This window comes from Patulibacter medicamentivorans, assembly GCF_000240225.1.
Lineage (GTDB): Bacteria > Actinomycetota > Thermoleophilia > Solirubrobacterales > Solirubrobacteraceae > Patulibacter > Patulibacter medicamentivorans.
Map to the genome: position 1 here is coordinate 1 of NZ_AGUD01000240.1, position 46,699 is coordinate 46,699.

Below are 46,699 nucleotides of genomic sequence, written 5' to 3' on the forward strand. Positions count from 1 at the left end.
GCGCCGCCCGCCTGCCGCCGGCGTCGGCGCGCGAGCTCGGGCGCACGTCGCGGGCGCGCGCCCGGGCCGTCGCCCGCCTGACGACCGCCGACGCCGCCGTCGCCGTCGTCCGCCGGCTGATCCTGTCGCTGGACCTCGAGGACCTCCTGTCCGACCAGCCGCTGCCGTCGTTCCGGGTCGCCGGGCTGCGCAGCGGCTACGCGCGGATGGGTCGCGACGCGGTCCTCCTGCGGCGCTACGGCTACGTCCCCGGAACCGCCGTCAGCGGCGACGTCGGCGACGGCAGGACGACGGTCGTCCGGGTCCGCGGACGCGGCCTGCGGGCCGGCTCGTACCGGATCCCCAACCCGCTGAACGATCCCGAGTCGCTGCTCGGGGCGATGGGCATCGACCCCGAGGCGGTCGAGCTGCTGGAGCCGTCGTCGGTGCGCGCGATCGAGCGGCTGACCGGCCCGTCGCGGCGCCGCTGAGCCGCGCGGCCCCGCGCGCGAGCCGGGCCGCGAACTCTGCAAGGCTCCACGGCGATGCCCAACGCCCTGGCCGCGGAGACCTCGCCCTACCTGCTCCAGCACGCCGAGAACCCGGTCGACTGGCTGCCGTGGGGCCCCGAGGCGCTGGAGCGGGCGCGCCGCGAGGACAAGCCGCTGCTGGTCTCGATCGGCTACAGCGCCTGCCACTGGTGCCACGTGATGGCCCACGAGTCGTTCGAGGACCCGGCGACCGCGTCGGTGATGAACGCCCACTTCGTCTGCGTCAAGGTCGACCGCGAGGAGCGCCCGGACGTCGACGCGATCTGCATGGAGGCGGTCCAGGCGATCACCGGCCAGGGTGGCTGGCCGCTGAACGTCTTCCTGACACCCGAGCAGCAGCCGATCCACGGCGGCACCTACTTCCCGCCGCAGCCGCGCCAGGGCATGCCGTCATGGCGGATGGTGCTCGATGCCGTCGCCGAGGCGTGGCGCGAGCGCTCGGGCGAGATCCGCGAGCAGCTGTCCGACGTCGCCGACCGGCTCTCGGGCGCCTCGCGCCTGACGCCGGCCGACGCCGTTCCCGGCCCGGAGCTGCTGGACGCCGCGGTCCGCGGCCTCGGCGAGCGCTACGACAGCGTCCAGGGCGGGTTCGGCGGGGCGCCGAAGTTCCCGCCCCACCCGTCGCTGCTGTTCCTGCTCCAGCGGGCCGCCGACGAGCGGCCCGGCGAGGACTCCGGCACGGCCGGGCGGGCGGCGGCGATGGCCCGCCACACGCTCCGCTCGATGGCCTCGGGCGGGATCAACGACCAGATCGGCGGCGGCTTCGCCCGCTACGCGGTCGACGGCACCTGGACCGTCCCCCACTTCGAGAAGATGCTCTACGACAACGCCCTGCTGGCGCGGGCCTACGTCGAGGGATTCCGGCTGTGGGGCGACGAGCGGCTGCGCGAGACCGCCGAGCGGACCCTCGCCTTCCTCGCCGACGAGCTGCGCGGTCCCGAGGGCGGCTTCCTCTCGGCGCTCGACGCCGACAGCGAGGGCGTCGAGGGTCGGTTCTACGTCTGGACCCCGGAGCAGGTCCGCGCGGCGCTCTCTTCGGCCGACGCCGAGGCGGCGATCGCCTGGCTCGGCGTCACCGAGCACGGCAACTTCGAGGACGGCGCGACCGTGCTCGAGGATCGCGGCGAGCGACCGGACGACGAGACGGTCGCGCGGATCCGGGCCGGGCTGCTGGCCGCGCGATCGCAGCGGATCCGTCCGGGGACCGACGACAAGCGCGTCGCCGGCTGGAACGGCCTGGCGATCCACGCCTTCGCCGAGGCGTCCGCGGTGCTCGGGCGCGAGGACCTGCTGGAGGTCGCCCGCCGGGCGGCGGCGTTCGTGCGGCGGGACCTGACCGTCGACGGGCGGCTGCGGCGCACCTGGTCGGACCGGGAGACCGCGGGCGCTGACACGAGCGGCCACGGCGGCCGGGCGCGGCATGCGGCGGTGCTCGAGGACCACGGCTTCCTGCTGGAGGCCGCGGTGGCGCTGTTCGAGGCCGGCGGGGACCCCGAGGACCTGGCCTGGGCGCGCGAGCTGGCGGACACGATCCTGAACCGCTTCGCCGACCCCGAGCGCGGCGCGTTCTTCGCGACCGCCGACGACGCCGAGGCGCTGCTGGTGCGGCGCAAGGAGCTCGACGACGCGCCGATCCCGTCCGGCGGCGCGTCGGCCTCTCGCGGGCTGCTGCGGCTGGCCGCCCTGACCGGCGAGGCCCGCTACGCCGATGCGGCCGACGGCTGGCTGCGGCTGGCGGCCACGGTCGCCGAGCGGATCCCGCAGGCGGTCGCCTACGCCCTGCTGGCGCTGGACGAGCGCCACCGTCCCCCGCGCGAGGTGGCGATCGTCGGCCCGCCGGCCGCCCGCGCGGCGTTGGTCGCGGTCGTCCGCGAGCGCTCGCGGCCCGGCCTGGTGCTGGCCGTCGGCGACGGCCTCGACGACCGTGGCGTGGCCCTGCTGCGCGGTCGGCCGACGGTCGACGGCCAGGCCACGGCGTACGTCTGCGAGCGATTCTCGTGCCGCGCGCCGGTGACGGAACCGGACGCCCTGCGGGCGGCGTTGGCGGGCTGAGACAGTCTCCCGGGACGGCGGTCTGCGGCGTCTCAACGGCCCGTCCAGCGACGTGAAGGGATCAGCGCCCGCGCCTCAGCGAGCGGGTAGGGTCCTCCGACGCGGCGCCAAAGCAGCCCCGCAGCAGTCCCATCACATCCCCCTCCCAGGAGCACCATGCAGCTTCGCACCATGCTCGTGGCCGTCGCCCCAGCCGCCGCCCTCGCGGTCGGCGTTCCGGCGACCGCCTCCGCCGCGACCATCGCGCCGACCAAGGCCTGCTACACCAACGTCCCGACCAAGCAGTCGGAGAACATCACCTTCACGATCTCGGGTGGCACGCCCGGCGGTCGCTTTCAGGTGGCGGTTGAGAGCTACGGCGTCCTCAGCGGCAACTTCGACGGCGCCGGCAACGCGACCCCGACGCTCTCCGGCAAGTTCGGCATGGGCACGATCGGCCCCGTCAGCGGCAAGACCTTCCCGGTCACCCTGACCGAGTACACCGCCGGCGGCCCGGCCGTGACCGGCACCACCACGGTCAAGGCGACCAACGCCGCGCTCGACATCGCCCGCAAGCCGACGAACCCGTTCCGCACGCGGACGTGGCGGGTCTCCGGCCTCAGCCCGCTGTTCGGCGGCGGGCGGCTCTACGCCTCGTACGTCAACGGCAAGGGCTCGAGCAGCAAGGTCGTCAAGCGCGTCCGGCTCGGCAGCCCGAACGCCTGCGGCTACCTGAAGGTCAAGCGGCTGCTGCCCCCGAAGCGCGCCTACCGCACCTGGACCGTGTTCGTCCACGTCGGCCCCTCGCTCGACAAGAACAAGTCGCTGGCCTTCAACTTCCGCACCTTCAAGCGGTACTACTAGGACGCTCCGCCCCGCGCCCTTCGCGTCCGGTTGCGGCCGGACGCGGGAGCGCGGGCGCGCCGCCCGCTACAGCACGGGCAGGTAGCGATCCAGCTCCCACCGCGTGACCTGGACGCGGTAGTCCTCCCACTCCTCGCGCTTGATCTCCACGAAGCGGTCGAGGGTGTGCTCGCCGAGCGCCCGCAGCACCAACTCGGACTCGGCCGCCAGCTCGACGGCCTCGCCCAGCGTCTCGGGCAGCTGCTCGATCCCCAGCCGCCGGCGGTCGTCCGGCGACAGGTGGTAGAGGTTGCGCTCCATCGGCTCGGGCAGCTCGTAGCCGCGCTCGATCCCGTCCAGGCCCGCGTGCAGCAGCAGCGCGAAGACCAGGTAGGGGTTGCAGGCCGGATCGGGGCAGCGCAGCTCCATCCGCGTGGCCTGCTCCTTGCCCGGGTGGTAGAGCGGGACCCGGACCAGGGCCGAGCGATTGCGACGCGACCAGGCGACGTAGACCGGGGCCTCGTAGCCGGGCGCGAGCCGCTTGTAGCTGTTGACCCACTGGGCGAAGACGGCCGACATCTCGCGCGCGTGGCGCAGCTGGCCGGCGATGAACGCCTTGCCGATGTCGGACAGGAAGAAGCGGTCGTTCTCGTCGTAGAACGCGTTGCGCCCGTCGCGGAAGAGCGACAGGTGGGTGTGCATGCCCGACCCGTTCTCGCCGGTCAGCGGCTTGGGCATGAAGGTCGCGTGCCAGCCGTGCTGCATCGCGATCTCCTTGACCGTCAGCCGGTAGGTCATGCAGTCGTCGGCCATCTTCAACGCGTCGGCGTAGCGGATGTCGATCTCGTGCTGCGACGGGCCACCCTCGTGATGGCTGTACTCGACCTTCATCCCCATCGCCTCGAGCGCCAGGGCGGTGTCGCGGCGGACGTCCGATCCGGCGTCGAGCGCGGTCAGGTCGAAGTAGCCGCCCTCGTCGAGCGGCTCCGGCTCGCGGCTGTCCTTGAAGAGGAAGTACTCCAGCTCGGGCCCGACGTTGAAGCTGTCGAAGCCCATCTCCTGCATCCGCTTGATCGCGCGACGGAGGATGTAGCGCGGATCGCCCTCGTAGGGGGTCCGCTCGGGGGTGTGGACGTCGCAGAACATCCGCGCGACGCCTTCCTCCTTGGGCGTCCACGGCAGGACCGCGAAGGTCGACGCGTCGGGGACGGCGATCATGTCCGACTCCTCGACGGCGTTGAAGCCGGTGATCGAGGAGCCATCGAAGCCCATCCCGCCCTCGAACGCGTCGTCGAGCTCGGTCGAGTTGACCGAGAAGGACTTCAGCTGCCCGAGGATGTCGGTGAACCACATCCGTACGAAGCGGATGTCGTGCTCCGCCACGAGGCGCTTGACGTCCTCAGGGGTGCGCGGGGTGTCGGCCACGGTGTCGTTCGCTCCTGCGGGAAGGTCGGGACGCGCGCCCGATCGGCTCGCGCGCACGCTGGAGGCTAGCCGAGCGGAGCGGCGGGACCCTTCGCCGCTGGGACATCTTCGGCCATCCAACGCTGTCCCCAGCGCTCCAGGGCGTCGACGACCGGCTCCAGGGCGCGGCCCTTGGCGGTCAGCTCGTACTGCACCCGCAGCGGTGGGCCGGGGCTGACGGTGCGCGCGACGACGCCGGCCATCTCCAGCTCCTTCATCCGCTGGGAGAGCACGCGATCGGAGAGCCCGGGGACCGCGACGGCGATCTCACTGAACCGCTGCGGCCCCTCGCCGAGCAAGACCGCGACGATCGCCCCGGTCCAGCGACGGCCGATCAGCTCGACCGCGAGGTGGTAGTGCGGGCAGCAGCCGCGGTCCTCGTCCAGTTGCTCGTCGTCCCCGGCGATCATCGAGACCCCTTCCCCACGCTGCAGATCCTACGGTCGGTCCAGGCGGCTGGCGTTCGTCCGTCGCCGAGCGGCTGGCGAACGCGGCGACGGGCGCGCCGGAGGCCGCCCGGATCCGGGCGGCCTCCGGGCAGCGACCCGACGGTCAGGCAGCGCGCAGCTGGCGCGACTCCTCCATCGAGCCGTCGACGGGCACGTCGCCGGCGATGTTGACCAGGGCCGAGAAGACCTCGACCGAGGCGTAGGCGATCGCCTCGAGCAGCTCCTCCTCGGTCCAGCCGAGCTCGAGCGCCTCCTCCTGGAGGGCTGCGGGCGGCTGGCTGCGGCGCTGCAGCAGATGACCGATGTAGCGCAGCAGGACGTCCTGCTTCTCGTCGGCGGAGTGGAACTCGCGGGCGAGCTGGACCTCGTCGATCCCAAGGCCCGCGACCCGCGCGGTGCGGCTGTGCATCTTCAGCCCCGGCGTCGAGCGGAAGTGCTCGGCGACGGCGAGCGACAGCCGCTCCTTCGTCGGGGTGGCGAGCCTGCCGTGGCGGAGCTCGTTGCGGAACCGCGCGTATCCGCGCAGCGCCGCCGGCGAGCCCGCGAGCACGCCGACCAGGTTGGGGAGCTGTCCGGCCGAGTGCAGCGCCCCCTTCAGCACCGGGAGCGAGCCCTCAGGGGCCGACAGGTCGTCGTGGATGGTGAAACGGCTCATCGCGTTGGGCATGCGCGACCTTCCAGCAGGGTCGTTATTCGTGCTTCAACAAGTGAAGTGACTTACTGATGATTAGTGTAGGCGGCGCTCCCCTGGTATGCAAGTACCCAAGCGTGCGAGATCGCACACGGGTCGACTGAGATCGTGCGGCGGGGCAGGTGGGTGGGTGTTCGGGCGCGACGGGGCGGGGCGGCCGGTGGCAGGACGGCGAAGCCGGTGTGAGACGCCAAACCCCCGGCCGGAGGCTCGGCCCTGGCGTCCTATGCGCGTGGAGCATGCAGGAGGCGCCAGGGCCCCGCGGGATCCGGGACCCTGGCGCGTGAGGCAGGTCGCCGTGGCAGAGGCGGAGCATCACTCCGGGTGCCGGCGAGCGAGCACGGCGGGCCGCCCCGCAGCGCCCGCGGACGCCCAGATGCCGTCCGCCGAATCGGCGTCTCGCGCCGCGCCCGACCGCGAGGCGACGAGACGACGCCCCAGCGACGCCCGATCGTCACCTCACCCTCGAGCCGTCACCGAGGCGACGAGACGACGCCCCAGCGACGCCCGATCGTCACCTCACCCTCGAGCCGTCACCGAGACGACGATTCGCGGCCGCCCTCGCCCCGCTCCGCGCCGCGGGCGGATGTGAGGCGTTCGTAGACCGAGGAGGTCGTCGCCGGGAAGCGAGAGCTGTGCGCCAGCACTGCCGAGCCGAAATGGGCCCACCGCGAGTGGATGCGACGTGTTCGTAGACCGAGCAGGTCGGTGCGGACGAGCGAGAGCCGTACGCAGTACTGCCGAGCGATGGCCGTGCCGAGATGCGAAGCGTCTACGGACGCGTCGCGCCACTCGCCACGTGGTGCACGACGGAGGCGTCCGACGTGGTCGCGGCGGCGAGCACGAGGAAGAGGCCGAGCAGCGCGGCGTAGAGGAGCAGCTTCTCCGGCCGGGCGACCGGGCTGCTGGTGCGGCGACGCGCCGGGCGACGGTTGCCGGGGCGGCGGGCGACGGAGGTGCCGACCTCGCGGGAGCGCTCACGGGCACGGCGGTCGCGCTCGCGCTCGATCCGGTGCCGCTCGTCCCCGCGCTCCTCGTTGCTGAACGGCGACTCGTCGACCCACTGGTACTCGACGGCGTCGGGACGGCGCTGACGGGCGCGACGCTGCTGGGCCGCGGCACGGGCCGCGGCGGCACGACGGCGACGGGCAGCGGCGGTCGCCCCCAACTCGTCGTCGAGGCGCACACGCTCGTCCAGGACACGTCGGCGCGGAGCGCTGTGACGGTAGTCCTGCGCGTCAGCCCACCAGGGTTGGTCGCGATCGTTCGCCATGGTCGTAAGTCCTCCGAGAGCGCTTACGGGGTTAGCTGTCGGACTCGCGCTGGAGTGCGCTACGGCCTGGGCCGATTCGCCCCAATACTTGGGTCCCCCGCTTTCCGGACGCCGGCGGCAGGCGTGATTCCGGAAACTCAGCGTTGCGGGCAGGATAGCAGCGTGGGCGGCGACTGCACAACGCGTTCCCCATGACGGGCAGTCTGCACGATTCCTTGCAGGAGCAGGAAGTTCTTGTGTACCCGGGTCGTTTCGTGAGACGTACGCGCGCGTACGACGCGCGTGACGCGCGTCCGGGATCCGTTGTTCGGGAAGCGCCCGGTCGCACGTGGATCGCCGTTCAGCGGCCGCCCCTCCCCCGCCCGAAGTGCATGACGTCGGGCGCCACCGCGCGGAACCCGCCCGGCCGCGGGCGCGGGCCGACCGGCGGCCGGCCGGCAGGCGCCACCCCACCGCCAACGGCGATCAGGCCGGGTTCCTGCTCCTGCTCCTGCTGCCGGCGCTGCAGCTCCTCGGGCGTCAGGGCGTGCAGCTTGCGGACGGTCGCCGCCGTCTCGGCCGTCAGCTCGTCGAGGGGGCGGATCCGCTTGATGAGGACGTTGATCTGCCCGCCGCCGGCCTTCAGGCGCTCCAGCCGCCCCTCGGCGACCACCAGCGGCTCCGTCCGCACCGCCAGCCGGTCGCGCAGGTAGACCGACGGCGGCACGACCAGGTTGATCGTCCCCAGCTCGTCCTCCAGCAGCAGGAAGGTGACGCCCTTGGCGCTGCCGGGCCGCTGCCGGGCCAGGACCAGCCCCGCGACCTGCACGGTCCGACCGTGGGGGACGCGCTTCAGGTCCTCGCTGATCAGCACCCCGTGCGGTGCAACCTGGGACCGCAGCAGCCCCATCGGATGCGCGCCGGTGGTCAGGCCGGTGGTGGCGTAGTCGGCGATCAGCCGATCCCACGCGGTCAGGCCCTCCAGCTGCGGGTCGCGGGCGGCGCCGTCGGCCTGCAGCTCGAGCGCCAGCTGGGTGCCGGACGCGACCACGCGGCCCGGGGTCAGGACGCCCAGCTGCCAGAGCGCCGCCCGCCGGCGACGGGCCTCCGGCACCGAAGCCTGACCCTCGACTCCAGCCTCAGCGACGAGCTCATCGCAGGCACCGGCCCAGGCCAGGTGCTCGAGCGACGCGGTACTGACCCCCAGCCGGGTGACGAGGTCGCCGAGCGAGCTCCAGGGGCCGTTGGCGCGCCGCTCCGCGACCAGCGCGGCGACCTCGTCGCGCTGGACCCCCTTGACGTAGGCCAGGCCGATCCGGATCGCCCGGTCCCCGGTCACGGTGCACTCGGCGTCGCTGCGGCGGACGTCGGGCGGCAGCACCCTGATCTTGCGCCGCTGGGCCTCGTGGATCAGCGCGTCGGGCGGGTAGAAGCCCATCGGCTGCTCGTTCAGCAGCGCGCAGAGGAACTCGAGCGGGTGATGGACCCGCAGCCAGGTCGACTGGTAGGCCAGCAGGCCGAAGGCGACCGCGTGGGCCTTGGGGAAGCCGAAGCCGGAGAAGCCCTTGACCATCCCCCACACCTGCTCGGCCAGCTCCCGCGGGACGCCGTGCTTCGCCATCGCCCCCCGGACGAAGTCCTCGTGCCCGGCCTCCATCGCCTCGTCCGAGCGCTTGCGGCTCATCGCCCGCCGCACCGCCTCGGCCTGGGCGGGGCCGAAGCCGGCGAACTCGCGGGAGATCTCGACCACCTGGTCCTGGAAGAGGATCGTGCCGAGGGTCTGCTTCAGCGGCTCCTCCAGCGAGGGGTGCAGGACCGGCGGCCGGTAGCGCCGCTCCGGCGGCACGCCCCGCTTCTGCTCGGCGCGGATCCGCTGCTTGCGCTCGATGTAGGGGTTGACCGCCCCGCCCTGGATCGGCCCCGGCCGGACGATCGCCACCTGGATCGTCAGGTCCTCCAGGTTCTCGGGCAGGGTACGCAGCAGCGACCCCATCTGGGCGCGGCTCTCGATCTGGAAGACGCCGGTCGTCTCCGCCCTCTGAATCGCCTCGTACGTCTGCCGATCGTCGAGCGGCACCCGCGCCAGGTCGAACGGGTCGTCCGGTTCCCGCTTGGCGGAGATCAGCTCGACGCAGCGCTCGACGCAGGAGAGCATCCCCAGCCCCAGCAGGTCGATCTTGGCGAAGCGGGCGTCGGAGCAGGAGTCCTTGTCCCACATGATCATCTGCCGGCCGTCCATCGCGGAGGGCACGACCGGGCAGCAGTCGATCAGCGGCTGGGTCGAGATGATCATCCCGCCGGGGTGCTGGGAGAGGTGACGCGGCAGCCCGTGGGCCATCGTCGCCAGCCGGGCCAGCCAGGCCCAGCGACCGGGCAGCCCGCGACCGGGGTCCTCCTCCGCGGGGATCCACGGCGGTTCCATGCCCGGCACGACCGGCGCCGGCGGCCCGAGCGCGACCGGCTCCCGCGGGAGCGATGACCCCTCGTCGTGGAGCGGAGCGTCGGCGTGCGGGGTGCGACCGTCGAGCGGCAGCCCGAGCGCCGAGGCGATGTCGTCGGCCACGCTCCGCCCCGACCAGCCCTCCGACCCGCGGGCGATCCGCTCCAGCTCGACCGCCGGCAGCCCGAGCGCCATCCCGAGGTCGCGGATCGCCCCGCGCGCGCGGTAGGTCGGGAAGGCCGCGACCAGCGCCGCCCGCTCCTGGCCGTACTCCCGGTTGACGCGCGGGATCAGGACCTCGCGGATGTCGCGCGGGAAGTCGAGGTCGATGTCGGGCAGCGTCTGCTCCAGATCGTCGTGCAGGAAGCGTCCGATCGAGAGCTGGTTGGCGATCGGGTCGACGTGCGAGAGCCCGGTCAGGTAGCAGACGATCGAGGAGACGCTCGACCCGCGACCGCGGCCGGGAGCCAGCAGCGCGCGCGCCGCCGCCGCGCCCCGGACCTCGTGCGCGACGTCGGCGGCCAGCTCGAGGATCTCGTGGTGGAGGTGGAAGAACCCGGAGAGGCGGAGCTTCGCGATCAGGTCCAGCTCCTCCTCCAGCCGGGCACGGGCCTGGCGGCGGATGTCGGCCGGCGACCGGTCGTCCCTGGCCCCGAGCCAGATCCGCTCGGGGGCGTACTTCTCCTCGAATCGGCCCCAGCAGGCGGCCGCGAGCTTCCGCGGCATCTCGGCGTCCTCCTGCCCCGGGTACTGGTAGCCGATGCTCGTCGTCAGGTCGAACTGCTTCAGCCGCTCGGCCAGCCGGACCGTCTCGGCCACGGCATCGGGCTGGTCCTCCAGCCGCTTGACCATCGCCCGCGGGCTGGCGAGGGCGTGGCTGTGGTTGCCGCGCCGCAGCGGCTCGGACGCGTCGAGGGTGGTGCGGTGACGGACGGCGACCAGCGCGTCCTGCAGCCGCGCCCGCTGGCGCGAGTGGGCGTGGACGTTGCCGGTGGCGACGCAGCGCAGGCCGAGCTTGCGCGCCAGCCGCGTGCGGGTGCGGGCGTGGTCGCGATCCCCGCGCAGGTAGCGGCGCTGCAGTTCGACGTAGAGGCCGTCGCGCCCGAACGCCTCGAGCAGCGTCCGCAGGCCGGCCTCGTCCTCGATCCCGTGGTCGGCGCAGCCGCTCAGGCAGATCAGGCCCTCGTGGCGGGCGAGGACGTCGGCGACGGTGACCCATGGCCGGCCGGCGGTCCGCTGCGGGTGGTCGCGGGTGTGGGCGTGGGCGTGGGTCAGGAGCCGGCAGAGGTTGGCCCATCCCCGCTGCTCCTGGACCAGCAGCGTCAGATGGCGAACGTGCGCCCGCTCCAGCTGCCAGTCGCCGACCACCCGACCGTCCCGCATCGGCGGCGGGGCGTCGACGACGGTGACCTCCGCCCCGTGGATCGCCTGGATCCCGGCCGCCTTGGCCGCCTGGGCGAACTCCATCGCCCCGGCGACGCCGTCGTGGTCGGTCAGCGCCAGCGCGTCGTACCCGAGCCGCTGCGCCGCCAGGACCAGCTCCTCCGGCTGCGACGCCCCGTCGAGGAACGAGTAGGCCGAGTGGCAGTGCAGCTCGGCGTAGGGCGCGGACGACACGAACGCATGTTCGCATCGCGACCGGACGGCGACGCCGGGCACCGAGCGGCCGAGCCCGTCGGCCCGCGAGATCGGGCACCGCCGCGCCCGATCCGCGCCGACCGACGCGAACGCCTACCCGCCCGCCGCCACCGCCTGCGGCACGTACTCCATCCGCAGCGCCCCGAACCGCGCCGCGTCCGGGCCGGAGAAGCGCTCGACCAGGCGCAGGGCGACGTCGAGGCCCGAGGTGACGCCGCCGCCGGTGACGACGTCGCCGTCGTCGACGACCCGCTCGTGGGGCCGGATGTCGGCGCCCGCGGCGGCCAGGTCGGCGAGCGCGATCCGGTGGGTGACCGCGGGCCGCCCCTCGAGCAGGCCGGCGCGGGCCAGCAGCATCGCGCCGGTGCAGACCGAGGCGATCACGCTGCCGGCGGCGTGGCGGGCGGCGATCGCGGCCGGCAGGACGCCGCGCTCGTGCTCGGCCCAGGTCCCGGCCGCGGCGCGCGCGGCCCAGCCGCCGCCCGGGACGAGCAGGACGTCGGGGGCGGCGGCCAGCTCGCCGTCGGGCAGCACCCGCAGGCCGTGGGTGGCGGTGACCGGCGCGCCCGGGTCGTGCTCGCCGGCGAGCACGACCAGCTCGCAGTCGAAGCCGGCGGCGGACAGGACCTCGAACGGCGCGATCGCGTCGAGCTCGTCGAATCCGTCGTAGATCAGGACCTGGGCGTGCGGCATGGGCCGATCCTCGCCCGCACCGGTGAACGCCGCCAGTGGCAGGAATGACCATGTACGTGATATTCCTGCCATGTGCCGCCGCCCGCCCCCGCTCCTTCGGCCCGGCCCGGCGGCCCGGCCCCGAAGGCGCCGCACCTGGTGGTCGCCCTCGTCCTGCCCGACGTCGTCCTGCTGGACCTGGCCGCCCCCTGCCACCTGTTCGGCCACGTCGGCCGCCCGCACTACGAGCTGCGCGTGGCGGCCGCCACGGCGTCCGCCGACGGATCCGGCGCGACGGATCGCGACGGATCGCCAGCGGTCCCGGTCGCCGGCGTCGGGATCACGCTCGGAACCGCCCACGGGCTCGAGGCCCTGGAGGACGCCGACACGATCGTCGTCCCCGGCTACGGCCGGGCGGCGACCGTCGCGCCGCCCGCCCCGGTCCTGGACGCCCTGCGCCGGGCCGCCGCCCGCGGCGCGCGCGTGATGTCGGTCTGCACCGGCGCCTTCGCCCTCGCCCACGCCGGCCTGCTCGACGGCCGCCGCGCGACGACCCACTGGCACGACGCCACCCGCCTCGCGACCCAGTTCCCCCGCGTCTCGGTCGACCCCGACGTGCTCTACGTCGACGAGGGCGCCGTGCTGACCAGCGCCGGCGTGGCCTCGGGGCTGGACCTGTGCCTGCACGTCGTGCGCCGCGATCTGGGCGCCGAGGTCGCGGCGACGATGGCCCGCCGGACGGTGGTGGCCCCGCACCGCGACGGCGGTCAGGCCCAGTTCATCCCGCGCCCGGTCGCGGCGCCGAGCCGCGGCGGGATCGACCTGGAGCGCACCCGCGGCTGGGCCCAGCGGCACCTGGATCAGCCGCTCGACGTGGCCACGCTCGCCCGCCACGCCCAGGTCAGCGAGCGGACGTTCGCCCGCCGCTTCCGGGACGAGACCGGCACCACGCCCGCCCGCTGGATCGCCCAGCAACGGATCGGCCTGGCCCGCGAGCTGCTCGAGCACGACGACCGCCCGATCGAAGCCGTCGCGACCGCCTGCGGCTTCGGCGACGCCGCGGTCCTGCGGGCGCACTTCGCCCGGATCGTCGGCACCACCCCGACGGCCTACCGCCGCAGCTTCCGCGGCGGGTCGGCCGCGTACGGATAAGCGAGCGCGGGCGACGGCGCAGTCGGGTCGCGCTTCCCAGACGCCGCCGGGCGGGAGCGTGCGGGCGGCCACGAGCCGCGAGAGCGACCGCAGTTCCTGATCGCGGAAGCCGACCCGCAGGCCGAGGGCCAGCTCGCCCTCGAAGCCGTCGGCGGTCGTGGTGGTGCGGTACTCGCGCTCGTCGACCCACCCCTCCTCCCGGGCTCGGCGGCCGAGCGCCCCCGCCGCGCGAGCGGCGCCGGCCGGGCGGCCACGGACCAGCGCGCCGACCAGGGCCCGCAGCTCGGCGGCCAGCTCGGGCCGGGTGAGATCCAGGCGCAGCTGGTAGTCGCGGCGGCGCGTCCCACCGTCGCCGATCGCCTGGCCCACGAGCCGCAGCTCGCGCGGGCGCAGGTCGCGATCGAGCACGAGCGTCACCGCCGGCTCGACCCGCAGCCCGCCACCGAGCTTCAGGCTCAGCGGCCCGGCCAGCTGCCCGGCGACCGACGCCGGCAGCGCCAGGCTGACCGTCGTCCGGCCGCTGCCGCGGTCGCGACTGCCCTCGCCACGCAGGCCGGCGATCGCGGTGCCCGACGCCTCGACGCCCAGCGGTCCCGAGACCGCGCCGGTGAGCGTGCCGTCGGCCCCGATCCGCACCCGCTCGGTCCGGGGCGGGCCGACCCCACGACGGGCGACCCGCTCGTCGCCACCGGGGAGCCCGGCCCGCCGCCAGGCCACGTAGCGGCGCAGGAAGCGCTCGCCGGCGGCGCGGTCGGGCAGCTCCCAGGTGTCGCCCCAGCCGCCGCGCAGCCGTGCCTCGACGCCCGCCGTCGCCTCGAGCGCGACCCCGCCCCCGCGACGGTCGGCGTCGACCAGGGCGCCGTCGCCCGCGGCTCGCCGGCCGAGCCCGAAGCGACCGCCGACCGACAGCCCCACGCCGGCTTCGAGATCGCGAAGGGCGGTGATCGCGACCGTGCCGTCGGAGCGCCGCTCGACGACCAGGCTCTCGCTGCCGCCGACGCGGAAGAGCAGGAAGCTGGCGCCGGAGGAGTGCGTCTGCTCGTCGCGCGCGATCAGGCACGGCTGCTGACGGTGGAAGCCCGCGCAGCCCTCGCCGCTGGCGACGCAGAGCGCCCGTCGCAGGCCCGAGTGGACGCCGTTGTAGATCGACGGCGCCCAGGCGAGGGCGCCGCCGGCCACCAGCAGCAGCGCGATCAACGCGACCAGCGCAGCGTGCTCGACGCTGGCCTGGCCGCGGTCGTCGTCGAGTCGCGATCGGGACACCGGACGAGCGTGCCGCCTGGCCCCGTGACGAAACCAGTCCCGATCGGTGCCGAGAGCACGGCGAACCCGTGCCGGAAGCGCGCTACCGCAGGCGCCACCACTGCCGGGGCCAGCGGGTCAGGTCGCAGAAGACCACGACCGCGCGGCCGCGAACGGTGACCACCTCCCACATCCGCCGCAGCAGCGGATCGTCGGCCCACCAGCGATCGTCCAGCAACCAGGTCTCGACGACCGCCTCGACCCGCTCGCCGTCGACGGCCAGCGGCCGCCCCGTGCGGTCGACCTGGACCCGGGCCGGACGCGGCTCGCCCAGCCGCCGCAGGACGCCGGCCGCAGCGCCCGCGCCCCGTCCGCCCCCCACCGATCGGGGCCGGCCGGAGCGCGGCGGACGGGGTCGATCCCCGGGCGCGGAGGGACGATCCCCGAACGACACGAACGGATGTTCGCATCCCGCCAGGACGCCCACGCGCAGCCCGTCGGCCCCCGCCACCGAACGCAAACCGCGCGGGAGCTTCACATGGTGATTACATGCCCTTCACGCATGGCTCGTCTGACGCAGATCATCACGGGGCGCGACACCACCTACTTCGACCTGTTCGAGGAGTCGGCCGCCAACGTGGTGCAGGCCGCCGAGCTGCTCGGCCGCTTCCTCCACGAGTTCCCCGACAACCCGGGGCTCGCCAAGGAGATCCAGACGGTCGAGAGCGACACCGACCGGATCACGCACGACATCGTCCAGCACCTCAACCAGACGTTCGTCACGCCGCTGGAGCGCGAGGACATCCTGGAGCTGGCCTCGGCGCTCGACGACATCGTCGACTACATCGACGAGAGCGCCGACCTGATCATGCTCTACAAGGTCGAGGCGGCGATGGACCAGGCCCACGGCCTCGGGGACATCCTGCTCGAGGCGACCCGGGCGCTGCAGCAGGCGATGCCGCGGCTGCGGACCTTCGGCGACATCCGCCACTTCACCGTCGAGGTCAACCGGCTGGAGAACGACGGCGATCGGCTGTCGCGGGCCGCGATCGCCGGCCTCTTCGACGGCGGGATCGACCCGATGGTCGTGATCCGCTGGAAGGACATCTTCGAGCACCTGGAGGAGGCGATCGACGCCTGCGAGCGCGTCGCCAGCATCCTCGAGGGCATCGTCATCAAGAACCGCTGACCGGCTTCCGAGCGCCTCCGATGACGACCTGTACGCCGACCGTGCCTCCGGGCGCCCCTGCCTGAGCCGATGGCCTCCGATCTGCTGCTGGTGCTGGTCATCGGGGCCGCGCTGGCCTTCGACTTCACCAACGGCTTCCACGACACCGCCAACGTCGTGGCGACGTCGATCTCGACCCGCGCGATGGCACCGCGGGCCGCGATCGCCCTGGCCGCGATCCTGAACTTCGTCGGCGCGTTCCTCTCGCTCGAGGTCGCCGCCACGATCGCCAAGGGGATCGTCGACTCGGGGGCGATCACGCTCCAGGTCGTCTTCGCCGGGCTGATCGGGGCGATCCTCTGGAACCTCGTCACCTGGTGGTACGGCCTGCCGTCGAGCTCGTCGCACGCCCTGATCGGCGGCGTGGTCGGCGCGATGCTCGTCTCGCACGGGCCGTCGGCCATCCACGGCGACGGGCTGCTGGGCAAGGTCGTGCTCCCCGCCCTCGTCGCCCCCGTGCTGGCGTTCGTGGTCGCCGGGCTCTCGATCCTGCTCGTCTACCGGATCGTCGGCCGGCTGCGACCAGGGCCGGTGACCCGCGGGTTCCGGCTCGGGCAGATCGCGTCGGGATCACTGCTGGCCCTGGCTCACGGGACCAACGACGCCCAGAAGACGATGGGCGTGATCACCCTGGCGCTGGTCGCCCACGGATCGCTCTCGGCCGCGCATCCCGACGTGCCGTTCTGGGTCGTCGTCGCGTCGGCCAGCGCGATCGCGCTGGGGACCTACTCCGGCGGCTGGCGGATCATCCGCACGATGGGCTCGAAGATCATCAAGATGGACGCCGCCCAGGGCTTCAGCGCCCAGGGCTCGGGCGCCGCGGTGATCCTGGCCGCGACCCACGTCGGCTTCCCGCTCTCGACCACCCACGTGATCTCGGGCGGCGTCGTCGGCGCCGGAGCGGCCAAGCGGCTCTCGGCCGTCAAGTGGGGCGTGGCGGGCAACATGGCGGTCGCCTGGATCCTCACGATCCCCGCGGCCGGCCTGACCGGCGCGGCCGCCTACGGGATCTCGGCGCTCTTCGGCGGCGGGACGCTCGGCCCGCTGGTGGTCTGCCTGGTGCTGGCGGTCGCGACGGTCGCCCTGATCCGGGCGCGCAGCACGCCGGCGGCGCTGGCGGAGGATCCGGCATGAGCGACGTCGGAGATCTGGTCGAGGTCGTCTGGATGGGCCTGCTGGCCGGCGTCGGGCTGAGCGTGACCTTCTCGCTGGTGATCGCCGCCGTCGTCCGAGCCGGGACCGCGCGCCGCGACGGTCGCGACGGCGCGGCGGTGCTCCACAGCGCGATCGCCGTCGTGGCCGGGCTGGTCTGCCTGGCCGCGGTGGCGTTCGCCCTGATCACGATGCTGCACAAGTAGCGCGCGGCCGGCGCCTCACGCCTCGTACGGGGTCAGCGCCATCCGCCGCTCGGCCACGCGCGACCCGGGATCGACCTCGACCACCCGCAGCGCGCCCTCGGCCCCGGCGACCTCGCGGACCTGGTGGACCGCCTCGCGCAGGCGGGCGCGACGGATCGCGACGTCCTCCTCCAGCAGCGAGCGGTCGGCCGGGACCGGCGCCCCGAAGCCCTCGACGCGCAGCGTCAGCCGCTCCGCCGGCGAGGGCAGCAGCGCCAGCCGCAGCCCGAGGGCAAGCCGGATCCGCTGGGGATCGGTCATCGCCTCGCGCAGGACGATCCGCTCCTGCCAGGTCCCGCGCTCGACCAGGTGCGCCTGCAGCAGCAGCGAGCGCAGGGGCCGGTGCCGCCGCCGCGGATGGGCCAGGACGCGATCGACCAGCAGCCCCAGCGCGTGGCCCAGCTGCTCGCCCGAGGCGGCCTCGGGCAGGCGCAGGTCGGCCTCGATCGGGTCCGGCGGATCGCGGGGGCGCAGCGGCACGTCCTGCCCCTGCAGCAGCTCCTGGGCGATCAGGCCGGGACGGCCGAAGCGCTCGCCGACCGCGCCCCGCGGCAGCGCCGCCAGCGCCCCGAGGGTGGTGATGCCCAGGCGCTCCAGCGGCTGGACCAGGTCGGCGAGGTCGGAGCGCAGGGCCAGCGCGGAGATCGGCTCCCCGGCCAGGATCGGCGGCAGCGACGCCACCGGGACGCCATGGCCCCCGCGCGGTCCGCGCCCGGGATCGGTCACGCGGGTCCCCAGCGCGGGCAGCTCGACCACCACCGGCCGCTTGTTCCGCGCCCGCCCGGCGGCCACCCGCGCCAGGAAGCGGGTCGGCGCCGCCCCGATCCGGACCGGCCCCTGCAGCACGGCATGGATCGCCGCCGCGGTGCCGTCGAGCGACCCGCCATGCAGTCGCCGGATACCGGAGGCCGCGAACCAGGCGGTGCCCGGGGCCCCGAGGCCCCCGTGCTCCGCCGCCCCGCCGACCGCGCCGACGTCGACCGCCGCCCCGATCCCCTCCAGGCGATCGACGAACGTGGCCCAGTGGACCTCGACCGCGACCGGATCGGGCGGCAGCAGCTGCAGCCGCGGGCAGCAGGCCAGGGCCTCACCCAAGGTCTGGCCGGGGCGGACGCCGAGCGCCTCGGCCGCGGGCGAGACCTCGCCGATCCGCTGCGTGCGGCCGGCCTGCGGGGCGAGCGCCACCGGCGTCAGCAGCAGCTCGCGCCGCCCCTCCGCCGCGACGACCAGCGGGAACCGGGGCAGGTGGACGCAGATCACGGACGACACGAACGCATGTTCGCATCCGGGGAGGACGACCCGCCGACCACCGCACGCCGGCGCAGCGGACGACCCGCGCCCCGCGAGGCCGATCCGCCACGCGACGCCGCCCGGCCCGGCTCAGCCCCGGAAGAGGTCGCCCAGCCGCACGGCCAGCGCCAGGTCGCCCTCGAGGTCCAGGCGGCCGGCGAGCAGGGCGCTGCCGGCGTCGATCCGACCGCCGGCCAGCCGCAGCAGGTCGTCGGGGGCCAGTCGCAGGGTCAGGGACGGCTCGCGGGCGGCGCCGCGCCGCGCCACCGAGCGCAGCGGCGTCGCCTCGACCGTCCACGCCCGCACGCGCCCGTCGGCCTCGACCAGATCGAACTGCAGCTCGCCCTTGAAGGCGCCGGCGCGGGCGGCCGGTCGCAGCGCCCGGGCCATCCCGCGGAAGACGACCGTCAGCGCCGGGTCGCTGGCCACCGTCCGCCGCAGCAGGCTCGGCCCGCCGCGGTCCAGCAGCGCCCCGAACGCCGCACCGCTGCCGCGGGCGAGCACCGCTCGCAGGGCGTCGATCGCGCCGCGACGGGCGATCGCCTCGCTGACCCCGCCGCCGTTGCTGGCGGCGGCCACGACCTCGCCGCCGGCCGGGATCCCGTTGCCGCTGCCGTGCGAGGCGACGCCGTGATCGGCCGCGCCCGCGGGCGACTCCCCCGCGCGACCCACCGGCGCGTCGCCGCTGACCGCCCCCGAGACCGTCCCGAGACCGATCGGCGGGGCCGGGACGTCGTCGTCGACGCCGTCCTCGCGCGGGAGCACGATCGTCTCGCGCTCGACCGGGATCGGCCGCCGGCGGGCGAGCGCGGCGGAGATCTCCGGGTCGTCGGCGACGACCGCATCCTCGTCGTCCTCGTCCTCGTCCAGCTCGGGCAGGACGATCCGTCCCAGCAGCTCGAGCGAGCGTCGCAGCAGGTCGCGGTCGAGCAGCCCGACCGGCGGGACGAGCAGGATCTCCTCGACGCCCGCGTCGCGGTAGCGGGCCAGCAGCTCGATCACCTGGTCGGGGTCGCCGACGGCCCCGCGGATGCTGCCGCCGACGCGGACCGCCAGCGGCCCGTCGGGGTCGGCCAGGATCGGGGCCGGGTCGTAGCCGACGCCGGCCCGACGGCGCTCGAACTGCTCGGCCACGCGCGTGCGGCCGGGCCGGTGCGCCCCGAAGCGCGTGTGGTGGTCGAGCAGGTGGCGGTGCAGGTGGATCGCGTCCAGGCCCTCCGCGAGCGCGGTCGCCGGGTCCTCGGCCACGTGCACGGGCAGGGTCACCGCCAGCCCGCCCTCGATCGCCGCGCCGAGCGGCACGCAGCGGCCCGAGCGCAGGACCGCGCGGTGCTCGGCCACCCACTCGGCCGCCTCGTCGGGCTCGAGCAGCGTCCGGACCAGCGCTCCGAGCCCGGACTCGGCGGCGACCCGGACGTCGTCGGGGCGGTCGCAGGCCCGCCAGAGCGGCGGATGCGGCCGCTGCAGCGGCCGCGGGACCAGCTGGCGGACCGGCAGGCCTTCGGGATCGTCCTCGCCGGTGAAGGGCTCCTCGGCCAGCAGCCGGGCGACCTGGGCGATCGTGCGGTCGGCGGCGGCGCGGGTCGTGCTGCGGGCGATCCGCAGCGGCTGCAGCTCGATCGCGCTCGAGGGCTCGGCGAAGGCGACCGCCACCCGCCCCCCGGAGAGCGCGTCGAGCGCGGCCACCGACGCCGCCAGCCGCGCGGGATGCTGGACGTGCGGGTGGGCCAGCAGCGGGCCGAGGCCCAGGCCCAGCCGCCGGGTGCGGGTGGCGATCGCCCCCAGCAGCGCCTCGGGCGGGCCGGCGTGGTGCAGCTCCTCGTGGAAGTGACGCTCCGGGAGCCAGACCCGCGCGAACCCCAGCTGCTCGGCGTCCACGGCGAGGTCGACGAGGTCGCGGAGCCGCCGACCGTCACCGGTCGGCGCCCAGGGGCGTGGGTGCAGCGCCTCGAGCAGCAGCGCGAACCGCATCGGCGCCGCACGCTATCCCGCGCGCGGCGAACGGACGTGACCGTCCGGTGACCGGCGGGTGGCGCGGCCGGCGGCGGACCCGGTGGCGCGCCCGGCGACGAGCCGGATCAGCGGTGGCGATCGCGACGAGCGGCGACCCGGCGACGCGCGAACTCGCTCGCGGTCTCGACCAGCAGCTCGACCATCGCGTCGACGGCCGGCGAGCGCCACGCCTGCTCGTCGAGCGCCGCGACCACGCGCCGCGAGGGCGGATGCTGGAGGTCGCGGACGACGACGTCCTCGCGCACGCTCACCAGCGCCATGTCGGGGACCAGCGCGACGCCGACGCCGGCGGCGACGAAGCCCTGGATCGCCAGGTAGTCGTCGCTCTCGAACGCCATCTGCGGCTCGAACCCGGCCCGGCGGCAGGCGCGGTCGAAGATCGCCTCGTCGGGAACGTAGTCGCGGCGGCCGAGGATCCAGTGCTCGTCGCGCAGCTCCTCCAGCCGGATCCGGCGGCGGCCGGCGAGCCGGTGGTCCGCCGGCAGCATCACGTCCATCCGGTCGTCGAGCAGGTGGACGCGGGCGAACGGGTCGTCGCGGCCACCCGGGCCGCCGCCGGCGTGCTCCGAGGAGCGGCCGGCCGCGGGCGGGGACGCGGGCCAGCCGCCCGGGCCCGACTCCTCGGGGTCCTCGACCAGCAACGCCAGATCGCAGTCGCCGGCCTCGAGCGCGGCGCGGCCGTCGGGCACCTCGAGCGGGCGCAGCGTCAGCTCGACGCGCGGGAAGCGGGCCCGGAAGCGCGCGATCGCCAGCGGGACCAGCGACGCGCCGGCCGTCGGAAAGGCGACCATCCGCAGCGGCCCGGCGTCGCCCTCGCGGAGCGCGCGCAGCTCGCTCTCGGCGTCGGCGATCCGGGCCAGGATGCCGTCGGCGTGGCGCAGCAGGACCTCGCCGGCGCCGGTCGGGCGTACGCCGCGGTGGCGGTCCAGCAGCGGCACGCCGGCCTCGCGCTCGAGCGCGGCGACCTGCTGCGAGATCGCCGACTGGGTGTAGCCGAGCGCCGTCGCGGCGGCCGAGAACGAGCCGCGGCGGGCGACCTCGCGCAGGATTCGCAGGCGGCGGGCATCAAGCATCAGTGATCCTGATCGATTCTATCGGGAAGTCTCGTTGTACTTATCGTGCGGCGCGCGCAACCATCGTTGGGTGACCCGTCCACGCGCCTCGCTCTCCCCCGCGGCGGTCGCGACCTCCGTGCCGGGGGCCGCCCGTCCGGCATCCTCGACCGGCAGCTTCGTCCCGGCGCCCGCACCGGGCGGCGCCGGCGGCGCGCTCGCGCCCCGCACGACCTTCGGGCGCCGGTCGCGCGGCGGCCTGCTCGGCCACTGGAAGCTGGTCCTCGCGCTGGCGACGGTCTGGATCATCTGGGGCTCCACCTTCCTCGGGATCCGGGTGATGGTCGAGACCATCCCGCCGCTGCTCGGCTCGGGCCTGCGGTTCCTGCTCGGCGGGCTGGTGCTGGGCGCGGTGGTCCTGCGCGGGCAGGGTCGCCGGGCGTTCGTGCTGAGCGCCGACGAGTGGCGCGGCAGCGCGGCGATGGGCCTGCTGCTGGTGGCCGGCGGCGTCGGCCTGGTGGCGCTCGCCGAGAGCCACCACGTGCCCTCGGCGCTGGCCGCCCTGATCGCGTCGGCCGAGGCGGCGATCGTCCTCGGCCTGCGGGTCGCTGTCGGCCGCGAGCGGATCTCGGCCGCCACCGCGACCAGCGTCGGCATCGGCCTGATCGGGGTGGCGATCCTGCTGCTGCCGGGCTCGCGGCCGGCCGGGATCCCGCTGTGGGCGATGCTGCTGGCCCTCGCCGGGTCGGTGACCTGGGCGATCGGCACCTTCGCCGGATCGCGGATGGTGACCGCCCGCCGGCTGCTGGTCGGGATCACGATCCAGATGCTGGCCGGCGGCACGATCCTGATCGCGGCCGGCCTCGTGACCGGCGAGCGGCTGGACCTCGGCGCCGTCTCGACCGGCTCCGCGATCGCCTTCGCCGGTCTGACCGCGGCGTCCGTGGCGGTCTACGTGGCCTACGGCTGGCTGCTGCGCAACGCGTCGCTGTCGCTGGTGACGACCCAGTGCTACGTCAACCCGCTGGTGGCGGTGGCGCTCGGCGCGCTCGTCCTGCACGAGCGCCTGTCCGGCACGGCCGCGATCGGGATGGCGATCACGATCGCCGCGGTGGCGCTGGTGCTGCGGACCGAGCGGTCGGGCGGCGGAGGCACGGCGGATGGCGCGGGCACGGCGGATGGCGCCGCGGGCGCGGGCGAGCGGCCGCTGCCGGCCTAGGACGGGCACGGTCACCGGAAGTAGAAGGACCCCGCCGAGGCGGGGCCCTTCCGTAGCAGGCCGGTAAGCCGGATTCTGTCGTTGCGCAGCCATCCATCTGTGCGACCTACCTGGACCTCGACGGGCCGCCTGCGAACGGTCCTGCTCGGTCTTGCACCGGGTGGGGTTTACCTGGCCGCCGCGTCGCCGCGACGCCGGTGCGCTCTTACCGCACCATTTCAACCTTGCCTGTGCGGGCGGCGAACCACCCGCCATCGGCGGTGTCATTTCTGTGGCACTTTCCCGCGGGTTTCCCCGGGTCGGCTCCCCGACCACCCTGCCCTGTGGTGTCCGGACTTTCCTCGAACGGGACGAGCCCGCCCGCGGCTGCGTGGCCTGCGGTGTGAAAGGTACCGGGGCGACGCAAAAGGCACCGGGCCGGTACCGGTCGCCGGTGGGCGACGTCCCTCCCCCTCGAGGTACGCCACCCATCGACTCCCGAAAACCACCACTCGCCCAGGTCACGCACCCATCGCCTCCCAGCCGGGTCCGCCACCTGTCGCATCCTTCGCCTCCCAGCCGGATGCGTCCTGCCTGCCGCCCCACGCGAGGCGACGCCACCATCACCCGCTCAATCGAGCGAGGTTCCGCACTCCCCGCACGCCCCTCCCAAGGCGTAGCGAGCACCAACGCCCGTTCCCCGCCCGGCGGACAGCGGCCGCATGCGGCCTCCGCACAGCGGGCAGGGAACGGCACGTCCGGTGGACAGGCCCTCCCATGCGCCGACGACCAACTCGTCGAGCACGCGCCTGCCATCACGGCGAACGGGGCCGGTCGTCCCCATCGTCGCCGTGCCGGGTCGCGCCGTCGCGCCACCCAAGATCTCTGCCCGCTCCCGTCGATCGACGAGGCTGGGCGTCGCGCCGGCCACCGCAAGCGTCCCCGGTGCACCGGCGCCGGTCATCAGTGGACCTTCCGCAGCACGCCGACGACCTTGCCGAGCACCCGCGCCTCGCGCGAGCGGATCGGCTCCATGTCGGGGTTCTCCGGCTGCAGGCGGATGTGGTCGCTCTCGCGGAAGAAGCGCTTGACGGTCGCCTCCTCGCCCACCAGCGCGACGACGATCTCGCCGTCGCGGGCCGTCTCCTGCCGGCGGACGACGACCAGGTCGCCGGCCAGGATGCCGGCCCCGATCATCGACTCGCCCCGGACCCGGAGCAGGTACTCGCCGTCCTCGCCCCCCGCGAGGTCGGGCACGGGGACGTGCTCCTCCACCTGCTCCTCGGCCACGATCGGCGTACCGGCCGCGACCTGGCCCAGCAGCGGCAGCCGCCGCGAGTGGCCGACCGCACCGCGAACGCCCTCGACCGCGGACTCCAGCGCGCGGTCGAGCAGCTCGATCGCACGCGGCTTCGACGGGTCGCGCCGCAGCAGGCCGAGCTTCTCCAGGTTCGCCAGGTGCGCGTGCACCGTGGACGAGCTGGCCAGCCCGACCGCCTTGCCGATGTCGCGCACCGTGGGCGGGTAGCCGTTGTTCGAGGTGTACTTCCGGATGAAGTCGAAGATCTCTTGCTGGCGCTTCGTGAGGTCCATGCCCTACTCCGCTCGACCGAACATGTGTTCGCTACGCTACCGCGCCGTCCGGCGGACTGCAACCAGACCTCGTCCGGAACGATGAACGGCTACACTCCGCCGTCCTGCGCCGATGGCGGAATTGGTAGACGCGCAAGGTTGAGGGCCTTGTGGGGGATAACCCCGTGGAGGTTCGAGTCCTCTTCGGCGCATACGCAGGACAGCGAGATCCCGCGGCTCTTCGGAGCCGCGGGATCTCCTGCTTTCGGGGGCCGCCGTCGCTCGCGACCGGCGCATGGCCCCGCCTCGCCCGCCGACGGCGACCGCGCCCTGCCAGGAGCTGGATTGACAGCGGAGAGCACCAGCGCATACGGTGCCGACAGCGCGAACACCGGCGTGTGCGGAGTCGCGGGTTCGCGGACAGGGTCAAGCACCGGAGGAGCATCCATGCGCAAGGCAGTGGCAATCATCGGCACCACGCTCATGCTCGCCGCGCTCTCGGCGGCGCCCGCGTCGGCCGAGCTCGGCGTCGCGAGCGGCGGGCCTCCCGGGGGCGCCGTCTGCGCGACCGACAACTACGTCAAGTCGTGCTTCGCGCAGAACGGCGACGACATCTACGTCTACGACGCCGAGAAGGACGGCGCCTCGGCGGTCGCCCGCTGGTCGCTCAGCGGCGGCGGCTCCGGCTTCTGCCGCAACCAGCGCGGGTACGGCACCTGGGTGAAGTGCGACAAGAACTTCACCGAGTGCTTCGCCAGCGGCGCCAACAACACGTTCCGGTGGGAGAACTGGACCTACGACGCCGACCTGGCCGACTGGAACTTCATCTCCGGGCCGTACGCGGTGGGGGTGTCGCCGAACCGCTGCCCGCAGCCGGTGTAGCGCTACGGCTGCGCGCCCTCCAGCCAGTTGCGGACCTGGGCGGGATTCGTCGCCTGCTTCCACGTCGTCGCGCACTCGTTGCCGGTGTAGATCCAGTTGACGAGCAGCGGGTGCTCCCCCGCGATGTTGCGGGTCAGATGGCCCTGGACGTAGTCGTGCGCCTCGAGCTCGCGCAGGTCCGGAACGTTCTCGCCGTCGCCGACCGGCGGGATCGTGCTCGCGTCGTAGCGCTGGTCGAGCTGCACCGGCGCGCCGAACGTCGTCGTCACCGGGACGCTCCATCGGATGCCCGCGGGGCCCGCCTCGACCTCGAGCTTCACCTGCCACGGCAGCTTGCCGAGCAGGACGACCTGGCGGTCGGTCTCGGTCATCCTGGCGAGCATCAGCCAGGTCATGAACGTATTGCCGCCGACGGTCTTCTGCAACGGCGCGTTGATCCCCCGCCCCGTGACCGCCACCGGTATCGGCCACCGCGGCTCGTCCGTGCACGAGACGTCCAGCAGCTGGTGGAGCCGCAGCTCCTCGGTCGCGCCGCCGCCGAACGCGTAGAAGGGCAGCGAGCCGATGTCACTGTCGCGCAGCGGCGAGTAGTACTGGAAGTCCTCGGTGATCTGCCCGCCGAGGTCGGAGCCGTAGAACGCGAAGCGCTCGTACGTGACGACGTTCTGCGCGAACCCGACCGTCCACTTCGGGACCTCCGCCGGGTCGACCGCGTCCAGGACCGTGATCTCGGCGCTGAACCGCGCCTGGGTCGAGGTCAGCATCACCGCGGCGATCTCGTTGCTGCAGCTGTAGTCGTCCTGGTCGATGTACTGCAGCGGCTCGCTCACCTGATCGATCGCGCGGTCCTCGTCGGTGCTGGCCCGCAGCTCCCCGTCGATCTGGATCCGCATCCCGGCAACCTCCACCACGCGCGTCATCGGGTCCCCCTCGGTCGTTCGTCGCGCACATCGGCCGGCGTCCGGCCGGCCGCGGTCGCGAGCCTACCCACTACGGGAACTCCAGCGTGTGCGATCCGTGGACGGCCCGGAGATGCCTGGGTCGCGCGTCCGGCGCCCGCTCCGCTCCACCGCGCCGCTCACTAGGCTGACGCGGTGGAGGCAGCGGCCCGACGACCAGCTCCCGACGCCGGTCCCGACCCGACGGGAGCCGGGCGGGAGCTGCATCGCTCGCGGACGCGCGTGATCTCCGGGGCGACCGTCGCCGCCAACGTGGCGGGCGCGCTGGTCGTGATCGTGCTGACGGCGCTGGTGCTGCCGCTGCCGGAGGCGATCCGAGGCACCGACGTCGTCGGGCGCAACGTCCTCGCCGGCGCGCTCTACCTGGCGGTGGCGGTCCCGCTCGGCCTCTGGCTGGGACTGCGCCGCGCCCGGCCGATCGGCCGCTGGCTGCTCGCCGAGACGCCGGCCGACGACCGAATCCGCGAGCACGTCCTGCGACTGCCCCAGCGGCTGCTGGGGATGCAGCTGGCGCTGTGGGGGATCGCGGTCGTCGTCTTCTACGCCAGCAACTTCGGCGTCTCGCGACTGGCCGCGTTCGAGGTCGCGATCACCGTCGCGCTCGGCGGGATCACCACCGCCTCGATGGCCTACCTGCTGACCGAGCGCGCGATGCGGCCGATCACCCGGCGGGTCCTGCGCGGCACCGCGCCCCGCAGCTACGCCGTCCCCGGCGTGGCGACGCGGACGATGATGGCCTGGGGCCTGGGCACCGCCGTCCCCGTGCTCGGGACCGTCGTCCTGGCCGCGTTCGTCCTCGCCCTGCCCGCCTCGCCCGCGGCCGCGGCCCGCTCGACGATCGTGCTCGGGGCGACCGCGCTCGTCGTCGGGTTCCTGGCGATCCTGATGGTGGTGCGCCAGATCGCGGCGTCGCTGCTGCTGCTGCGGACCGCGATGGAGCAGGTCGAGAGCGGCGACCTCGACGTCGACGTCCTGCCCGACGACGCGAGCGAGGTCGGCTTCCTGCAGGCCGGCTTCAACCGGATGGTCGCCGGGCTCCGCGAGCGCGAGCGGATCAGGGACGCGTTCGGCGCCTACGTCGACCACGACGTCGCCCGCCACCTGCTCGACGGCGGCGTCCGCGCCGACGGCGAGGAGGTCGAGGTGACCGTGCTGTTCCTCGACGTGCGCGACTTCACCGGCTTCGCCGAGCGCTCGACCGCCCGCGAGGTCGTCTCCACCATCAACCGCCTGTTCGAGCGCGCCGTCCCCGCCATCCACGGCCATGGCGGCCACGTCGACAAGTACGTCGGCGACGGGCTGATGGCGGTCTTCGGCGCTCCACAGGCCCAGGTCGACCACGCCGGCCGGGCGCTCGCCGCCGCGCGCGAGATCGCCGCCGCCGTCGAGATCGAGTTCGGCGACGCGCTCGGCGTCGGCATCGGCCTCAACTCCGGCCTGGTCGTCGCGGGCAGCATCGGCGGCGACGGGCGCCTCGAGTTCACCGTCATCGGCGACACCGTCAACACCGCCGCGCGGGTCGAGTCGTCGACCCGCCGGACCGGCGACACGATCCTGCTGACCGCCCGCACGCTGGAGCTCTCCGGCGAGCCGCGCGAGCGCTTCGTCGCCCGGCCCGGGATCGAGCTGAAGGGCAAGCGCGAGCCGATCGGCCTGTTCGCACCGGTCCCGGACCGCGCCGCGCGGCGCTAGCCGGCCGCGGTGCCGTCCCGCAGCGGCTCGTCCCGGCGCAGGTCCTCGACCGTTCCCGCATCGTGGATCCGGCCGTCGTCGGCCGACACCAGCACCCGGTCGCCGACGATCGCCAGCCCGTAGCGGCAGCGGGTCGGGAGCACCTGCGGGATCGTCGCCGGCAGCTCGCCGCGGCGCTCCGCGCGGTCGAGGCGCCCGGAGAGGTAGCCGCAGGCCACGAGCAGGCCGCCGTCGCCGCTGACGGCGAGCGCGACCGGAGCCCGCCGGAAGGGGCTGGCGACGGAGCTGAGCCCGGGACGATCGCCGCGACCGGTCCGCTCGCGATCGGGGCCGCCGGCGCGATCCGCGATCCACAGCCGGCCGCCGCGCGCCCGCGCGATCGCCGTCGGGTCGTGCCACCCGCGCGAGCGGCGCCGCGGGACCTGGCGGGGACCGCGATCGGGGTCGAGGCTGATGACGCGGCCCGCGACGCCCTCGGAGGTCCGCGCCCGGTAGGCGCCCCCCTGGTCGCCGACGGCGAGCACCAGCCGCCCGCCCGGGAGCGCGACCAGGCCACCGCCGACCCGCCGCACGCCGGCCCGCGGCCCGACCCAGACGATCCGCGCCCGCGGGAGGCCGATCTCGGCGACCACCAGCCGCCGGTCGGCCGCCCGCACGTACGACGCGTAGACCCGGCCGTCGGCGGCCGCGGCCAGCCCGCGAACCCCGCCGGCAGCACCGCCTCGGACCGCCAGCTCGGCGACGATCTCGCCGCCCGAGACCTGGTCGCCGTCGATCGTGCCGCGCCGGACGCGCCCGCTGCCGCGCTCCGTCCAGAGCAGCTCGCGATCGCCCGGGATCGCGGTCAGGACGCTGGCCGGCGCTCGCGGCCGTTCCGCCGCCGGCGGAGGCGCGATCGCGCCGGGAGCCGGAGGCAGGTGGCCGACGGCCTCCAGCCGCGGTGGCGAGAGGACCGTCGGGTCCGGCTCGGACGCCTGCAGCAGGATCGCTCCGAGCGCCGCGACGGCCGCCGCGATCCACGCGACGGCCGTGCGCCGGGTCACGAGCCGTGGAGCGGGCACCATCGAGTCACGAAGCCTCGCAGAGCGGGCGGCGGCCCGCCGCCGCGGCGAGCCGGCCACCGCTCACCACGGCTTCCCGCGGCGGGCGTAGGCGCGCCGCAGGGCCTGGCGCGTCGACGCCGCGTCGGGCCCGTTCGCGACCACCGGCCGCGGCCTCCACCGCAGCCGCAGCTCGCCCGAGCGGCCCGGCAGCAGCAGCGAGCGGCCATCGGCGGCCAGCCCCGGCGCCTCGACCTGCTCGACCGCCCGCGGGATCCGGACCCGCAGCGGCACGTCGTCGGGGACGTCGGCCGACCACCGCAGCAGCGCCCCGTCGGCGAGCGCGTCGAGCTGCAGGTCGACCGGTCCGTGGATCGTGGCCGCGCGCTGGATCCGGGTCCTGCTGCCCGGCCGCAGCCAGGCCGGCGGCAGCGCGTCCAGCAGCAGCACCTCGCCGCCGGACTCGCGCACGAGCATGTCGTGCAGCAGCGACATCAGGTCGGCCGCCGCCCAGGCGTGCGGTCCGAGCGCCCAGAGGATCTCGCGCCGCGAGTAGGGCTTCGACGCCTGCTCCCAGGTCCCGCCGCTCGCCGTCAGGTGCGCCAGCACCGCGTAGACGCCCGCGACCGCCACGTCGGGGCGCCCGTCGAGCAGCGCCGTGTGGCGGCGGCGCAGGCCCAGGTACAGGTGCAGCCGCTTGTCCCAGATCGCCAGCCCCTCGCGCTCCTCGGCCGCGCCGGCCGCCATCGTCGCCCGCACCAGCGGGTCGTCCGGGGCCAGCAGCCCGGTCGGCCAGGCCAGCCACATCTGCCCCCAGCGCTCGCCGCCCTTCGCGTCGAGGACCGGTGGCACGACGCCGTCGACCGCGGCCTCGGCGACCCGCGCCCGAGCGATCTCGGCGACCCGGTCGGCGATCGCGCCCCAGGCCGCCGCGCGCGCCTGATCGCCCGCCACCAGCGCCAGCCCCGTCACCCGCCGCGTGCCGCCGGCGAGCCAGGCCAGGTCGCCGGTCACGTGCCCGGCCTGGTCCTCGTTGTCGCCCGGGTCCGAGGGCGGCAGGATCCACCGCGGATCCTCCGTCAGCCGTCGCTCGACCCACGCCATCGCCCGGTCCGCGACCGGCAGCAGCGCCTGCGCCTGCGCCCGATCGCCCGATCGCAGCGCGTGGTCGCCGAACGACCACAGCGCCTGGCCCATCCCGTCCTGCTGCCCGCGGCGCGACTGCAGCAGCCCGTCGGCGTTCTGCCACGCGGGCAGGAAGGCCACGTCCTGGCCGGCCTCCTCGTGCAGGCCGACGAGGTCCAGCGTGTGGGCGATCATCGCCGTGTCGCGCAGCCACGACGCCTGGTACTGGAACTTGTTGACGCCCTGGACCCAGCGGCCGTCGGCGAGCTGGATCCGCGGCACCAGCAGCGCCTGCAGCCCGGCCCGCCAGGCCAGGTCGACCGCCGGCTCCGGCGTCTCGAGGCTCATCGCCCGGTCGAGCACCGGTCGCCATGCGGCGGCCAGCCGTGCGAGGCCGGCGTCGAAGCCGTCCTGCAGCACGGCGCTGCCGGCCGGGACCGGGCGCAGCGGCACGACCACGTCGAGCGTCCGCGTCGCCCCCGGGCGGACCGTCGCCCGCAGCCGCTGGCGGGCGCCGACGGCGTCGCGGCGACGGGCCGGGAGGACGGTCCGGGAGACGGCGTCGCCGGCGCTCCGGCGCCCGCTCAGCTGCCCGACGGCCAGCAGCGGGCTGCCCGAGCGGTCGAGCACCCCGGCCTGCCAGCGGTAGCGCCAGGCGCGGTCGAAGAGGTCTCCCGGCTGGTCGAGTCCCCCCGGCATCTGCGGCTGCACCGCGCGCATGAAGCGGTAGTACGGCCGCGCGGGCTGGCCGGGAGCCGGCGAGCGCTCGCGGACCCCGGCCCCGAGCCAGCCGACGTCGAGGCCGAGCCGGAACGATCGCGAGCGCGCGGAGCGGTTGACGACCTCGACCCGCAGGTGGACGACCGGCACGCCGGCGGCGTCGACCGCGAAGGCACGCACGCGGTGGACCAGGCCGTCGACTCGGCGCACGGCGCGGTAGACCGGCAGCTCGCCCTCGAGCGTGCGGGTCGGCTGGTCCCAGCGCCGGAGCGTGCCGCCGACCCGCAACGTCAGCTCGAGCCGGCCGCTGTAGAGCGAGCCGGTCGGCGTCAGCTCGGCCGACTCCGGGGCCCCGGGGACGCCGAGCTGATCGGTCGGGTGGGCCAGGTAGCCGCCACCGGCGCCACCGCCCGGGCCGGTCGTGCCGGTCCTGCTCGCGGCGGCAGCCGACGGCGCGAGCGCCAGCGCCGCGAGCAGCGCAGCGGCGGCCGCGAGCGGGCGCCGCCGGGATGAACGTCCGCCGGAGCGCGGAACGGCGCTCCGGGACGATCGAGAGAGCCGGCCCATCAGCGGTACGCAACCACAGATGGCCCGGTCGGCGAGCCACCTCGTCGCCCGCGGGAACTGCGCGGCCGAGACGATCGAGGGAACGCGGGCGGTGCGCCGGCGGGCGCGGATCGAGCCGGGCCGGGACGGCGCAGCGGCGTTCAGATCTTGATCAGGACGATCGTGTTCACGACGAACACGACGCAGAAGAGGACGGTCCAGCGGTTCAGGTTGCGCTCCACGTAGGAGCCCCCGCCGAGCGGGCCCTGACCGGTGCCGACGCCGAACGCGCCCGACAACCCGGCGTCCTTGCCGGAGTGCATCAGGATCAGCGCGATCAGGACGATCGACACGAAGACCTGCAGAACCGAGAGGATGACCTCCATCGTGGCTACAGCCTACCGGCCGGCGCCGCGTCGGGCGGGCCGCCCTCGCCGGTGGTCGCGGCCGCGGGATCGTGGCCGTCGCCGGCCGCTGCCGGCGGCGGGTCCTCGGGCGCCTCGGGCGCCGTTCCGAGCCCGTCGAGCTCGTGGAGGATCTCGACCGCGTCGGCCCGCAGCCGGCGGTCGATCGCCTGCCAGTCCGCGTCGGAGAGCTTGCCGGTGGCGTGGTCGAGCTCGGCGTCGCGGATCTCGCGGTACTTGGCGATCTTGGCCGCGTCGAGGTCGGCGCGGCGCAGGTCGTGGCGCCCCGCGGCCGCCTGCTCGCGACCGGGCCACAGCGGCTGGCCGAGCACGAACAGCGCGATCGCGAGCGCCGCGAGGACGATCAGGGCAGCGACGGCGTCCATCGTCGTCCTAGTCCCCCGCCGGCGCGCGGCCGAGGTCGCGGGCGACGCGCGCGGCGTGCCGCGCTCGCACGCGCCGGGTCTGCAGGTCGGGGGCGGGCCAGATCGCCAGCAGCCCGCCGAGGCCGGCCAGCAGCGCGCCGATCCAGATCCAGGTCACCAGCGGCGACACGATCACCTGGAAGGTCACCGGGGACGGGCGCTGGCGGTAGAAGTCGGCGATCCTGACCGCCGCGTCGGCCGACGCGGCGAACGGCGCCGGGTTCTTCTTCAGCCGGTCGTCGACCGCCCGCAGCAGCTCGGCCAGCGCGTCGCCGTCGGGCTGCATCGCCAGCCACAGGTCGCGGCGGATGCCCGGGTCGAGCGCGACCTCGGTCGCCGACTCGCCGAGGAAGAAGCGGCTGACCGGCCCCAGCGAGACGTCGGTCGAGGGGAAGTACTCGCGGGTCGGGCGCATCGTCTGCAGCCGCTTGCCGTCGCGGTAGATCCCGACCTGGGCGCCGAGGATGATCTTCTGGATCTTCTCGCCGCTGCCGTCGGCCTGGGTCTTCCAGGTCCCGATCGCCTTCTCGTAGCGCAGCTCGTAGCCGCCGGAGCGGAAGCGGTCGCCGACGTTGGCGTGGACGCGGTGCTGGTCCTTGAACGCCGAGCTGGCGGCCACCGCGATGATCAGGACGGCGATCCCGGCGTGGACCAGGTAGCCGCCGTAGCGGCGCCGGTTGCGGCCGACCTGGCGGCCGAGCGCGACCGGCAGCGGCTCGCCGGTGGCGGTCCGCCGCACCCGGACGCCGCGCTGCAGCTCCTGGCCGACCGCGCCGAGCACGAAGCCGCCGAGGAGGACCGCGATCGCCACCTCGAGGTGGCCGCCCGCCCCCAGCGCCAGCCCGATCGCGAGCGCCAGCAGCGCCACCGCCAGCGGGCCGCGCAGCTGACGCCAGGCGTGGGCCGCGGTCGTGCGCCGCCACGCGGCCAGCGGGCCGAAGCCCATCAAGAGCGTCAGGACCAGCGCCAGCGGGCCGACGAAGCGGCCCCACCAGACGGTCTCCAGCGGGCGCTGCTGGCCGGTCAGCGCCTCGCCGATCAGCGGGAAGAACGTCCCCCACAGGATCACCAGCACCAGGCCGACCAGGACCACGTTGCCGGCCAGGAAGAACGCCTCGCGCGAGAGCAGCGAGTCGATCCGGTGCTCGGACCGCAGCAGGTCGCGGCGCCAGGTGACCAGCGCGATCGAGCCGCCGATCATCGTCGCCAGCAGGATCAGGAACGGGATCCCGAGCGTGCTCGACCCGAAGGCGTGGATCGAGGACAGGACGCCCGAGCGGACGATGAACGTGCCGAGGATGCAGAGCACGCCGACGCCGAGGATCAGCGACGCGTTCCAGGTGCGCAGCATCCCGCGCTTCTCCTGGATCATCACCGAGTGCAGGAACGCGGTGCCGAGCACGAACGGCATCAGCCCGGCGTTCTCGACCGCGTCCCAGCCCCAGTAGCCGCCCCAGCCCAGCTCGGCGTAGCTCCAGCGCGCGCCGAGCACCAGCCCGATGCCGAGCAGCAGCCAGGCGCCGAGGGCGTAGCGGCGGGTCGAGCGGATCCAGTCGGCGCCGACGTGCCCCGCCGCCAGCGCGCCGACCGCGAACGCGAACGGGATCGCGAACAGCGTGTACCCGCTGTAGAGCATCGGCGGGTGGATCATCATGCTCGGGTACTGCAGGAGCGGGCTCAGGCCCACCCCCTCGAACGGGACCTGCGCGAGCGTCGAGAACGGCGACGTGAAGGCCGTCAGCAGCAGCAGGAAGAACGCCGCCAGGCCCAGCAGCACGGCCTGGGCCCACGGCACGACGTCGGCCATTCGGCGGCCGGTCCGCCAGAGCACCAGCGAGCTCCAGAGCGACAGCAGCCAGACCCACAGCAGCAGCGACCCCTCCTGCGAGCTCCAGGGGGCGGCGATCCGGTAGAGCAGCGGCGTCGTCGAGCTGGAGTGGTCGGCCACGACCTCGAACCGCAGGTCGGTGCGGATGAACGCGACCTCGAGCAGCAGGAACGAGACGGTCGCCAGCGCGGCGACCAGATAGACCGCGCGGCGGCCGGAGGTCGTCCAGGCCTCGCCGCGGGTGCCGCCGGCGCGGGCGCCGGCGATGCTCGCGACGACGCCGTAGACGGCGATCGCGAGAGCGAGGGCGAGCAGCCCGCGGCCGAGCAGGGCCATCAGGCCCTCAAGACGGGTTCGAGGCGGCGGGCGTCTTCTCGCTCTTGCCGTCGTCGAACTTCGAGGGGCACTTCGTCACCAGCGAGTCGGGCTTGCCGGTGAAGGTCGCCGAGCCGGCGGGGCCCTTGCGGACCGTGACGATGACCTCGCGGCCCTCCCGGAACGGATCCGGGACCTGCCCGCTGTAGGTGACGGGGACCGAGGCGTGGCCCTTGCGGTCACGGACCCGGAAGACGATCGACTCGCCCTTGCGCTTGAACGATCCCTCGACCACGACGCCGGTCAGGCGGTAGTCGGTCCCGGCCTTGGCGTCGCGCAGCTCGCTCGGCTGGCGGGCCTCGGCCGAGCCGGCGAAGCTCGTGTAGAGCAGGACGCCGGCGAGCACCACGGCAGCGGCGATCGCGAAGGACAGGCGGAGCGTCCGCGACATGGGCTCCAGTATGCCGAGGATCGCCGTCGCCGGCTCCCCCGTCCCCGAGGCCCGGGCGCGCCGGGGCTCGTGCACGGTGCCCGGCCACGGCGTCCTTGGCGCCCCTCCGCTTCCTACTCGCGGTCGCGTTTGTTCGGTTTCCGGTGGCGCGGGCCGGTCGGTAGCGCTACGATCGCGCCGGATGACCGGGACGAAGAAGGCCACGACGGGGCAGCGACCGGCGGCCGGCAAGGCCGCGCCGGAGCCCGCGACGGCGATCGGCGGCAGCCGCCGAGTCGCCGCGGGGCTGATCTTCGTCCTGATGCTCCTGGGCGGCCTGTTCATGTGGGCCGGCAGCCCCTACCTGTGGCTGCGGGTCACCGCCGCCAACGCCGACAGCCAGAACCTGTCGATGGGCCAGGTGCTGTTCATCCTGGTCGCGATCGGGGTCACCGGCTTCGTGATGGTCAAGATCCTCGCCTGGCTCAACAGCGTCTACACCCGGGTCACCGGCGGCGAGGACGAGGTCGTGATCCGGATGCCGTGGACGCAGTCGATGCGCGACGGCCGCACGACCGGCCGGGTCACCACGATCCTCGACGTCGTGATGGTGATCTCGGTCAGCCTGGCGCTGCTGGCGGCCGCCGTCTGGTTCTTCTTCTTCGCCGGCGACACGCTCCACCACGGCCAGAAGCGCAGCAGCGCGCCGGCCGTGACCGTCGTCGCGAGCGCCCCGAGCGCCCCCGCGCCGCCCGCCGTTCGGATCGGCGCCGCGCGGTAGCGCTCCCGGGGGCCGGCGACCGTCTACGGTCCCCCCATGGCCACCGCCGACCTCACCGTCCTGGGCCTCGGCCGCGCCGAGGCCAGCGCCAGCGGCTACATCGCCGAGATCCAGCGACGGCTCGCGGCGCAGGATCGCGTCGGCTACCGGATGCACGCGATGGGCACGTCGCTCGAGGGCGCGACCGCGGACATCCTGGCGGTCGTCGGCGAGCTGCACCGGGTGCCCCTGGAGCTGGGCCTCCCCCGCGCCTACACGGTCCTGAAGCTGGACGAGCGGACCGACAAGCCGGACCAGACGCTCGACGACAAGGTCGCCAGCGTCGAGGCGCGGCTGCGCGAGGGCTGAGCACGACGCCGCCGCCCGCGAGCGGATCGGCGGGCGGCCGCGACGTTCCCCCGTCCACGGCCGCCCGTCGATCCCGGCGTCGGCGGGCCCCACAGCCCGTCGACCGCCCAGCCGATCCCGACCGGACGGCGGGCCCCACGGTCCACCAACAGCCCGTGGAGCCCGCCGTCCGGTCGGTTCGGCCAGCCCGCCGCCCTACGGCAGCGCGCGAGTCGCCCGCGCCCGCCAACCGGAGTTGGTGAGCAGCTCGGGCGTCGGCCCGGCGAACGCGCCGCGGGCCACCGCGTCGCCGCGCAGCTGGTACTGCAGCCACGCGGTCACGTAGCCCAGCACCGGCGTCCCGGCGTTCTGGATCGTGTTGTGGTCGGCGCCGTTGATCACGCCGATCGCCGCCGGCCCGCCGGCCGCGTCGTAGTACTTGCGCAGCTCCGTCGCCGAGGCGATCAGGACGTCCCACTGGCCGCCGATGAAGAACGACGGCCCGGTCAGCTGCCCGACGTCGAAGGCGTCCGCGGCCCCGACCCAGAGCGGTGCCGGCAGCGCGTAGGTCACCGTCGTCCGGATCAGCCCGCCGGAGTGGGTCGTGGCGTTGACCGCCCCGCCCGCGCCCTGGGAGTGCCCGACGGCGCCGATCGCGGTGGTGTCCAGACGGCCCTGGAAGGGGCTGCCCGCCGTCGTGTCCTGGGCCACCATGTACTGCGCCCCGGCCAGCATCTCGCTACCGGTGCCGGTGTTCTGCGACGTCGAGGCGATCACCACGTAGCCCCACGAGGCCAGGTGGTTCAGCAGCCCCGGGTACTGGGCCGGCGTCGCCCAGCTGCCGTTGCCCCAGGTGACGATCGGCCGGCGGGCGCCGGTGGCGATGTCGGCCGGGTAGAAGATCCGGTACGTGACCGCACCGGTGCCGTCGGTGACGTCCTGCGTGAGGACGGTGGCCGGACCGGGCGCGGCGTAGGCCGCCTCGATCGGCGCGGCGCTCGCGGCCGTCGCGCCGGCCGAGGCCAGCAGGACGGTCAGGAGCGTCAGGACGAGCGCCAGCAGGCGCCGGGCGCGGCGGGGTGCGTCACGCATCTCAGTAGGCACAGGTCGGCGCTCCGTTCGCTCGCTGCTGGCGCATGAACGTGACGTCCCCGGCCACCTCGGCCTGGGTCATCCTGCTCATGCCGGTGACGATGTCGGTGAACGCCAGCGTCTGCCGGCGCATCAGGTCGAAGTCGATCGCCTCGAGCCCGAACTGGGGCGAGAACAGCCCGCCCGGGAGGGCGACGCCGGAGACGGTCGGCAGCAGGTGCTGGTTGTACGGGGTCCCCTCGCCGCCGAAGCTGCAGATCTGGGGCACCCGCGTCAGGTCGGCGACGTCGAGGCCCTTGAGCACCGCCGTCCGCCGCAGGTCGCGACGCTCGACCTCGCCGACGACGAGCTGCCGCAGCTTGAGGCTCTCGGTGACCGGGATCCAGTACATCTCGTTCTGGTCGGTCAGCTGCAGCCGCTTGCCGGGCTTGCCCGGCCGGTCGACCGCCTCGTAGCGGCGCGCGCCCATGTGCTCGAGGACCACCACGCCCTTGACCTTGTTCTGGTCGTACTCCTGGTCGAGGGTGATCGCCAGCTGCCCGGCTCCGCCGTTGCGGACCAGGTCGGACACCAGGTGCTGGTGCAGGTGCCCGGTCACGAACGCGAACTGGATCGTCTCCGGCCGGCACTCGATCGGCAGCGAGGCCAGGTAGCGCGCCATCGCGATCATCGAGATCGGGCCGTTGTCCCACTCGCCGTTCATGCCGTCGGTGTGGCTCTCGACGACGATCTTCTTGGCGTTGCCGCCGGGCAGCGTCGCGAGCAGCGTGCGGGTTGCGGTCGGGGCGCTGCTGGACTCCTGCGTCAGCGTCGCCCGCACGTTCGGGGTCGCCGCGATCGCGTCCTTCAGCTGCTGGCCCTCGTCGGCGGCCAGGTAGGCGCTCGGGAGCCCGAGCGGCTGGCCCTCGTAGGGCGCGTAGCTGCCGGCGAACTGGTCGTAGGCCAGGCGGCTGACCGACAGCACGGCCTTGGCCCCGGCGGCCTCCGCCGCGTCGACGTCGAGCCCGGCCTGCGCCAGGCCCTCGGAGTCGAACGTGCCGAGCAGGTTGGTCGTGTTGCCGGGGTCGTACATCGAGAACCCGAACAGCGGCGGATAGAAGAAGAGGTTCGGGAGGCTCGTCACCGGCAGGTCGCGGATGACGATCTTGCCGGCGGAGTTGGCGGCGGTGATCGACTGCCCGGGCGGCACGTAGACGAGCGGCGCGTTGACGCCCCCGGGCCCGGTCGACGCCGCGAACGGCACCGGCCCCGCGAGCCGGATCTGCTGCCCGCCGACCTCGAGCGTCCCGGGCTGGGAGTCCCAGCGGTCGGTCGTGTAGGGCAGCGACGAGGTCTGGACGCCGGGGATGGCGCTCATCTGGCCCTCGAGCCAGTCGATGAACGCGTGCTGGCTGGGGCTCGCGGTCGGGCGCGGACCGAAGTCCTGCTCGACCTGGTTGAGCGCGCGCAGCTGCGCCTCGGTGGTGAAGTCGGTCGGGTCGACGCGCGTCGGACAGACGTCGGCGCTCGCGACCGCCGGAGCCAGCGCGAGGCCGGCGATGGTCAAGGTCAGCAGCGCGCCCGTGCGCGCACGCCGACGGACGCGGCGTGACACGCCGCGACCAGGGGTGTGGTCCATGGTTCTCCTCCCGGGGGATCGCGGCGCTCGATCCCGTGCCGGTTTCTAACCGACAGTTAGTTATGGCATAGTTTCGCCACGCCGACCCGGAGCGATCCGGGTAACCGCCGCCGCCGATGCCCGCCCCACGCCGACCACGAAGCCCGCGACCCGCCGCCGAGCCGGCCCCGCGCAAGCGGATCTCGCGCGCCGAGCGCGAGGCGCGGATGCTCGACGCGGCCGAGCACGTCTTCGCGCGGCACAGCTTCCAGGCGGCGTCGATGGAGGAGATCGCGCGCCGCAGCGGGATCACGAAGGCGCTGCTCTACCAGTACTTCGGCTCGAAGGACGGGCTCTACGAGGCGACCGTCGAGCGGGGACGGGCGCAGCTCTTCGCCGCCCTGGCAGCGGCGGTCGAGGCGCAGCCGACCGGCGGGGCGCGGCTGCTGGCCGTCGTCCGCGGCTACTTCGACTACGTCGCCGCCAACCGCGGCCACTGGTGGCTGCTCTACGGCCAGGCCGGCAGCCTCGCCGTCAACGAGATGCGCGACCGCAACGCCGCGATGATCGCCGACCTGCTGGCCGACGGACGCAGCGACCTGGAGCCCGAGCGGCTGGAGATCGTCGCCCACGCGATCGTCGGCGCCGGCGAGCAGGTCGGCCGCTGGTGGGCCGTCCGCCCGGACGTCCCGCAGGAGCGAGTCGTCGAGCAGTTCGTGACGCTGACCTCGGGGGCGATCCGGGCGCTGCTGCCCGCACCGCCCGGCTGACGGTCCCTCGGCCTCACCCGGCGAGCGCAAGGTTGCTCCCATCGCGAGGGTCGAACAGGTAGAGCCGACGCGGGTCCAGCGCCAGCTCCAGCGGGTCGCCGACCCGGGCCCGGCTGGCGACGTCGACGCGCGCCACCAGAGACCGGCCGCCGACCAGCGCGCCCGCGCCGTCGCCGGCGCCCGCGTCGGCCGCCAGCTCCCGCAGCTGGTCGCTCTGGACCGCCGGTCCCGGGACCGCGACGTGGACGTGCAGCTCCGAGCCCAGCGACTCGACGACCTCGGGACGGGCCGTGAACCGCAGGTGACGGCCCTCCCCGCCCTCGCGGACCAGGCCGGCGTCCTCGACGTGCTCGGGGCGGATGCCGACGATCACGTCGCGCGGCTCGGCCGCCGCGCCGTGGCGCTCGCGCACCGCCGCCGGCAGCGGGACCTCGCCGAACGGCAGCCGGACCGTCTCGCCCTGCCAGCGACCGGCCAGCAGGTTCATCGCCGGCGAGCCGATGAAGCCCGCCACGAACAGGTTGACCGGGCGCTCGTAGAGCGCCGCCGGCGTGTCGAGCTGCTGGATCACGCCGCCGCGCATCACCGCGACCCGGTCGCCGAGCGTCATCGCCTCGGTCTGGTCGTGGGTGACGTAGACCGTGGTGGTGCCGACCCGGCTCTGGATCCGCGCCACCTCGGCCCGCATCTGGACCCGCAGCTTGGCGTCGAGGTTCGACAGCGGCTCGTCCATCAGGAACGCCTTCGGCGAGCGGACGATCGCCCGTCCCATCGCGACCCGCTGGCGCTGGCCGCCCGACAGCTGGGCCGGCTTGCGCTCCAGGTGCGCGTCGAGGTCGAGCGCGCGAGCGGCCTCCTCCACCCGCTCGGCGATCTCGCGCTTGGGGACCTTCGCCTGCTGCAGCGCGAAGGCCATGTTCTGGCGCACCGTCATGTGCGGGTAGAGCGCGTAGTTCTGGAAGACCATCGCGATGTTGCGGTCCTTCGGCGCGCGGTCGTTGACCCGGTCGCCGTCGATCCGCAGCTCGCCGTCGGAGATCTGCTCGAGCCCGGCGATCATCCGCAGGACGGTCGACTTGCCGCAGCCGGACGGGCCGACCAGGATCAGGAACTCGCCGTCGCGGACCTCGAGGTCGAGGCCGCTGACCGCCTCGGTGCCGTCGTCGTAGCGCTTGGTGACGTCCTGCAGCTCAATCGTGGCCACGGTGCTCCTCCGGAGTGGTCGGCGCCGCCACGCCGGTCGTCGGGCGGGCATCGACCGCTGGCGGTGCGGTCGGCCACGGGGCGGTGAAGGCGTAGCTGCCGGAGCCGATCGCGACCACGATCCGGTCGTCGTCGACCCCGCGCACGGCGACGCCCTCGGCGTCGGCCGCCGGCCCGTCGCCCTCGCGCAGCGCGGCCGGGTCGCTCCCGGGGATCAGGACGGTCGCGCGGCAGTTCGGCGGGACCTCGACGGTCACCGTCAGCCGGTCGCCGACCCGCGCCCAGCCGGCGCGGGCGGGCCCGCGGACGCCGTCGCTGCTGGCGCGGGCCCAGGTCAGCCGCTCGTCGAGCTGGGGGCGGATCAGCAGCTGGCCCTCGCCGGGAACGTCGGGATCGGCGTCGAGGCCGGCGACGTGCCGATGCAGCCACTCGCCGATCGCCCCGAACGCGTAGTGGTTGAACGAGTTCATGTTCGGCGACTGGAAGCCGTGCTCGGGGGTCCAGCCGTCCCAGCGCTCCCACATCGTCGTCGCGCCGTGGCGGATCGACGCGCCCCACGAGGGGTGCTCCTGGCTCAGCGCCAGGTCGTAGGCCAGCGTCGCGTGGCCGTGCTCGCTGAGGACCGGGCAGAGCAGCCCGGAGCCGAGGAAGCCGGTGCTCAGTCGTCCGCCGCGGGCGGCGATGTCGGCGACCAGGCCGGCGACGGCGCCGGCCCGCAGCCGCTCCGGCAGCACGCCGGCCCGCAGCGCCAGCAGGTACCCGGTCTGGGTCGGCTGGTGGAGCGTGCCGTCGGCGGCCACGAAGGCGGCGACGAAGGCGTCGGCGATCTCGCGGTGCAGGCGCCGATAGCGCTCGCCGTCGGCGGGACGGCCGAGCAGGTCGGCGATCCGGGCCATCAGCCGCGCGTCGAGCGCCCAGTAGGCGGTGGCGAGCAGCTCGCGCGGGGTGTCGGCGCCGACGTTCAGCCAGTCGCCGTAGTCGTTGTGGCGCTGGGCGTGGCGCAGCCGTCCGGGGTTGGCGCGCTCGAGGTGCGCCATCCACCGCTCCATCGACTCCCAGGAGTCCTCCAGCAGCCGCCGGTCGCCGTAGGCGCACCACGCCGTCCAGGGGACCAGCACGCCCGCGTCGCCCCAGCCCGGAGCCCCCCGCGAGAGCGACGCCTGCCGCGGCGGCACCGGCGCGACGTCGGGGAAGATGCCGTCGGCGGTCTGGGCGTCGCGGACCTCGGTCAACCAGCGCGGCAGGAACGCCGAGAGGTCGAAGCCACGGCAGGCGGTGTCGCCGATCACCTGGACGTCGGCCAGCCAGCCGAGCCGCTCGTCGCGCTGCGGGCAGTCGGTCGGCAGGCCGACGAGGTTGCCGCGCAGGCTCCACTCGACGTTGCGGTCGATCCGGTTCAGCAGCTCGTGCGAGCAGGCGAAGCTCGCGCTCCGGCGCACATCGCTGTGGAGCACCACGCCGGTCAGGTCGTCGAGCGCCGGCGGCGCCGGCAGGCCGGTGACCGCCACGTAGCGGAAGCCGTGGGTGGTGAAGCAGGGCTCGAACAGCGTGTCGCCGTCGCCGCGCGGCACGACGACGTCGCAGCAGTCCTGGGCGCCGCGCAGGTTCTCGGTGTAGAGCGTCCCGTCGGGGTGGCGGGCCTCGGCGAAGCGCAGCTGCACCACCGTCCCGGGCGCCGTCGGTCCGGGGATCCGCAGGCGGGTCCGGCCGACCATGTTCTGGCCGAGGTCGAAGACCCACTCCCCCGGCCGCGGCTGATCGAGGGCGACCGGCGTCAGGTCGGCGACGCGGCGGATCGGCTCGGCCGGGTCGGGCAGCAGCCGGGCGTCGGTCGGCTCGTGGAGCACGACCGGCTCCCAGTCGCGGTCGTCGAACCCCGGCCGGTCCCAGCCGGGCGCCTCGCGACGGGCGTCGTAGCGCTCCCCCAGCTGCAGGTCCGAGCAGACGACGGGCCCGTCGCTGGCGCGCCACGAGCCGTCCGAGGAGACCGTCGTCCGCGACCCGTCGAGGTGCTCGACCCGCAGGTGCACGAGCGCGCTCGGGCGGTTGCCGTAGTGGGCGCCGCGCTGCTTGGGCGAGAAGCCGACGAAGCCGGCGTACCAGCCCTCGCCGAGCAGCACCCCGAGCGCGTTCTCGCCGTCGCGCAGCAGCGACGTGACGTCGTGGGCGCGGTAGTGGATCCGGCGGCGGTAGTCGGTCCAGCCCGGAGCCAGCTCCTCGTCGCCGACCCGCTCGCCGTTGAGCTGCAGCCGGTACAGCCCGCGGGCGGTCGCGTAGAGGGTGGCGCGGACCACCGGACGGTCGATCCGAAACGTCGTCCGCAGCAGCGCCGCCGTCAACTCGGCGTTGGTCAGCAGGTCGAGGTCGTCCCCCGACGGCGGCTGGGTCGCGCGCCACGGGTGGCCGTGGCCGATCCAGCTGGCCCGCCAGGCCCGCGCCGGCAGGCCGGCGCCCCACGACCCGATCGCGCTCGGTCGCCCGGGCCGGCCGTCGCGGTCCCACAGCTGGACCCGCCAGTGCAGGCGCTCGCCGGCGGCGGGGGCCGGTCCGCCGTAGGTCACGGCCAGCGTCTCGTCGCCGGCGACGAGCCCGGAGTCCCAGGCCAGCGACCGCTCGGCGAGCAGGTCGTCCGGGTCGGCGGCGACGGTGATCCGGTAGCCCGTCTGGTACTGGTCGCGACCGGGGCCGCGGACGATCCAGCTCAGGCGCGGGGCCCGCGCGCCGACCGCCAGCGGGTCCTCCAGCCGCTCGCAGCGCAACCGCTCCGCGTGCAGGGCTCCGGTCACGCGGCGTCCCGGTGGAGTTGCACGCCGGCGTCGGCCAGCACGGCCACGGCGTCGTCCTCGAGGTCGACGCCGACCGCGTGGCTGACGTCGGCCAGGGCGGCGATCCGGTTCTGGGCGATCGCGCCGAACTTCGGCTGCTGGACCAGCAGGACCGCCTCCTTGGACTGCCCCAGGATCGCCTGCTTGACCTCGGCCTCCAGCGGGTCCGGGTCGGTCATCGCGCCGTCCGGGCCGATCCCGTGGACGGAGAGGAACGCGCGGTCGGCGTAGAGCTCGCCGAGGCCGCGGATCGTGGCCGGCCCGACGAACGAGCGGCTGGACGGCCGCAGCAGCCCGCCGACGGCGACCAGCTGGACCTGCGGGCCCGCGTCGGCCGCCAGCTCCATCACCGCCAGCGAGTTGGTGATGATCGTGCACGGCAGCTGCTCGCCGACGATCCGTTCGATCAGGAACCAGGCCGTCGTCGAGCCGTCGACGATCACGGTCTCGTGCGGCTCGATCATGCGCAGCGCGATGTCGGCGATCCGGCGCTTGGTCTCGGCGTCCTGGTCGCGGCGCTCGGCGAACGGCTGCTCGCTCGAGACCGGGCTGGGCATCGTCGCCCCGCCCCAGGTCCGCGAGACCAGGCCGCGCGTCTCGAGCATCGCCAGGTCGCGGCGGGCGGTCATCGCCGAGACGCCGAACTGCTCCTCGAGCTCGGCGATCGTGACGCTGCGGCGCTTGCGCAGCAGCGCCACCATCCGCCGCCGGCGCTCGGCCGGGGCGTAGCGCCGGTAGACGCCGCTGGTCATGCGCCCGCCCCGATCGGGTAGGCCGCGACCGACGGGTCGTCGATCGGGTCCAGGCAGGTGGTGAAGGCGTTGTGGACCCCGTCGAGGTCGACGCCGACGTCGAGCGGGTTCATCACGTTGGTCAGCAGGACGAACGCCGCGTCGTGCTCGGGGTACATCCACCACTGGCAGCCCGAGAGGCCGCCGTGCCCGTAGAGCCGGTGGTCGAAGATCGTCGGGCTGGTGCGCATGTTCCAGACCAGCCCCCACTCCTGGCCGGTGCCCGGGCCGATGTGCAGCGGGTCGGGCATCAGCCGCTCGATCCCCGTCGTCTGCGGGCGCGTCATCGCCTGCAGGGTCCCGGGGTGGATCAGCTGCCGGTCGCCGGCCAGCAGCATCGTGCTGAGCGCCAGCAGGTCGCCGGCGGTGGCGCTGACCGCCCCGGCCGGGTGGCGCAGGGCGCGGAAGCGGTCGACGTCGATCACGACCCGGTCGAGCCCCTCGAGCGGGATGCACGGGACGTCCGGATCCAGGCTCAGGCCATCGACGCCGGGCAGCGCGCCGAGATCGTCCGGCAGCAGCTCGTGCAGCGGCCGGCCGGCCGCTGCGCCGATCATCTCGCCGATCCCGGTGAAGCCGACGTTCGAGTAGAGCGCGAAGCGGCCGGCCTCGTACATCTGCGGCGCGTAGAGCAGCTGGTCCAGCAGCGAGGTCTCCGGGGCGACGGTCGCCTCGACGATCCCGCCGGTGTGGGTCAGCAGGTGCCAGAGGGTGACCTCGTCCTCGCGCGCCAGCCCGAACATCGGGACCGCCTCGGAGAGCGGCGTCCGCAGCGACAGCCGCCCGCGCTCGACCTGCCGCATCGCGGTCAGGCCGACCAGCGGCTTGCCGGCCGAGAACAGCAGGAAGGTGTCGTCGCGCTCGACCGCCCGTCCCGCCGCCGAGCCGAACGCCTCCAGGCTCTGGATCCCGGACGACGTCGCGACCCCGAAGACCGCGCACGGCAGGCGCCGTTCGCGGACGTGCTCGGCGAGCAGGTCGTGGACGAGGTCGAAGCTGGGCGAACCGGAGGTCATCCCTTCATCGCTCCTTCGGTGAGGCCGCTGATGACGCGGCGTTGGACGAACAGGTAGACCACGATCAGCGGCAGGCTCGTCAGCAGCACGTGGGCGAAGACGAGGTTCCAGCGGAGCGTGTCGACCGTGCCCGAGGCGAACTGGTAGAGCGCCAGCGGCAGCGTGGCGCTGTCCTCTCCCTGGATCAGGAAGAGGGCGAAGAAGAAGTCGTTCCAGACGGTGATCACCAGCATCACCGCGCCGACCAGCAGCACCGGCCGCAGCAGCGGCAGCATGATCCGGCGGTAGATCTGGAAGTAGGAGGCGCCGTCGACGGAGGCGGCGTCCTCGAGGTCGGTCGGGAGCGCGCGGACGAAGCCGGTGGTCAGGAAGACGACGACGCCCATCCTGGTCCCGATCAGGACCAGCGCGTAGGCCAGCAGCGTGCCGTCGACGCCCATCTGCCGCAGCAGGTAGATCGACGGGATGATCGCCGGCGGCAGCAGGATCGAGAGCGACGTGACGTAGAAGGCGACCTTCATCCAGCGCGCGCGGCTGCGGGCGAACGCCCACGACGCGGCCGAGCCGAGCAGCAGCACCACGATCAGCACCGGGACCGTGATCAGCAGGCTGTTGACCAGGCCCGACAGGTAGTGGCCCTCGTCGAAGATCGTCGACAGGTTGTCGCCGATCGCCCACTTCTCGGGCAGGCCGAGGCTCAGCGCCTGGGCCTCGCCCTCGGTCTTCATCGCGTTGACGATCACCATCCACAGCGGCAGCACGACCCACGGGATCGCGAACACCGCCAGCAGCAGGTACTTGACCCGCGACGGCCAGCGGCGGGCGCCGACCGGTCGGGTGCCGACGGCGGTGCTCATGCGATCTCCCTGCGGCGCAGCCACGCCACCAGCGGCACGGCGGTCAGGATCACCAGTGCGGTGACGGTCAGGCTCAGCGCGCTCGCCGGCCCGAAGAAGCTCTGCCCCCACTGCTGGCGCATCGCCACGTTGAGGGTCGTGGTGTGGTCGCCGGGTCCGCCGCCGGTGGTCGCGGCGACCACGTCGTAGGCGCTCAGCGCGCCGACCAGGGTGACCGCGACGTTGAAGGTCATCGCCGGCGCCAGCAGCCGCAGCTTGATCCGCCAGAAGCGGGCGAACGCCCCCGCGCCGTCGATCGTGGCGGCCTCGATCATCTCCTTCGGGATCGCCTTCAGGCCCGCGATGTAGACGAGCGTGATCAGCCCGCTCCACTTCCAGGCGTCGATCAGGGCGACGGCCGGCAGCGCGGTCGAGGTCTCCCCCAGCCAGTTCCAGTCGAAGCCGCCCGGCAGCAGGAAGGCGAGGATCCCGTTGAACGGCCCGTCGGGGGCCAGCAGGCCCTTCCAGACGTAGCCGGCCGCCAGCGGCGAGATCAGGACCGGGACGAAGAACAGCGACCGGAAGACGGTGTTGATGCGGGTGTTCTCGACCAGCATCAGCGCCAGCGGCAGGCTGATCGCCGTCTGCAGGAAGAGCGTGATCAGGGCGTAGAGCACGGTCACCGTGACCGCGTTGACGAACAGCTCCTGATCGATCAGCGCCCGGAAGTTGTCGAGCCCGTTGAACGAGATGTCGTTCGTGAAGCCGGACCAGTCCGAGAACGCGAACCCGATGTTGAGGACGAACGGGACCGCGAAGAAGACGACGACGAACGCGATCGCCGGCAGCGCGAACCAGGGCCAGGGGCCGCGGTCGCGGTCGCGGCGGCCGCGGCGGCCGGCGCCGGGGCGACCGCCACCGGTCGCGGCCGGTCGCCGGGG

The 46,699-nt window shown here is 74.4% G+C and carries 39 protein-coding genes, 1 tRNA gene, 1 other RNA gene and 1 riboswitch; of the genes, 14 read left to right on the plus strand and 27 right to left on the minus strand.

The annotated features are described in order from the left end of the window. The 3 genes from PAI11_RS27380 to PAI11_RS16005 form a co-directional block, all read left to right on the plus strand. The coding region (locus tag PAI11_RS27380) for a hypothetical protein (protein WP_040600615.1) at positions 1-470 on the plus strand (470 nt) is incomplete at its 5' end. 54 nt (positions 471-524) lie between these two features. Further along, complete coding sequence (locus PAI11_RS16000) at positions 525-2,582, plus strand: thioredoxin domain-containing protein (RefSeq protein WP_007576628.1); 2,058 nt, start codon at positions 525-527, stop codon at positions 2,580-2,582. Between the two features lie 156 nt (positions 2,583-2,738). Beyond that, positions 2,739-3,425: a hypothetical protein gene (locus PAI11_RS16005; RefSeq protein ID WP_138974362.1), complete on the plus strand. Its 687-nt coding sequence runs from the start codon at positions 2,739-2,741 to the stop codon at positions 3,423-3,425. Positions 3,426-3,491: 66 nt separating this feature from the next. On the opposite strand, the gene PAI11_RS16010 is transcribed toward PAI11_RS16005, so the two are convergent. The 6 genes from PAI11_RS16010 to PAI11_RS16035 all read right to left on the minus strand — a co-directional run bounded on the left by PAI11_RS16010 (position 3,492) and on the right by PAI11_RS16035 (position 12,031). Then, positions 3,492-4,829 carry a glutamine synthetase family protein gene (locus PAI11_RS16010; RefSeq protein WP_040600617.1) on the minus strand — a complete coding sequence of 446 codons (1,338 nt, stop codon included), beginning with the start codon at positions 4,827-4,829 and terminating at the stop codon, positions 3,492-3,494. Positions 4,830-4,894: 65 nt separating this feature from the next. Further along, entirely contained in the window at positions 4,895-5,278 is a 384-nt protein-coding gene (locus PAI11_RS16015; protein WP_007576634.1) for a winged helix-turn-helix transcriptional regulator, read from the minus strand. Between the two features lie 142 nt (positions 5,279-5,420). Next, a complete protein-coding gene (locus PAI11_RS16020) occupies positions 5,421-5,972 on the minus strand; it encodes a carboxymuconolactone decarboxylase family protein (protein ID WP_244406557.1) in 552 nt (183 codons plus the stop codon). An 808-nt stretch (positions 5,973-6,780) separates the two neighbouring features. Then, complete coding sequence (locus PAI11_RS16025; protein WP_138974363.1) at positions 6,781-7,281, minus strand: hypothetical protein; 501 nt, start codon at positions 7,279-7,281, stop codon at positions 6,781-6,783. A 5-nt stretch (positions 7,282-7,286) separates the two neighbouring features. Then, positions 7,287-7,431: riboswitch (cyclic di-AMP (ydaO/yuaA leader) on the minus strand. A 190-nt stretch (positions 7,432-7,621) separates the two neighbouring features. Continuing rightward, complete coding sequence (locus PAI11_RS28175) at positions 7,622-11,317, minus strand: DNA polymerase III subunit alpha (protein WP_244406558.1); 3,696 nt, start codon at positions 11,315-11,317, stop codon at positions 7,622-7,624. 114 nt (positions 11,318-11,431) lie between these two features. Then, positions 11,432-12,031 carry a DJ-1/PfpI family protein gene (locus tag PAI11_RS16035; RefSeq protein ID WP_040600624.1) on the minus strand — a complete coding sequence of 200 codons (600 nt, stop codon included), beginning with the start codon at positions 12,029-12,031 and terminating at the stop codon, positions 11,432-11,434. 135 nt (positions 12,032-12,166) lie between these two features. On the opposite strand from PAI11_RS16035, the gene PAI11_RS25545 reads away from it, so the two are divergent. After that, on the plus strand, positions 12,167-13,162 hold the full coding sequence (locus PAI11_RS25545; RefSeq protein ID WP_170320740.1) for a GlxA family transcriptional regulator: 996 nt from the start codon (positions 12,167-12,169) through the stop codon (positions 13,160-13,162). Between the two features lie 1,345 nt (positions 13,163-14,507). Here the strand turns inward: PAI11_RS25545 and PAI11_RS16040 are convergent. Next, positions 14,508-14,786 carry a hypothetical protein gene (locus tag PAI11_RS16040; protein WP_007576643.1) on the minus strand — a complete coding sequence of 93 codons (279 nt, stop codon included), beginning with the start codon at positions 14,784-14,786 and terminating at the stop codon, positions 14,508-14,510. A 180-nt stretch (positions 14,787-14,966) separates the two neighbouring features. On the opposite strand from PAI11_RS16040, the gene PAI11_RS16045 reads away from it, so the two are divergent. The 3 genes from PAI11_RS16045 (at position 14,967) to PAI11_RS16055 (ending at position 16,990) form a co-directional block, all read left to right on the plus strand. After that, positions 14,967-15,593 (plus strand): DUF47 domain-containing protein, encoded by a 627-nt coding sequence (locus PAI11_RS16045; protein WP_007576645.1) that lies wholly within the window; start codon positions 14,967-14,969, stop codon positions 15,591-15,593. 69 nt (positions 15,594-15,662) lie between these two features. Then, positions 15,663-16,766: an inorganic phosphate transporter gene (locus tag PAI11_RS16050; protein ID WP_007576647.1), complete on the plus strand. Its 1,104-nt coding sequence runs from the start codon at positions 15,663-15,665 to the stop codon at positions 16,764-16,766. Continuing rightward, positions 16,763-16,990 (plus strand): hypothetical protein, encoded by a 228-nt coding sequence (locus PAI11_RS16055; RefSeq protein WP_007576649.1) that lies wholly within the window; start codon positions 16,763-16,765, stop codon positions 16,988-16,990. The genes PAI11_RS16050 and PAI11_RS16055 overlap by 4 nt, the downstream gene beginning before the upstream one ends. Positions 16,991-17,005: 15 nt before the next feature. Here PAI11_RS16055 and PAI11_RS16060 read toward each other — a convergent pair whose 3' ends face one another. The 3 genes from PAI11_RS16060 to PAI11_RS16070 form a co-directional block, all read right to left on the minus strand. Further along, complete coding sequence (locus PAI11_RS16060) at positions 17,006-18,298, minus strand: Y-family DNA polymerase (protein WP_007576651.1); 1,293 nt, start codon at positions 18,296-18,298, stop codon at positions 17,006-17,008. Positions 18,299-18,409: 111 nt separating this feature from the next. After that, entirely contained in the window at positions 18,410-20,290 is a 1,881-nt protein-coding gene (locus tag PAI11_RS16065) for an LLM class flavin-dependent oxidoreductase (protein ID WP_007576654.1), read from the minus strand. Between the two features lie 107 nt (positions 20,291-20,397). Beyond that, positions 20,398-21,405: a LysR family transcriptional regulator gene (locus PAI11_RS16070; protein WP_007576657.1), complete on the minus strand. Its 1,008-nt coding sequence runs from the start codon at positions 21,403-21,405 to the stop codon at positions 20,398-20,400. 70 nt (positions 21,406-21,475) lie between these two features. Here PAI11_RS16070 and PAI11_RS16075 point away from each other — a divergent pair, with 70 nt between their 5' ends. Continuing rightward, positions 21,476-22,603 (plus strand): EamA family transporter, encoded by a 1,128-nt coding sequence (locus PAI11_RS16075; protein WP_007576659.1) that lies wholly within the window; start codon positions 21,476-21,478, stop codon positions 22,601-22,603. Between the two features lie 48 nt (positions 22,604-22,651). Here the strand turns inward: PAI11_RS16075 and rnpB are convergent. Together rnpB and lexA are read right to left on the minus strand one after the other, a co-directional pair. Then, an RNA gene (rnpB, locus tag PAI11_RS24615) (RNase P RNA component class A) lies at positions 22,652-22,985 on the minus strand. 560 nt (positions 22,986-23,545) lie between these two features. Beyond that, entirely contained in the window at positions 23,546-24,175 is a 630-nt protein-coding gene (lexA, locus tag PAI11_RS16080; RefSeq protein WP_007576661.1) for a transcriptional repressor LexA, read from the minus strand. Positions 24,176-24,281: 106 nt separating this feature from the next. Between lexA and PAI11_RS16085 the strand changes: the two genes are divergently transcribed. Next, positions 24,282-24,366 (plus strand) — tRNA-Leu (locus PAI11_RS16085). A 235-nt stretch (positions 24,367-24,601) separates the two neighbouring features. Further along, positions 24,602-25,036, plus strand: a complete 435-nt coding sequence (locus PAI11_RS16090) for a hypothetical protein (protein WP_138974364.1) — start codon at positions 24,602-24,604, stop codon at positions 25,034-25,036. A 2-nt stretch (positions 25,037-25,038) separates the two neighbouring features. Here PAI11_RS16090 and PAI11_RS16095 read toward each other — a convergent pair whose 3' ends face one another. Next, positions 25,039-25,956 carry a hypothetical protein gene (locus PAI11_RS16095; protein WP_138974365.1) on the minus strand — a complete coding sequence of 306 codons (918 nt, stop codon included), beginning with the start codon at positions 25,954-25,956 and terminating at the stop codon, positions 25,039-25,041. 174 nt (positions 25,957-26,130) lie between these two features. Here PAI11_RS16095 and PAI11_RS16100 point away from each other — a divergent pair, with 174 nt between their 5' ends. Next, positions 26,131-27,687 carry an adenylate/guanylate cyclase domain-containing protein gene (locus PAI11_RS16100; RefSeq protein ID WP_007576670.1) on the plus strand — a complete coding sequence of 519 codons (1,557 nt, stop codon included), beginning with the start codon at positions 26,131-26,133 and terminating at the stop codon, positions 27,685-27,687. On the opposite strand, the gene PAI11_RS16105 is transcribed toward PAI11_RS16100, so the two are convergent. The 6 genes from PAI11_RS16105 to PAI11_RS27385 form a co-directional block, all read right to left on the minus strand. Continuing rightward, positions 27,684-28,751, minus strand: a complete 1,068-nt coding sequence (locus PAI11_RS16105) for a PQQ-dependent sugar dehydrogenase (RefSeq protein ID WP_007576673.1) — start codon at positions 28,749-28,751, stop codon at positions 27,684-27,686. The two genes, PAI11_RS16100 and PAI11_RS16105, sit on opposite strands and share 4 nt — an antisense overlap. A 60-nt stretch (positions 28,752-28,811) precedes the next feature. Then, positions 28,812-31,139 (minus strand): hypothetical protein, encoded by a 2,328-nt coding sequence (locus tag PAI11_RS16110; RefSeq protein WP_007576675.1) that lies wholly within the window; start codon positions 31,137-31,139, stop codon positions 28,812-28,814. Positions 31,140-31,279: 140 nt separating this feature from the next. Next, a complete protein-coding gene (gene secG / locus PAI11_RS16115; RefSeq protein WP_007576677.1) occupies positions 31,280-31,504 on the minus strand; it encodes a preprotein translocase subunit SecG in 225 nt (74 codons plus the stop codon). Between the two features lie 5 nt (positions 31,505-31,509). Further along, positions 31,510-31,908, minus strand: coding sequence for a hypothetical protein (locus PAI11_RS16120; RefSeq protein WP_007576679.1), 399 nt, complete (start codon positions 31,906-31,908; stop codon positions 31,510-31,512). A 7-nt stretch (positions 31,909-31,915) separates the two neighbouring features. After that, entirely contained in the window at positions 31,916-34,111 is a 2,196-nt protein-coding gene (locus tag PAI11_RS16125) for a heme lyase CcmF/NrfE family subunit (RefSeq protein WP_007576681.1), read from the minus strand. Between the two features lie 7 nt (positions 34,112-34,118). Beyond that, positions 34,119-34,541, minus strand: coding sequence for a cytochrome c maturation protein CcmE domain-containing protein (locus PAI11_RS27385; protein ID WP_007576683.1), 423 nt, complete (start codon positions 34,539-34,541; stop codon positions 34,119-34,121). Between the two features lie 181 nt (positions 34,542-34,722). Here PAI11_RS27385 and PAI11_RS26440 point away from each other — a divergent pair, with 181 nt between their 5' ends. After that, positions 34,723-35,301, plus strand: coding sequence for a hypothetical protein (locus PAI11_RS26440; RefSeq protein WP_007576685.1), 579 nt, complete (start codon positions 34,723-34,725; stop codon positions 35,299-35,301). 36 nt (positions 35,302-35,337) lie between these two features. After that, complete coding sequence (locus PAI11_RS16140) at positions 35,338-35,649, plus strand: MTH1187 family thiamine-binding protein (RefSeq protein ID WP_007576687.1); 312 nt, start codon at positions 35,338-35,340, stop codon at positions 35,647-35,649. A gap of 195 nt (positions 35,650-35,844) precedes the next feature. Here the strand turns inward: PAI11_RS16140 and PAI11_RS16145 are convergent, their stop codons facing one another. Beyond that, entirely contained in the window at positions 35,845-36,720 is an 876-nt protein-coding gene (locus PAI11_RS16145) for a poly(ethylene terephthalate) hydrolase family protein (protein ID WP_007576689.1), read from the minus strand. Position 36,721: 1 nt separating this feature from the next. Next, positions 36,722-38,338, minus strand: a complete 1,617-nt coding sequence (locus PAI11_RS16150) for a zinc-binding metallopeptidase family protein (RefSeq protein ID WP_007576691.1) — start codon at positions 38,336-38,338, stop codon at positions 36,722-36,724. A 116-nt stretch (positions 38,339-38,454) separates the two neighbouring features. On the opposite strand from PAI11_RS16150, the gene PAI11_RS16155 reads away from it, so the two are divergent. Beyond that, positions 38,455-39,087, plus strand: a complete 633-nt coding sequence (locus PAI11_RS16155; protein ID WP_050897273.1) for a TetR/AcrR family transcriptional regulator — start codon at positions 38,455-38,457, stop codon at positions 39,085-39,087. Positions 39,088-39,100: 13 nt separating this feature from the next. On the opposite strand, the gene PAI11_RS16160 is transcribed toward PAI11_RS16155, so the two are convergent. The 6 genes from PAI11_RS16160 to PAI11_RS16185 all read right to left on the minus strand — a co-directional run. Beyond that, positions 39,101-40,291: an ABC transporter ATP-binding protein gene (locus PAI11_RS16160; protein ID WP_007576695.1), complete on the minus strand. Its 1,191-nt coding sequence runs from the start codon at positions 40,289-40,291 to the stop codon at positions 39,101-39,103. Further along, positions 40,278-43,076, minus strand: coding sequence for an alpha-L-rhamnosidase (locus tag PAI11_RS16165; protein WP_007576697.1), 2,799 nt, complete (start codon positions 43,074-43,076; stop codon positions 40,278-40,280). Before PAI11_RS16165 ends, PAI11_RS16160 begins: the two co-directional genes overlap by 14 nt. Beyond that, on the minus strand, positions 43,073-43,867 hold the full coding sequence (locus tag PAI11_RS16170) for a DeoR/GlpR family DNA-binding transcription regulator (RefSeq protein WP_007576699.1): 795 nt from the start codon (positions 43,865-43,867) through the stop codon (positions 43,073-43,075). The genes PAI11_RS16165 and PAI11_RS16170 overlap by 4 nt, the downstream gene beginning before the upstream one ends. Further along, positions 43,864-44,922 carry a serine hydrolase domain-containing protein gene (locus PAI11_RS16175; RefSeq protein ID WP_007576701.1) on the minus strand — a complete coding sequence of 353 codons (1,059 nt, stop codon included), beginning with the start codon at positions 44,920-44,922 and terminating at the stop codon, positions 43,864-43,866. The genes PAI11_RS16170 and PAI11_RS16175 overlap by 4 nt, the downstream gene beginning before the upstream one ends. Next, positions 44,919-45,779 carry a carbohydrate ABC transporter permease gene (locus PAI11_RS16180; RefSeq protein WP_040600622.1) on the minus strand — a complete coding sequence of 287 codons (861 nt, stop codon included), beginning with the start codon at positions 45,777-45,779 and terminating at the stop codon, positions 44,919-44,921. Before PAI11_RS16180 ends, PAI11_RS16175 begins: the two co-directional genes overlap by 4 nt. Further along, positions 45,776-46,699, minus strand: a 924-nt coding sequence (locus tag PAI11_RS16185) for a carbohydrate ABC transporter permease (RefSeq protein ID WP_050897274.1), incomplete at its 5' end; no start/stop codon positions are given. The genes PAI11_RS16185 and PAI11_RS16180, both read right to left, overlap by 4 nt.

Coding starts and splice junctions, on each gene's coding strand:
- PAI11_RS16110 (WP_007576675.1), bottom strand. CDS start 31,139: ATGGGCCGGCTCTCTCGATCGTCCCGGAGCGCCGTTCCGCGCTCCGGC.
- PAI11_RS16095 (WP_138974365.1), bottom strand. CDS start 25,956: ATGACGCGCGTGGTGGAGGTTGCCGGGATGCGGATCCAGATCGACGGG.
- PAI11_RS16155 (WP_050897273.1), top strand. CDS start 38,455: ATGCCCGCCCCACGCCGACCACGAAGCCCGCGACCCGCCGCCGAGCCG.
- lexA (WP_007576661.1), bottom strand. CDS start 24,175: ATGGACCTCACGAAGCGCCAGCAAGAGATCTTCGACTTCATCCGGAAG.
- PAI11_RS16125 (WP_007576681.1), bottom strand. CDS start 34,111: ATGGCCCTGCTCGGCCGCGGGCTGCTCGCCCTCGCTCTCGCGATCGCC.
- PAI11_RS16055 (WP_007576649.1), top strand. CDS start 16,763: ATGAGCGACGTCGGAGATCTGGTCGAGGTCGTCTGGATGGGCCTGCTG.
- PAI11_RS16015 (WP_007576634.1), bottom strand. CDS start 5,278: ATGATCGCCGGGGACGACGAGCAACTGGACGAGGACCGCGGCTGCTGC.
- PAI11_RS16180 (WP_040600622.1), bottom strand. CDS start 45,779: ATGAGCACCGCCGTCGGCACCCGACCGGTCGGCGCCCGCCGCTGGCCG.
- PAI11_RS16175 (WP_007576701.1), bottom strand. CDS start 44,922: ATGACCTCCGGTTCGCCCAGCTTCGACCTCGTCCACGACCTGCTCGCC.
- PAI11_RS27385 (WP_007576683.1), bottom strand. CDS start 34,541: ATGTCGCGGACGCTCCGCCTGTCCTTCGCGATCGCCGCTGCCGTGGTG.
- PAI11_RS16005 (WP_138974362.1), top strand. CDS start 2,739: ATGCAGCTTCGCACCATGCTCGTGGCCGTCGCCCCAGCCGCCGCCCTC.
- PAI11_RS26440 (WP_007576685.1), top strand. CDS start 34,723: ATGACCGGGACGAAGAAGGCCACGACGGGGCAGCGACCGGCGGCCGGC.
- PAI11_RS16070 (WP_007576657.1), bottom strand. CDS start 21,405: ATGCTTGATGCCCGCCGCCTGCGAATCCTGCGCGAGGTCGCCCGCCGC.
- PAI11_RS16090 (WP_138974364.1), top strand. CDS start 24,602: ATGCGCAAGGCAGTGGCAATCATCGGCACCACGCTCATGCTCGCCGCG.
- PAI11_RS16035 (WP_040600624.1), bottom strand. CDS start 12,031: ATGCCGCACGCCCAGGTCCTGATCTACGACGGATTCGACGAGCTCGAC.
- PAI11_RS16045 (WP_007576645.1), top strand. CDS start 14,967: ATGGCTCGTCTGACGCAGATCATCACGGGGCGCGACACCACCTACTTC.
- PAI11_RS16170 (WP_007576699.1), bottom strand. CDS start 43,867: ATGACCAGCGGCGTCTACCGGCGCTACGCCCCGGCCGAGCGCCGGCGG.
- PAI11_RS16025 (WP_138974363.1), bottom strand. CDS start 7,281: ATGGCGAACGATCGCGACCAACCCTGGTGGGCTGACGCGCAGGACTAC.
- PAI11_RS16000 (WP_007576628.1), top strand. CDS start 525: ATGCCCAACGCCCTGGCCGCGGAGACCTCGCCCTACCTGCTCCAGCAC.
- PAI11_RS16150 (WP_007576691.1), bottom strand. CDS start 38,338: ATGGACCACACCCCTGGTCGCGGCGTGTCACGCCGCGTCCGTCGGCGT.
- PAI11_RS16140 (WP_007576687.1), top strand. CDS start 35,338: ATGGCCACCGCCGACCTCACCGTCCTGGGCCTCGGCCGCGCCGAGGCC.
- PAI11_RS16120 (WP_007576679.1), bottom strand. CDS start 31,908: ATGGACGCCGTCGCTGCCCTGATCGTCCTCGCGGCGCTCGCGATCGCG.
- PAI11_RS16020 (WP_244406557.1), bottom strand. CDS start 5,972: ATGAGCCGTTTCACCATCCACGACGACCTGTCGGCCCCTGAGGGCTCG.
- PAI11_RS16050 (WP_007576647.1), top strand. CDS start 15,663: ATGGCCTCCGATCTGCTGCTGGTGCTGGTCATCGGGGCCGCGCTGGCC.
- PAI11_RS16065 (WP_007576654.1), bottom strand. CDS start 20,290: ATGCGGTTCGCGCTGCTGCTCGAGGCGCTGCACCCACGCCCCTGGGCG.
- secG (WP_007576677.1), bottom strand. CDS start 31,504: ATGGAGGTCATCCTCTCGGTTCTGCAGGTCTTCGTGTCGATCGTCCTG.
- PAI11_RS16145 (WP_007576689.1), bottom strand. CDS start 36,720: ATGCGTGACGCACCCCGCCGCGCCCGGCGCCTGCTGGCGCTCGTCCTG.
- PAI11_RS16105 (WP_007576673.1), bottom strand. CDS start 28,751: ATGGTGCCCGCTCCACGGCTCGTGACCCGGCGCACGGCCGTCGCGTGG.